The sequence below is a fragment of the Planobispora longispora genome, assembly GCF_016863135.1.
Taxonomy (GTDB): Bacteria; Actinomycetota; Actinomycetes; order Streptosporangiales; family Streptosporangiaceae; genus Planobispora; species Planobispora longispora.
This window is the reverse complement of sequence record NZ_BOOH01000035.1, coordinates 1-57,397: the sequence shown is the minus strand read 5'-3', so window position 1 is coordinate 57,397 and position 57,397 is coordinate 1. Positions and strand designations below refer to the sequence as shown.

The window sequence follows — 57,397 nt, the reverse complement described above, 5'->3', positions numbered from 1 at the left end:
TGGTCGAGGTGTTGTCCCGGCGCCCTCCGGAGTGGCAGGCCGAGGTGGCGGTACGGCTCGCGCGGAAGATCCGTGACGCGCGCGACCCGGGGGCGCCGCTGGCGTTGGCCCTGCTCCGCCTTACCGGCGCCGAACCGCCCGGGCACGATCCGCTCGTCGTGGCCTGGATCCACGAGGAGCCGCGCACGCCGTTCCCGCAGGACCCGCTCTTCGACGCGTTGCTGCCGCGGATCTTCGAGGCGGAGGGAGCGGGTCGCGCGCTGCGGGACGACACAAGCATGGTCACCGAGCTGACCGCGCTCAGCGCCGGGGGACGGGGGCGGCGCGACCTGCTGCTCGACGGGTGCGTCCGCCGCTTTCTGCGCGGCGGCCCGGCCGCCGACCTGCGCTTCTTCGTCCGCCTGCACGAGGCGCTCGATCCCGCCCCGGCCGAGGTCGCCCCGCGTGCCCGCGACTACCTGAGCCTGCTGCCCACGGCCCCCGGCCCGGTCGCCGAACTGGCCCTCGCCCGGGTTCGCGGACTGCCCGCGGGCGCGGCCGCCGATCCGCGGGACCTGAGCGACGCCGTGGAGGGACTGCTCTTGCGGGATGAGGTGAAGCTCGTCGGCGTCGGGCTCTCCTGGCTCGCCGAGCTGCTGCCGCGGGAGGACGCCGACGCCTTCGCCCCGGCGCTGGCCGCGGCGGTGCTCCACGATTCGCTCGGGGTCCGGGGCCGTGCCGTACGGCTGGCGCTCAAGCACGCCGGGAGATGGGGCCCGGCGGCGAAGGAGATCCTGGCGGGGTTGACGGGGTCGCTGCCCGGTGAGTTCGGCGCGGGATTCGCCGGGGCGTTCGGCGGCGAGCCCGCACCCGTCCCGGTCGTGCGCCGGAGGGGCGGGGTGTGACCGGGAGGTCGCGGGGAGCGGCTACCGGTACTGCGGCTGCTTGTGCGCGTCCAGCTGGGGGGCGGGCCTGCGGCGGGTGAGCACGAAGATCAGGCCGCCGCCGATGAGGAGGCCGCCGCCCACCGCGAGCACGGCCCACGCGCCGCCCTGCTGCGAGCTCTGCTCCGCCAGGTCCGAGGAGGCGTATCCGCTCCACTTGCCGATCTCCTGGGTGAGCTGCTCGTGGCGCGCGGGGTCGCTCTCCTTGACGGAGTCGGCCTCGCGGGTGAGCTCCTCGGCCTTCGCCAGGTGGCTGTCGACGCGGGCTCCCGTCTCGCTCGCCCTGGAGAAGGGGATCGCGCTCGCCGCCCCGATGAGGAGCCCCAGCACCATCGCCACGATCGCGACCACTCTGACCGGCTGCACTGGCACATCACCTTCCGTATGCGTTCACTCCGACCGTGCTGCGCGCACGCGAGTCCGGCGGACGCGCTCGGCCCGCCGTCGCGACACGCTAGTCCGCCGCCCCGCCCGGCCGCGTCCGCCGCCCGGCGGATGATGCCTCACTCGCCCGGGTGATACGGAGATATGGAGTTATATCCGACAAAAGGGGTATGTGGTGTGTGTTCCGTCATAGGGGGAGAAATGGTCGGCAGAAAGATGGAAGGCAACGAGGACCAGCGCCGCCAGGCGGCCCGGGACGCGCGCAGGTCCGGCAAGAGCCCCAGCGAGGAGAACGCGACGAAGGGCGCCTCGAAACAGCGCCACTCCCGGCCCAAGCACGAGCCGCACCACCACGAGGAACGCACGTCCTCGCCGCACCGGGGCAAGCAGCAGGGCGTCCGCGAGAGCACGACGCCCAACACCAAGCCCGAGTACGAGTGAACCCGCGCTCGCTCGCGGCCCTCAGACGACCTGGGTGGCATGGAGCCGGGACATGGTCCACACGCGCTGTCGCCGGGCGGCGAGGACGGTCATCGTCAGGCACGCCGCGATCCAGGCGACGAGGATGGACGCGGCGTGGCCGGTGCCGGACGGCCCCCCGGCGATGAGCACGCGGAAGCCGTCCACGGCGTGGGTCATCGGGAGCACCTCGTGCAGCGCCCGGAAGAAGGCGGGGGCGGTCTCGATCGGGTAGGTTCCGCCGGCCGAGGCGAGCTGCAGGCTGACGAAGATCAGGGCGAGGAACCGGCCGACGCCGCCGAACGTCGCGATCAGCGCCTGGTTGACCGCGGTGAACGTGAACCCGACCAGGATCGCGAAGAGCAGCAGTCCCGGCAGGTCGGCCGCGTCCATACCGAGCGCGAAGCGCAGGACGACGACCAGCAGGACCGCCTGGGCCGCGGACAGCACCGTGCCCGGCATGTATCCCGCCAGGGCGATCCGCCAGGACGGCGAGGTCGAGACCAGGGCGCGCGCCGACAGGGCGCGCAGCACCATGTAGACGGCCATCGCGCCGACCCACAGCGCCAGCGCCATGAAGTACGGCGCCAGCCCGGCGCCGTTGGCCTCCACGGCGTGCGCCCGCGCCACGTCGCCCACGACCGGGGTGGCCGCCACCTTCCGCAGGATCCGCCGCTCCTCCTCGCTGTAGGCCGGGATCTCCTCCGCCCCCTCGGCCAGTCCGTCGGCGAGCCGGGACGATCCGTCCCGCAGCTCCCGGGCGCCGTCCGTCAGCCGGGAGGTGCCCTCGGCGAGCTGTGACGCGCCCCCGGCGGCGGAGGAGGCGCCCTCGGCCAGCCGTACGGCGCCGGAGTCGAGCTCCGCCGCTCCGGCGGCCAGCTGCGAGGAGCCCTCCCCCAGCCGCCCCGCCCCGGTCGCCGCCTGGGAGATGCCGGTGTGCAGGCGCGGCGCGGCGGCGGCCAGCTGGGCGGTGCCGCGCGCGAGCCGCCCGGCGCCACCGGCCAGGTCGGAGGCGCCGCCGCTCAGGGTGGACCCGCCCTCGGCGAGGCGGGTGACGGCGGTGGACAGCTGCGGCCCGGCCGCGGCCAGCGCGTCCGTCCCCTCCCGCAGGCGTACGAGCCCCGCGTGGAGTTCGGCGGCGCCGGGCCGGAGTTCCCCGGTGCCCGCGGCGATCTCCGCGGCGCCCGCGGCGACTTCCTCCGCGCCGTCCGCGACGTCGGAGGCGCCGGTGGCCAGGGGGTCGATGCCGGCGGCCAGCAGCGCCAGCTGAGTGCAGTAGGGGGGCGCCGCGCCCGAGGCGGCGCAGCCCGCCGAGAGGGCGGTGAGCTGCGTGCGGTACTCCTCGACGCCCTCGGAGAGATCCAGCGCGCCGGTGGCCAGCTCGTCGGCGCCGGCCGCCAGGTCGTCCGCGCCGGAGGCCAGGTCCGTCGCCCCCGCGGCCAGCGCGTCCGCGCCCTCCTCCAGCAGAACGACTCCCGACGCCAGTTCCCCGCTCTGGGCGGGCAGGCCGCGCGTGCTCCGCGCCAGCTCGGCGAGGCCGCCGGCCAGGGTGGAGGCGCCCGTGGCCAGTTTCCCGGCTCCTCCGGCGATCCGCCGGGCCCCCTGGTCCAGCTGCGCGGACTGCGCGGGCAGCTTCCGGGTGCCCCGGTCGAGCCGGTCCAGCCCGGCCGCGAGCGAGGCGGCGCCGCCGGACAGGTCGGAGGCGCCGCCGGCGATCCGCCCGGTGCCCCGGCTCAACCGGGCGGTCCCGGAGGCCAGCTCCCTGAGCCCCACGACGAGATCTCCGGCGCCCTCGTCGGTCCGCGCGGCGCCGGAGGCCAGCTTCCGGGAGCCGTCGGCCAGGTCGGCCGCTCCCTCGGCCGCCTCGCCGATCTCCTCGTGCAGGGCCGTGAACCCGATGTAGACGTTGTCGAGGTAGGTCTCGGTGACCTGGGCGTTGAGCGAGGCCGTCGCGGCGGCGCCGACCGAGCGGGCGAGGGTGCCCGCGATGTAGTTGTGCGCGTCGTCGCTGCGCACCCGCAGGACGGCCTGCTCGGCCCGCGTGCCGTCCTCGCGGGAGGTCGAGGTGACGGCGGCGGAGAAGTTCTCCGGGATCGTGACCACGGCCGCGTAGTCCCCGCTGTCGAGCCCGGCCCGCGCGTCCTCGGCGGTGGTGAGGGTCCAGTCGAAGTTGTTGCCCGCCGTGCTGCCGGTCAGCTCCCCGGCCAGGCTCCGGCCGACCGGCACGGTCCGCTTCTCGCCGTCCGGGCCGGTCACGGTGGCGGGCCTGTCGAGGTTGACGACGGCGGCGCGGACGTTGCGGAGGTTGCCGGCGGGGTCCCAGTTCGCCCACACGTAGAGCACGCCGTAGAACAGCGGCACCATGGCGACGGCGACCAGTGCGGCCCTGGTCAGCCGGTTGCGCCGGAAGCGCGCCAGCTCGAACCAGGGCAGGGACGGGAACGGGAGCATCAGCGGGCCCTCGCGGGGAGCGGGTGGACGGTGGTCATGTCGAGCGGGAGCAGCCGCTCCGGAGGGATCGCGGCGGCCGCCTCGGCCGGGTCCTGGCAGCTGGCCACGGCGGTCACCGGCGGGAGCGCGTCGCGGGCGTCGGGGAGGCCGTCCGGGCGGCCGGTCCCGGACCGGTCGGTGAGCCAGGCCAGCGCCCGCCACAGGGCCCGCCGGTCGGCCGGCGCGCGCAGGGAGTCGACGTCGTCGACGACGACCAGCGACGGCGACCCGATCAGGGCGAGCGCGATCCCGAGGATCTTGCGCTCCAGCGGGGTGACGTCGGCGACCAGGCCGGTGCGGTCCAGTACGGCGTGCGCCCCCGTGGCGGCGGTCACCGCCGCGTCCATGAGATCCATGACCCGGGTGACGGCCGCCCGGGAGACCCAGGGACGCAGGGACAGCAGGGCGAGCCGCTCGGCGACGTGCTCCTCGACGCTGAGCGACTCCTCCAGGTCGTTGATGCCCGGCATCTCCGCGAGCGCCACCCGGGTCCGGACCGCGCCGGCCTCGCCGGGCAGGACGTGCCCGGCGACCTTGAGCAGCCCGGAGTCGAACGGCATGCGCCCGGCCAGGGTGAGCAGCAGCGCGGTCTTGCCGGTGCCCGGCGGGCCGTGCACGGCCAGGACGGCGCCGGGCGGCACGGTCAGGCGGACGCCGGTGAACACCGGCCCCTCGGGCCCGGTGAGGCAGAGCCCCTCGGCGTCGATCGCGCCGGCCGCGCCCGGCGCGGGCCAGCCGGCCATCTGCAGCCGGTGGCGCAGGCCCTCGCCCTCGACGTCGAAGGACGGCAGCGCGCGGGCCAGCCAGGGCGGCAGCCACCAGGCGGCGCGCCCGAGGACGGCCAGGACGGCGGGGACGAACACCATGCGGACCACGAAGGCGTCGATGAGCACCCCCGCCGCGAGCGCCAGGGAGATCGGCTTGATGTTCGCGTCGCCGTGCGGGACGAACGCCGCGAAGACCGCGATCATGATCAGCGCGGCGGCGGTCACCACGCGCGCCCCGGCGACGTAACCGACGGTCACGGCCCGCCGGGCGTCCCCGCCGTGCACGTACTCCTCGCGCATCCGCGAGACGAGGAAGACCTCGTAGTCCATCGCCAGGCCGAACAGCACGCCCATCAGGAGGATCGGCATGAAGCTGATGACCGGGCCGGTGCGGGGGACGTCCAGCGCCTCCGCCGCCCACCCCCACTCGAAGACCGCGGCCACCACGCCGAACGACGCCCCCACCGAGAGCAGGTACCCGACGGTCGCCTTGACCGGGACGGCGACCGAGCGGAAGACCGCGCCCAGCAGGATCAGGGAGAGACCGACCACCAGGACGCCGAACGGGAGCAGCGCCCCGGCCAGCCGGTCGGAGACGTCGATGGTGAGCGCGGTGTGCCCGGTCACCGCGATCGCGACCCCGTACTCGTCCTGGAAGTGCCCGTTCATGCCGCGGATGCGGGCCACCAGGTCCTCGGTGGCGGCCTCCTCCGGGCCGCTCTCCGGAACCAGGGAGATGATCCCGGTGTCGGCGGAGGCGTTGGGGGTGGCCATCGTGACGGCGGCGACCCCGGGCAGCGCGCGCAGCTCGTCGGCGATGCCGTCGACCACGCCCAGCGGGTCGGTGGTCCGGATGATGTCGGCGGTGACGAGCAGGGGGCCGTTGAAGCCGGCGCCGAAGTGCTCGGCGACCAGGTCGTACGCCTGGCGCTGGGTGCTGCCCGGCGGGGCGGAGCCGTTGCCGGGCAGGGCCAGCCGCAGGTCGAGGCCGGGGACGGCCACCACGCCCAGGCAGACGGTCACCAGCAGGACGGTGAGGACCGGCCACCGGGTCACGGCGCGCACCCAGCGCTCGGCGAAGCGAGACCGCCCCGGGGAGCCTTCCCGGGGAACCTCCGCCTCTCCGGCCGGATCCGGGGTCGCGGCCACGGCGGCCCCGGCTCCGGCTCCGGCCCCGGCCGGGCCGCGCCCCCGCAGCCTCCGCAGCCCTCCTAGCCTCCGCAGCCCGCGGAACCCGCCGGCCGGGCGGGGGCGGAGCCTGCCGCCCGAGACGCCGAACAGGGCGGGCAGGAGGGTCAGGGTGACGAGCACGGCGACCAGCACCGCGCCGGCCGCCGCCAGGCCCATCGTGGTCAGGAAGGGGATCCGCGCGACGGCCAGGCCCAGCAGCGCGATGATCACCGTGAGGCCCGCGAACACGACCGCCGAGCCGGCCGTGGCGACCGCCCGCGCGGCCGACTCCTCCGGTTCGAGGCCGTCGGCGAGCTGGTCGCGGTGGCGGGACAGGATGAACAGGGCGTAGTCGATCCCGACGGCCAGCCCGAGCATCAGGGCGAGCATCGGGACGGTGGAGGACACCGAGGTGAACGCGGTCGCGGCCATCACCACCGACATCGCGACGCCCACGGCCACCAGCGCGATCAGCAGCGGCATCCCGGCGGCGAGCAGGGAGCCGAAGGTGACCAGGAGCACGACGAGCGCGACCACCACGCCGAGCGTCTCGGTCGCGCCGAGCCGGGGCGGGGCGGTGCCGAAGGCCGCGCCGCCGAAGCGCACCGCGGCCCCCGCGTCCCGGAGAGGGCCGGCGGTCGCGACCAGGGCGGAGCGCAGTTCGTCGGTCACCTCGTCCCCGCCCACGTCGAGCTGGACGGTGACCAGGGCCGCGCGGCCGTCGCCCGACAACGTCGCGGTGACGTTCTCGCCGTACGGATCGACCACCGCGGCCACCCCGTCGACGTCTCCGAGCGCGTCGACGACCTGCCCGACCCGCGCCCGCACCCGGGCGTCGGTGATCGTCTCCCCGGCCGGGGTCACCACGACCATCTGCGCCTGGGCGCCGCCGGCCTGCGGGAACCGCCTGGCCAGGGTGTCCAGGGCGTTCTGCGCGGGGGTGCCGGGGATGGCGAAGGAGTTGCTCATGCCGGTGGAGAGCGCGCCGGCGGCGGAGCCGAGGACGGCGAGCACCGCGACCCATGCGATGATCACCGCTTTCCCGGCGCGGAAGCAGGTCCGCCCGAGCGTGTAGAGCAGTGAGGACATCACTCTCCCGGATCGTGTCCATGCCCGGCGGGCCGGCCCGCGCCTCGCGCCGCCCCGGAGGGTTCCGCGGGCGTCCCGGACGGCTCCGGCGGGAGCTCGCGGTCGCCGGATTCCGGACGGCTCCGGCGGTGGGCTCCGGACGGGCCTCCCGGCTCCGGGGCTCACCGTCATGTCATCCGGAACCCCCCGCCGGCGCACGGACCGAAACGCCCGGATGAGAACGCGGGAGGATGGATTTGGCCACGGCGTGGGAAGGACCTTCCCGGCCGGGGCGGAATCCTTGCCGCCGCGATGCGGCCCCTTGGCGGGACGGCGGTCCGCCGCGTGCCGCGGAGCCCCCGCGGCCGGGCCGCCGCCGGACACCGGCGAGCCGGGCGTCCCGGCCCTCTTCTACGCCTGGCGGGAGTCCCGGCTGGTCGTCCCGCACAACCTCGCCGAGACGCCCTGCCGGATCCGGCTACCCGAGGAGGTCGCCCGCGGCGACGTCAACGGGGTCGAGCAGCTCGTCGGAGCGGAGCCTGCGGTGACCTCTCTTCGGGAGAACATCGGGCTCCCGCCGTACGGCATGCGCCGGTTGCGGATGGGGGAGCCCCGGCACCTCCCCGGACAGCGGGCTCGGCACCGGATTCGCGACCAGTCCCGGCGCCGGGTTCCCGGGAGAGGGGAGGCCGGCGGTGTGCAGGGCGGCCTTGGCGGCCAGGTCCTCACGGGCGGTCGCGCACACCGCGCGCAGCGCCGTGCGGATCCGGTCGCGGGCCACCGGATCGGCGAGCCTGCCGATGACGTTGAACTGCCGCGTTCCCGGCAGCACGGTCAGGTCGACGCCGTACACGACGGCGCCGCCCGCCCCGAGCAGCCGGTGCAGCTCCGTCTGCGCCCAGATCGCCTCGTGCGGGCTCACGCAGGAGGTGATCACGGCGACGGGCTTGCCGACCAGGGCGCCGCCCGCCAGCGGCGACGCCGCCCAGTCCAGCGCGTGTCCCAGCTGCTCCGGGAGGAGGTTGTATCCGGGCACGGTGATCACCATGCCGTCGGCCGCGGACAGCACGCGGCAGAACTCGTCCGCCTCCGCGGGGATCGGGCCGGTGCGGGCGGAGGGGATCCGGTCCAGGCCCTCCCAGACCTCGAAACGAGGGGGACCCGCCTCCGGGGGCTCCGAGCGGCCCGGCAGCCCCGTGACCCTCGAAAGGGCCGGAGATCCCGGCAGTTCCAGCGCCGCGGCGTCCAGCAACCGGCGCACGTACGCCTGCGGGCGCAGGACGCCCGCGATGCCCACGATCCTCATCCACCCACCCATCCGCGTGCCATTGGGGCCGTCCTGCCCCGCAAGTAACACGAGTAACGGGCTCGCGCGAAGGAACAGCCCATGGGACGGCAAAGGTCGGAAGAGGCGGGACCCGCCGGGATCGTTTCCCATGACACCGCCCGCTACGGGAGGTAAATCTGTGATGTGTCCGCCGGGGTGGCAATCCATGGGATCATGAGGCATGCCCGATTTCGATCGTGTGCGCGACATCGCCCTGGAACTGCCCGAGGTCGAGGAGTCGGTCTCCTGGGGAACGCCTTCCCTGAAGGTCCGCGGCAGGATGTTCCTACGCCACTACGAGGACCCCGAGTTCACGGTGGTCAAGGTCTCCCGCGAGGAACGCGAGGCCCTGGCCGGGGAGCGTCCCGAGGTCTTCGTCGTCACCCCGCACTACGAGAACTACCCGTACGTGCTGGTGCGGACGGCGGAGCTGGCCGCCGACGAGCTGCGCGAGCTGGTCACGGAGGCGTGGCGGATGAGCGCTCCCAAGCGGATCGTGCAGTCCTTCGAGGCGGGGACCGCCTCCGGCGGAACCGGCTGACCGGGGGCTCCCCGGGCCGGAAGTCCGGGGAGGGGTCTCCTCCCCGGCCGGGCCGGCCGGTCCCGCGGGCGGCGGGATCAGGAAGCGGCGGCGATCACGGGTTGACGGTGACGGTGAAGGTGGACGTCGTGTTCCGGATGTTCTCGTGGTTGCCGCTCATCCGGAGGTTGTCGAAGACGGCCGAGTCCACCGCCGGGCCCTGGCCGGCCTCGGGCATCTCGTTGACCCAGATGCCGAAGCCGGACTTGGCGTCGTAGGCGTCACCGCTCCTGCGGGCGCCGGTGATCGAGACGTTGGTGAACACCGTGTCCTTGACCGGGTTCTGCGGCTGTCCTCCCACGTAGTTGGTCTGGAACATGATGCCGTGGTACGTCGGGTCGACGATGTCCACGTTGCTGACCCGGATGCCCTGGAAGACCTTCGAGGCGGAGAACGCCCAGATCCCCGTCGATGGGGTAGGCGGTGGTGTTGGCGGCGTCCTTCTGCAGTCTGATCTTGCTCCCGGCCGGGACGGTCGTGTCGAGCGTCATGTTGGCCTCGTCGTAGATGTGACGCGGCCCGCCCGAACCGGGGGAGTCGCCGGGGTTCGTCTCGTTGCCGTACAGCCAGGCGTATCGCGAGGTCAGGTTGATCGCCTTGTGGAAGGCGCCGTCGACGTAGACGTTGAGCGTGGCGGAGATCCCGCCGCCGCAGGTACCGGGTGGTGACGGCGTTGAAGGCGATCGCGGTGACGGCCGCGACCAACCGTGAGAGGGCTGTGTGGGGGGGTCTCATCCGTTCCTCTGTCTCGTTCGTGGAACGACGGGGCACGACTCGGGACTCAAACGGTCTCGACCGCACGGTAAGCGAAGTTGGCCAGACCGTAAGATACCGGACAGTCACCAGCAATATTCCAACTGAATTTCGCAAGTATCGTCGTGCGACGAGATCGGAGAGGTGGGCGCGTCGTCTCTGGCTGTGGAGTTGGAGAAGCGTGGAAAATCTGTTTCACGCTGTGCAACCAGGTGACGTTCGGTGAGCGCAAGCCATTGCAAGCAGTTGCGCTGATTGTCGTATAGTTTGCGGCATGACACGACGACTTGCAGAGGTGGCCAAGAAGGTCGGGGTGAGCGAGGCGACGGTCAGCCGCGTGCTCAACGGGAAGCCCGGCGTGTCCGAGGCGACCCGCGAGGCCGTGCTGACAGCTCTCGACGTGCTCGGCTACGAGCGTCCCACCCAGCTGCGCGGCGACCGGGCGCGGCTGGTCGGCCTGGTCCTCCCCGAGCTGCAGAACCCGATCTTCCCGGCCTTCGCGGAGGTCGTCGGGGGCGCGCTGGCCCAGCAGGGTTTCACCTCGGTGCTGTGCACCCGCACCGTGGGCGGGGTCTCCGAGGCCGACTACGTGGACCTGCTCCTGCAGCAGCAGGTGTCGGGCGTCGTCTTCGCCGGCGGCCTGTACGCCCAGGCCGACGCCTCCCACGAGCACTACGAGCTGCTCCGGGAGCGCAAGCTCCCCGCGGTGCTGGTCAACGCGGCGGTCGAGCACCTGGGCTTCCCCCAGGTCTCCTGCGACGACGTGGTGGCCGCGGAGATGGCGATCGGGCACCTGAAGGCGCTGGGCCACGAGCGCATCGGCATGGTGCTCGGCCCGAAGGACCACATGCCCTCCCGCCGCAAGCTGGAGACGTTCATCGCCTCGGGCGGCGATCCGGGGCTCGTCGAGCACACGATGTTCTCCCTCGAAGGGGGGCACGCGGCCACGACCAGGCTGCTGCGGAGCGGGATCACCGGCGTCGTGTGCGCCAGCGACCTGCTCGCGCTCGGCGCGGTCCGGGCGGCCCGCCGGTCGGGGCTCTCGGTCCCCGGCGACGTGTCGGTCATCGGCTACGACGACTCGGCCCTGATGAACTGCACCGAGCCGCCGCTGACCACGGTGCGCCAGCCGATCGACGCCATGGGGCGGGCGGCGGTGGACCTGCTGATGGCCCTGATCGACAAGGCGGTGGTCCCGGCCGACGAGCTGCTCTTCGAGCCGGAGCTGGTCGTGCGCGCCTCCACGGCGAGGCCCTCGCCCTGACCTCCGAGCCCTGACCTCCGAGCCCTGATGGCCCGGCATGCGCGCCCGCCGCCGGACGCCGATCCCGGGCGGGAACGCCGTCGCGCTGGCGATCATCCACGGCAGGAGGCAATCTGGATGTGGCAACGAGTGCGCCGGTACGGCGGACCCTCCCCTGCCCGGGTGCGGGGCCGCCGTGATGGATGTGACTGGCACGTTCTGCCGTGGCTCGGGCGGGTCGCCGTCTCCACAGCGACGGCGGATCACAACCGGGCAGGTGACGCTCATGATTGCGAGCCGGAGGAACGCGGGCAACCTGCCCGCCGAGACCACCTCGCTGATCGGCCGGCAGGCGGAGCTGGCCGACCTGCGACGGCTGTGCGAGCGCTCCCGGCTGGTGACGGTGACCGGGCCGGGCGGGGTGGGCAAGACCCGCCTGGCGCTGCGCGCCGCCGCCGAGCTGGCGCCGGGCTTCGCCGACGGCGCGTGGCTGGTGACGCTGTCGCCGCTGGAGCTGGGCACCTCGCTGCCGTACGCCATCGGCGAGGCGCTGTGGCTGGTCAACCAGACCACCGAGCCGATGCTGGAGGTGGTGGCCGGCTATCTGGCCGGCCGGGAGCTGCTGCTGGTGCTGGACACCTGCGAGCATCTGACCGAGGCGTGCGCGCCGGTCGCCGAATATCTGCTGGCCGCCGCGCCGGATCTGCGCATCCTGGCCACCAGCCGCCGGGTGCTGGAGACCCCGTCGGAGGAGGTCCTGGCGCTGGAGCCGTTGCCCGTCGCCGGCGACGGGACGGATCAGGCCGGGTCCCCGTTCGCGGGCGCCTGGATCGTGCCCGGAGGCGGGGGGGCGGGGGGCGCGGTGGCGGGTGCCGTACCCCAGGACGGCGATTCCGCGGACGGCGACGCGGTGGCGCTGCTGGCCGTCCGGGCCGCCGAGAGCGTGCCCGGGTTCGCCCTCACCGAGCACAACCGGCGGACCGTGGTGCGCATCTGCCGGAAGCTGGAAGGGCTGCCGCTGGCCATCGAGTTGGCCGCCGCGCGGCTGGGCGAGTGGTCCCTGGAGCAGCTGGCCGCCCGCCTGGAGGACCGCTTCGCCGCGCTGGAGACCGAGGCGGCCGTCTACGCCGCCGATCCGCCCTGGCACCGGGGGCTGCGCACCGCGATCGGCTGGAGCCACCAGTGGTGCAGCCCGGCCGAGCGGCTGCTGTGGGCCCGGGCCTCGGTCTTCGCCGGTGGCCTCACCCCCGAGGCGGCCCAGGCGGTGTGCGCCGACGAGCGGCTGCCCGCCGGGCGGATCCCGGCCCTGCTGGCCTCCTTGGCCGACAAGTCCATCCTGACCTGGGCGCCCGTCGGCGACGGGGAGCGCTACCGGATGCTGGACACCGTCCGTGAGTTCGGCGCGTTCTACCTGCACCACCTGGGCGAGCAGGAGGAACTGCGCCGCCGGCACCGCGACCACTACCGCGCCCTGGCGAGCCGGGGCTCCGCCGCCTGGATGGGCGCCGATCAATACGCCTGGTACGACCGGGCCAGCGCCGAGCTGGACAATCTGCGCGCCGCCCTGGAGTTCGCCCTGGCCGAACCGGAGGGGCGCCACGCGCTGGAGCTGGCCGGGAACCTGTGGTTTCTCTGGGTCTGCTGCGGGTTCCCCAAGGAGGGACAGTACTACCTGGAGCGGGTGCTGGCCGCCGACACCGCGCCCAGCCCGCAGCGCGCCCAGGCCCTGTGGGCCTGCGGCATGGTTCTGGTGATGCTGGGCGACGGCGAGGGCGCTCAGGTCCGTGGCGCCGAAGCCATCGCCGCGGCCGAGAAGCTCGGCGACGTCCGCCTGCGGGAGTACGGCCTGATGGCGGCCATGTCCGCGGCGGCGCTGGGCGACCCGGACCGGGCCATGGCCGCCTACGGCCATCGCGTCACCGAGATCGCCTGGAGGGAGGACGAGCTGAGCTTCCCTCCGATCTCGGCCTGGCAGGCCCAAGCCATCATGCTGACCGGCGTCGGCCGCGCCGACGAGGCCGTCACCGTGCTGCGGCGGGTGCGCGCGGCCTGTGAGCGGCACGGTGAGCACTGGGCGCGCGCCTACAGCGAGATCCTGCTCGCCCGGGTCGAGCTGATGCGGGACCGGCCCGCCGCCGCCGGCGCCTACGCCCGGGCGTCGCTGAGGACCAAGCACCGGCTGCGCGACCGTGTCGGCGTCGCGACGGCCCTGGACGTGCTGGCGTGCGCCGAGGTCGGCCGGGCCGAATCGGCGGCCCGGCTGCTCGGCCTGGCCCAGCGGCTCTGGGAAACCCTGGGCCGGCCGCAGGCCGGCATCCCCGAGTGGGTCGCCGCCCGCGAGGCGTGCGAGCGGCGGAACCGCCGGGCGCTGGGGGAGCGGGCCTACAAGATCGCTTACCGGGACGGATACGAAATCGACCTGGAGGCGGGTGTCGCCTGGGCGCTCGGCGACGCCGACGGCTGACCGTCGGCTGACCGGCGGCGCTCGGCGACGCCGACGGCTGACCGGCGGCGCTCGGAACGAGAGGGCGGCACGGCGATCGTGCCGCCCCTTCTCCGCCTTCCTCGTCACCTCTTCCGGCGTCCCGCCCCTTCCCGTGCTCCGGGTCGCGCCCTCTCACGTTCCGGGTCCGCTCCGGACCAGCTCACGACCCAGATATCGCGTAACTCAGTCGTTATATTGCAATTCTCTGTCGTAATATTGCAGGAATGTGTCGTGGAGCCTATCGTGAGGGCACGCCGGAGCGGATCACCGTCTCACTCCGCCGGCGTCCATCCGCATCAGAAGGGTCAGCTTCATGACGAGATCCGGCTATCGCAGAACCGCGGGCCTGCTGCTCGCGACCGCTCTCGGCCTGACGGCGTCGGCGTGCGGCTCGGGTGAGGAGCCCGCGCAGAACAACGCCCAGCCCACGGCTGGAAGCTCCGGCGCCGCCGGACCGGTGTCGATCACCGTCAACTGCATGCCGCCGAAGACGAACAAGGCGGAGCGCGCGACCTTCGAGGAAGACCTCGCGGAGTTCCAGAAGCTCAACCCGAACATCAAGATCGAGAAGGCCACCGACGCCTTCCCGTGCTACGAGCCGCGCACGTTCGAGGCCAAGCTGGCCGGCGGCCAGCTGGAGACCGTCTTCTACGTGAACTTCCCCAACGTCGGCCGCCTTATGGAGAGCGGCCAGGCCGCCGACATCACCCCCTACGTCGGCGACCTGAAGACGTTCAAGGACTACAACGCCTCCATCGACATCTTCAAGAAGGACGGCAAGCTCTACGGCCTGCCCACCGACGGGTACGGCATGGGCCTGGTCTACAACCGCGAGGTCTTCACCAAGGCCGGGCTCGACCCCGCCAACCCGCCCAAGACCTGGGCGGAGGTGCAGGCCGCGGCCAAGAAGATCGCCGCCCTCGGCCCCGGCTACGTCGGCTTCGGCGAGTACAGCGGCAACAACGTCGGCGGCTGGCACTTCACCGCCTCCCTCTACGGCCGCGGCGGCGACGTGCTCACCCCCGACGGCAAGAAGGCCGCCTTCAACACCCCCGAGGGCAAGGCCGTGCTGGAGAACCTCAAGCAGATGCGCTGGACCGACAACAGCACCGGGTCCAAGCTCTACATCGACTGGCCCGCGCTGATGAAGGCCATGGCCGGCGGCAAGATGGGCATGATGCTCGGCGCCCCCGACGTGCTGATCGGGCTGCGCAACGACTTCCAGGCGAAGTTCGAGAACTACCAGGTCACCGCGATGCCCGAGGCCAAGGCGCTGTTCAACGGCGGCGCCGGCTACATGATCAACCCCAAGGCCACGCCCGAGCAGATCAAGGCCGGCCTGAAGTGGATCGAGTACAAGTTCCTCACCCCCGGCAAGGGCCAGCTCGACTACGTGCGGGCCAAGGGCGCCAACCTCACCGTCGGCCAGCCGTACCCCGACCTCTACGGCGCCGACACGCCCTCCGGCCAGGAGGTCCTGAAGCTGCGCGCGGAGAACGCCAACGTCGACCCCGGGCAGTTCGCCCTCTGGGTCGAGGGCTCCAAGGGCATCCCGCCGAAGGCCGAGCCGGGGCCGTACGCCCAGGAGATCTACGCGATCCTCGACACCCCGATGTCCGCGGTGCTGACCAGGCAGGACGCCGACATCGACAAGCTGCTCTCCGACGCCGAGGCGAAGGTCAACTCCCTGCTGGAGAAGAAGGGCTGACCCCGCAGGAGCCGGGGGCGGCGGCCACCCCGCCGCCCCCGGCGTCACGTCGAGATCGGAAAACGGATGACTGCAACCAGCATGCGCGTCTCGCGGAACCCGCGAGGTTCACGGGGACGTCCCCCGACCAGGCGGCGCCGCGAGGTGCGGCGGAACGTCACCGCCTACGGATTCCTCTGCGGAGCGCTGATCTGCTTCGCGTTCTTCTCCTGGTACCCGATGATCTGGGAGGTCGTGCTCAGCTTCCAGCAGACGAACTTCGTCGACCCGCCCGTCTGGGTGGGGCTGGAGAACTTCGCCACGGTCTTCGAGGACGCGGCGTTCGGCCCCGCCTGGAAGAACACGGTGATGTTCACCGTGCTCGCGCTGGTCTTCGGGTACGGCGTGCCGTTCGTCATCGCCCTCGTCCTGAACGAGCTGCGCCACGCGCGGGCCTACCTGAGGTTCGTCGTCTACCTGCCGGTGATGCTGCCCCCGGCGGTCGGAGTGCTGCTGTTCCAGTGGTTCTACGAGCCGGAGTACGGGCTGTTCAACCAGATCCTCGGCTTCTTCCGGCTGCCCGGCCTGGACTGGCTGAACTCCACCGACACCGCGCTCATCTCCCTGGTCATCGTCTCCACCTGGATGAACCTCGGCACCGGCACGCTCATCTACCTCGCCGCGCTGCAGACGATCCCCGGTGAGCTGTACGAGGCCGCGGAGCTGGACGGCGCGGGCGTCTTCAAGCGGATCTGGCACGTCACGATCCCGCAGACCAAGCTGATCCTGCTGGTCATGCTGCTGCTGCAGATCGTGGCGACCATGCAGGTCTTCATCGAGCCCTTCCTGCTCACCGGCGGCGGCCCGGAGAACTCCACGGTCAGCGTCGTCTACCTCATGTACCAGTACGCCTTCAACTTCGGCAACATCAACGGCGGCAACGCGCTCGGCGTCATGCTGATGATCGTTCTGATGGTCTTCTCCGCCGTCTACCTGCGCGTCTCGCGGGAGGACAAGAGCTGATGTCGAACCTCACCGTCATCCCCGAGTCGCCGAAGCAGCCCGGCGGGGGCGGACCGCCCGCATCGGCGGCCACCCGTCCGGCGCGGGCCCGGCGGACGCCCCGGAAGATCCACCAGGAGTTCCGCACCGTCGTCTCCCCGCACCAGCTCAACTCCCGCCATGGCCGGGCGATCTACTGGACCGTCCTGGTCACGGTCGTGGTGAGCTTCACCGCGGCCTTCGTCTTCCCGCTGTACTGGATGGTCACCGGGGCGATGAAGACCACCGAGGACCTCGTGCAGATCCCGCCGACGTTCCTGCCGCCGCAGTTCACCCTCGACGCCTACGCCGAGGCGTGGGAGCTGATGGACCTGAGCCTGCTGCTGGGCAACACCGCCCTGTACGCCGGCGGGGCGTGGCTGTTCACCCTGGCGATCGACGTCACCGCCGCCTACGCCCTGTCCAAGCTCCGGCCGGTCCTGGGCAAGCTCGTCCTGGCGCTGATGCTGGCCACGCTGATGATCCCGCCGATGGTGATCATGCTGCCCGCCTACCTGACCGTCAAGGACCTGCCGCTGCTGGGCTGGGACCTGCTCAACACGCCCTGGGCGATCTGGCTGCCCGCGGCGGCCAACGGCTTCAACATCTTCCTGCTCAAGCGCTTCTTCGACTCGATCCCGCGCGAGCTGCTGGAGGCCGCCGAGATCGACGGCGCGGGCCCCGTCCGCATCCTGTGGTCGATCGTGATCCCGGTCTCCCGCCCGATCCTGGGCGTGGTCTCCATCCTCACCGTGGTCGCCGTGTGGCGGGACTTCGTCTGGCCGCTGCTGGTCCTGACCGACAGCGAGAAGATGTCGGTCAGCATCGGCATCGCGAGTCTGTCGTCGCAGATGCCGCAGAACGTGCTCATCGCCTCGCTCGTGATCGCGAGCATCCCGACGATCATCGTGTTCTTCCTCTTCCAGCGTCACATCATGGCCGGCCTGACCGCCGGCAGCCTCAAGGGCTGACGTTCCCAGCCGATCGCTGCAGATCAGCCCATACCTACAGCAAGGAGTCGTGTTCAGCATGCCGGAAACGTGGTGGCGGGGGGCCGCGATCTACCAGGTCTACCTGCGTAGCTTCGCCGACGGAAACGGTGACGGGGTCGGGGACCTGGCCGGGCTGCGCACACGCCTGCCGTACCTGGCGGATCTCGGGGTGAACGCCGTCTGGCTCAACCCGTGGTACCCGTCGCCGATGGCCGACGGCGGGTACGATGTGGCCGACTACCGGGACATCGAGCCGGTCTTCGGCACGCTCACCGAGGCCGAGCGGTTCATCGAGGAGGCCCACGCGCTGGGCATCAGGGTGATCATCGACGTGGTGCCCAACCACAGTTCGACCGCGAGCGCGTGGTTCCGGGAGGCGCTGGCCGCCGGGCCGGGGTCGCCGGCCAGGGAGCGGTTCTGGTTCCGGGACGAGCCGGGCGACTGGAAGTCCATCTTCGGCGGTCCCGCCTGGACGCAGCTGCCCGACGGGCAGTGGTACCTGCACCTGTTCGACCCCGGGCAGCCCGACTTCAACTGGACCAACCCCGAGGTGCACCAGGAGTTCCACGACGTCCTGCGCTTCTGGTTCGACCGGGGCGTGGACGGCATCCGCATCGACTCGGCCGCGGTGCTGGTCAAGGACTTCGACGGCGGCGACCCCGACGGCTACACCGACCTCGACGAAGTGCACGAGATCTACCGGGGCTGGCGCCGCCTGGCCGACGAGTACGACGAGCGCATCCTCGTCGGCGAGGTCTGGTTCCCCGACCAGGAGCGCTTCGCCCGCTACCTGCGCCCCGACGAGCTGCACACCGCCTTCAACTTCGACTTCCTGGCCTGCCCCTGGGAGCCGGCCGCGCTGCGCCGCTCGATCGAGCAGACCCTCGACACGCACATCCCGCTCGGCGCCCCGCCCACCTGGGTGCTGTCCAACCACGACGTCGCGCGGGTGGTGACCCGGTACGGCAGGGCCGAGACCTCCTGGGACCACGGCAACCGCCGCGACGGCGTCCCCTCCGACCTGGAGCTCGGCCACCGCCGGGCCCGGGCCGCCGCGCTGCTGGCCATGGCCCTGCCCGGCAGCGTCTACGTCTACCAGGGCGAGGAGCTTGGTCTGCCGGAGGTGGACGACATCCCCGACGAGCTGCGCGAGGACCCGATGTGGACCCGCTCCGGCCACACCGTGCCGGGCCGCGACGGCTGCCGGGTGCCGCTGCCCTGGTCGGGGGAGGAGCCGCCGTTCGGCTTCGGCGCGGGCGAGCCGTGGCTGCCGCAGCCGGAGGACTGGCGCAAGCTCACCGTCGAGGCCCAGACCGCGGACCTCGGCTCGACGCTCAACCTCTACCGCGCCGCGCTGCGCCTGCGCCGCGACCGGCTCGGCGACGGCACGCTCACCTGGCTGGAGTCGCGTCCGGACGTGCTCGCCTTCACCCGCGAGTCCGGCCTGACCTGCGTGGTGAACCTGGGCGCCGATCCGGTACGGCTCCCGCCGCACGAGTCGGTGCTGCTGGCCAGCGGCACGCTGGACGGGGAGGAGCTGCCCTCCGACACCGCCGCCTGGCTCGCCTGACCCCCTCCCGCACGGGATCCCGGCCGGGGCGCGAACCTCGCCGCCGGCCGGGCCCTCATCTACGATTTGCGAAAAACATGCACGTGGAGGGGGAAATCATGAGCGAGGGTCGGGACGGCGTGGTCGTCTACTGGCGTCACGGATGTCCGTACTGCATGACGCTGCTCACGCTCCTGCGCTTCACGAAGCTCCAGTACACCACGGTGAACATCTGGAAGGACCCCGAGGCGGCGGCGTTCGTCCGCTCGGTCGCGGGCGGGAACGAGACCGTGCCGACCGTGACCGTGGCCGGCCGGGCGATGGTGAACCCGTCGAGGCGCCGGGTGCTGGAGGCGGTCCGGGAGCACGCGCCCCACCTGCTGGCCTGAGCGCGGGACCACGGCCGGGTCGCTCCGCCGGGCGACGGAGCGGCGGTCGGTCACGCAACGGAGGGACGGGCCCCTCCGGGGTGACGACGCGAGCCGGTCGTGACGCCTACCTTTCCTGACGCGTCCCCGCCCGTCCGGGCACGGGACAGACGAAAGGAAAGGTTCCATGTCACTGCTCTCCGACCCGCACGGAATCCGCAGGACGGTCGCCGGGCTCTGCCTCATCGCCGCACCTGTCCTCTACACGGCGGGCCTGCTCGTCGATCCGGCCATCCGGCAGGGCACCGACGGTGACACCATCGGAACCTACGGGCTCCACCCGGAGCAGGTCTCGATCAGCGCCGCGCTCCTGCACTGGAGCTGGGTGCTGCTGATCCCCGGGATCATCGGAATGATCCAGCTGATCCACCACCGCGGCGTCGTGCTCGGGCATCTGGCGGGCGGTCTCGCCCTGCTCGGTGTCGTCAACTTCTCCGCGCTCATGCTGGGCGACTTCTTCTACGTTCAGCTGGAGAGCACGATGCGGCCCGTCGAGGGGGCGGCGCTCGGCGACGAGGCGCTCGCCGACCCCGGGGCCGTGTTCGGCTTCCAGATCCCGGGCTTCGCCGGGCTGTTCGGCCTGTTCCTGCTCGGGCTGGTGCTGGCCTACGCTCGGCGGGAGCTGTGGTGGGCCCCCTTCGCGATGCTCCTGGGCATCTTCGGCGCGCCGGTGTACCCGATCGGCACGGTCGTCGGCGGCCTGCTCTACCTGGCCGGAGCCGGGGCGATCGGGCTGCGCATGCTGCGGATGGGCAACGCCGAGTGGATCGGGGAGGCGCGGACCGTCGCGGGGCGGGTTCAGCACGTTCCCGACGGGCCGGAGAGCGGGAAGCGGGCGGCCACGCGGTAGCCGCGGCCCGGCACGGGACCGGCGGACAGCTCGCCCCCGTGCATCGTGACCCGCTCGCGCATCCCGATCAGACCGTGCCCGCCCGCGGCCTGCCGGGGACCGTGCCCGCCGCCGGCGGGCCCACCTCCGCCGGCCGTAGGGGCGACCGCGTCCAGGACGGGGGCCGCCCCGTCGTCGACGACCTCCACGACCAGCTCGGCCGGGCCGTACCCGATGACGACGTCGGCCCGGGCGGCGCGCGCGTGTTTGCGCACGTTCGTCAGCGCCTCCTGGATCACGCGGTAGGCCGAGAGGCCGAGACCCGGGGGCAGGGGCCGCGGCTCTCCGTCGGTCCGGAGCCGGACGTCCAGGCCGGCCTCCCGGACCTGGGCGAGCAACTCGTCCAGGCGATCCAGGCCGGGCCGGTGGGCCTCGGGGCGGGAGCCGCCGTAGTCGCGGAGCACCCCCAGCATGAGCTGGAGCTCCTCGATCGCGTCGCGGCCGGCCCGCTCGACCCCGATCAGCATGTCGCGCTCGCGCTCGCGGTCGTCGCCGAGCAGCATCCGCACCCCGCCCGCGTGCAGGGTCATGACGCTCACGTTGTGCGTGACGCCGTCGTGGAGCTCCCGGGCGATGCGGGCCCGTTCCTCCTCCACGGCGCGCCGGGCCCGCTCCTCGCGCTCCACCTCCAGGCGGGTGGTGCGCTCGGCGAGCCGCAGTGTCTCGTCGATCTGGCGGCGCAGGAGGATGCCGCTGCCGTAGGCCACGCCCACGAAGATCGCGCTGATCATGACCTCGGCGAGGTCGTTGCTCTGGAGCGTCTGCAGGAAGGCGTACGCCGCCAGCACGCACCCGAGCCCCGCCAGGCCGCGGCGGCTGCGCAGCTCGGAGGCGCTGGCCACGGTGTGGACGAGGATGAGCGTCGAGTAGAAATGCCAGGCGGCGTAGTAGCCGTCCCCCGTCACCGTCCGCACGGCCACGCCGGTCGCTATCAGCGCGAGGAGCATGAGCGCGGGGAACCTGCGCCGGAACAGCAGCAGCGCCCCGGCCGCGATCGCTCCGGCGGCCATCGCCACCGGGTGCTGCACCTGGCCGGAGGCCGGGCCCTGGCGGCCGAAGGACTCCACCAGGCCGGCGACCCCCACCGCGAGGGAGAGCAGCAGGTCGAGCCGGGTCGGCCACCAGCCGCCGAGCCGTTCCCGCAGATCTCCCAGGGTCCTGCGTGCGAGGCTCGACGCGACGGGTCCTTCCGCTGGAGTCCCCGGCGAGGCTGCCCGCGCGTCTCTCACCGGGCCGGGTCCTTCCGCTCCCGGCCGGCCTGGACGATCCCGGCCTCGTAGGCGAAGACGACGGCCTGGATGCGGTCCCGCAGGCCGAGCTTCTGCAGCACCCGGGCGACGTGGGTCCTGATGGTCGCCTCCCCGATCTCCAGCCGCCGCGCGATCTCCGGGTTGGACAGGCCCCGGGCCAGCAGGTTCAGCACGTCCAGCTCCCGCTGGGTGAGCGTGGCCAGCTCGGGCGGGGCGGACGGCTCGGGCTGCGCGGCGAAGGAGGCGATCACCCGCATGGTGACCGCCGGGTCGATGAGCGCGTCACCGGCCGCCGCCACCCGGATCGCCTCGGCCAGCTGCTCGGGCGGGGAGCTCTTGAGGAGGAAGCCGTTCACCCCCGCGCGCAGCGAGGCGCGCAGGTTGGCGTCGGTGCCGAAGGTGGTCAGCATCACGATCTTCGGCGGGTCGGGGTCGCCGAGCAGGTGCCGGGCGGTGTCCAGTCCGTCCATGCGGGGCATCGCGATGTCCAGCAGAAGCACGTGCGGCCGGAGCCGGCGGACCACGGAGAGCGCCTCCACCCCGTCGGCGGCCTCTCCGACGACCTCGATGCCCGGAGCGGTCTCGGCGACCAGCCGGAGCCCGGCGCGGATCATGGCCTGGTCATCCGCGATGACCAATCTGATGGTCATGGTGCGTATGAACCGTTCCGTGTGCTTCTGGGCATGTCGCACAGGGTATGAGACCCCGGACCCCGGGGCCGCCATCCGGGGAGCGGGGACGGGGCCCGGGCGGATCCGCCACGTGACGGATCCGGAATCCGCCACGTGACGGATCGTCGCGCCGGTCGTGCCGGTCGTGCCGGTCGTGCCGGTCGTGCCGGTCGCGTCCGGGGGGAGCCGGGCCCGGGCGGCTCATGCGCTCGGCGGGGCCGGTCGCGGCGACCGGTCCGCGCCCGGGTACTGTGCGGGGAGATTCGACGATCTCCAGGAGGGGCGGGCATGGAGCAGGCGGAGCCGAAGGTCGTGGACAACCCCGAGGCCGGCAGGTTCGAGATCCTGCTGGACGGTCGGAAAGCCGGCTTCGCCGAGTACCGGCGGAAGGGCGCGAAGCTCTCGCTCACCCACACGGAGATCGATCCGGCTTTCGAGGGCCGGGGACTCGGCTCGGCCCTGGCCCGCGGCGCGCTGGACGCCGCCCGGGCCGGAGGGCTGTCGGTGCTGCCGTTCTGCCCGTTCATCCGCGGCTACATCGAGCGTCACCCCGGCTATCTCGACCTGGTCCCGGCCGACCAGCGGGCGCGCTTCTCCCTCGCCCCCGCCGATCCCGCCGATCCCGCACCCGGCGGAGCCGACCGCGGCTGACCGACTGTGGCTGACCGACTGCGGCTGATCGGCCGAGGCGGGCCCGGCGGCGGGGAGCCTCCGGTCGCTCCGGCGGCGTAGGGTCGCCTCATGAGCGATCTCGACCGGGAACCCGGCCAGGCGGTGTACGACTGCGCGGTGGCGACCGTGGCCGAGCCGGAGAGCGTGCTCCTGCCGGGACACGACGTGCCGCTGGGCCGCTACACCACGGTGCGCAGGCTGCTGCCGCACCGGCGGCGGCGGATGGTCGGCGCCTGGTGCTTCGTGGACCACTTCGGCCCGGACGACGTGAGCGGGCGGCCCGGCATGCAGGTGCCGCCGCACCCGCACACCGGCCTGCAGACCGTCACCTGGCTGGTCGAGGGCGAGATCGTGCACCGCGACAGCCTCGGCAGCGACCAGGCGATCGTTCCCGGGCAGCTCAACCTGATGACCTCGGGACACGGCATCGCCCACTCCGAGCAATCGCCGGAGGACCACCCGCCGGGCATGCACGGGCTGCAGCTGTGGGTGGCGCTCCCGGAGGAGGCCCGCCACGGCGAGGCCCGCTTCGAGCACCACGCGGCCATGCCGGTGCTGCGCGACGGCGAGATGACCGTCACCGTCGTGGTGGGGGAGTTCGGGCCGATGCGCTCACCCGCGCGCGTCCACACCCCGCTCCTCGGCGCCGAGGTGCTGTTCACCGGTCCCGGGCGGCGGGAGCTGCCGCTCGACCCCGGCTTCGAGAACGCCGTGCTGGTCATGTCCGGCGCGGCGGACGTCGCGGGCACGCCCCTGGCGCCGGGCTCGCTGCTCTACCTCGGCCGCGGCCGGTCAGAGGTGCTCGTCGAGGTCGCAGGTGAGGCCAGGCTGTTCCTGCTGGGCGGCGAGCCGTTCGACGAGCCCCTGGTGATGTGGTGGAACTTCGTGGGCCGCTCCCACGAGGAGATCGTCCAGGCCCGTGACGACTGGGCGGCGGGACGGCGTTTCGGCACGGTGGCCGACTGCTCGGCGGCGCCGCTCCCGGCCCCCGAGATGCCCACGGTCCGGCTGAAGGCCCGGGACCGGCACGGCCGTACCGCGGGCTGAGCCCGTCCGGGCCGGGTCTCCGGCGCCTCCGCCGTGCTTGACGGCTCCCGCTGCGGGCATATAGAAAACCAATAGGTTATATAACTAAAAGGTTGTCAGGGGAGGCGCGCATGAACTGGACGCTGGAAGTGGTCGTGGTCCCCGTCACGGACGTGGACCGGGCCAAGGCCTTCTACGCCGGCCGGCTCGGCTTCGCGGTGGACCACGACACCGAAATCAGCGAGGACACGCGCATCGTCCAGCTGACCCCGCCGGGGTCGGGCTGCTCGGTCGTGATCGGGAAGGGGCTCTCGGAGATGAAGCCCGGCTCCCTGCAGGGGCTGCAGCTGGTGGTCTCCGACCTCCGGGCGGCGCGCGCCCAGCTCATCGAGCGGGGAGTGGAGGTCGGCGAGATCCAGATCGCCGGTCCGGCGGGCTTCCGCCCGGCCGAAGAGGGGGACGACCTCAACAACCAGGGGTTCGTCTTCTTCGGCGACCCGGACGGCAACGGCTGGGCCGTCCAGCAGATCACCGCCCGGGGGTAGGCCGCGGTTCCGGCGAGCCCGCGGCGCTCCGCCCGTGCGGTCCCGGCCCGGTGTGATGGTGCCGGTGACGCGACCGGCGCGGGACCGTGATCAGCCGGGGAGGGGCTCGTCGGCGAGGTAGGGCGGCGCGGGCTCGTACTGGATGGCGCGGCGCACCGCGCGGGCGTGGTCGCGCCCGTGGAGCCGGCCGACCAGCCACAGGGCCATGTCGATCCCGGCGGACACCCCCTGGCTGGTGACCAGGTTGCCGTCGACGACGTACCGGGCGTCGCGGACCACGGTGATGTCGCCCCGGGCCTGCAGGGCCTCCTGGAAGGCGTGGTGGGTGGCCACCCGGCGGCCGCGCGCCGGACCCGCCTCGTGCAGGAGCAGCGCGCCGGTGCACACGCCGGTGACCCAGGCGGTGGCGGCGGCGGTCTTCGTGATCCAGCCGACCAGCGCGGGATTGGACACCTCGCGCCGGGTGCCGCTGCCGCCCGGGACCAGCAGGACGTCCAGCGGCGGGTGGTCGTCCACGGTGTGGTCGGGAAGGACCCGCATGCCCTTGTTGCACCGTACGGGCTCGTCCCGCTCGGCGATGAGGACCGACGTGTCGGCGCCGCCGCGCAGCACCGACGAGACGGTGAACACCTCCCACGGCCCGACGAAGTCCAGCTCCTCCACACCCTCGAAGAGGAGCAATCCGTAGGTCGTCATGCTTTCTCCCTGATCGATGGGAATGTCCTGTTCTCTGTTGATGATCGCTGTTATCCGCGCGCTGCGTAACGGCTGGACCCCGTAAATATCGCGAAAACGGCCGGAATGTGTGGACAATTCGGGTGTATAGGAAAACTCGGACTGGGGCCGGTGGCCCGGGCCGGTTCCTTGGTATCGTCGAATCCCAGGCCGAGAGGCGCTGCAACGGGCTTGAGACCCGCCACGCTCGGCCTGGCGCATGTTTCGCAAGGGCGCCTCCGGACAACGGAGGTGACCTGAGTGAATTCGTCTTCCGGCCGCGGCGCGCGGGCCCTGAAGGAGCTCCTGGACCGGCGGATCGCCGTGCTCGACGGCTCCTGGGGCGTGATGCTGCAGGGCTCCGGGTTCACCCCGGCCGACTACCGCGGCGAGCTGCTGACGGATCATCCGTACGACGTGACCGGCGACCCCGACCTGCTGAACCTGACGCGCCCGGACGTCATCCTGGACGTCCACCGGCGCTACCTGGCGGCCGGCGCGGACATCACCACGACCAACACGTTCACCGCCACGAGCATCGGCCAGGCGGACTACGGGCTGCAGCCGCTGGTGCGGGAGATGAACCTGCGGGGGGCGCAGCTCGCGCGCCAGGCCGCCGACGAGGCGGGCGGCCGGTTCGTCGCCGGTTCGGTCGGCCCGCTGAACGTCACGCTCTCGTTGTCGCCGAAGGTGGACGACCCCTCCCACCGCACGGTGTCGTTCGACGAGGTCCGCGACTCCTACGCCGAGCAGATCCAGGCGCTGGCCGAGGGCGGCGTCGACCTGCTGCTGATCGAGACGATCTTCGACACGCTCAACGCGAAGGCCGCCGTCGCCGCCGCGCGCGAGGTCGCTCCGGACCTGCCGCTGTGGATCTCGCTGACGGTCGTCGACCTGAGCGGGCGCACCCTGTCGGGGCAGACCGTCGAGGCGTTCTGGCGGGCGATCGAGCACGCCGACCCGCTGGTCGTGGGCGTGAACTGCTCGCTGGGGGCGCGGGAGATGCGCCCGTACGTCGCCGAGCTGTCGCGCCTGGCCGGCGCCTACACGGCCTCCCACCCCAACGCCGGGCTGCCGAACGCCTTCGGCGGCTACGACCAGACGGCGGAGGAGACCGCGGAGCTGCTCGGCGAGTTCGCCTCCTCCGGAATGGTCAACATCGTCGGCGGCTGCTGCGGGACGACGCCCGCGCACATCGAGCGGATCGCCGCCGCCGTGTCCGGCCTGCCGCCGCGCCCGGTCCCGGCGGTGCCGGCGCGCACCCGCCTCAGCGGCCTGGAGCCGTTCGAGATCGGCCCCGACACCGGATTCGTCATGATCGGCGAGCGCACCAACGTCACGGGCTCGGCGCGGTTCCGCCGCCTGATCGAGGCGGACGACTACCAGGCCGCCGCGGACGTCGCGCTGGAGCAGGTGCGCGGCGGGGCCAACCTGCTCGACGTCAACATGGACGCCGACCTGCTCGACAGCGAGCGGGCCATGACCACCTTCCTGAACCTGATCGCGACCGAGCCGGAGATCGCCCGCATCCCGATCATGATCGACAGCTCGCGCTGGAGCGTGCTGGAGGCCGGGCTCAAGTGCGTGCAGGGCAAGGGCGTCGTCAACTCCATCAGCCTCAAGGAGGGCGAGGGCCCGTTCCTGGAGCAGGCCCGGCGCATCCGGGCGTACGGCGCCGGCGTGGTCGTCATGGCCTTCGACGAGAAGGGGCAGGCCGACACCGCCGAGCGCAAGGTGGAGATCTGCGCCCGCGCCTACGACCTGCTCACCCGGGAGGCCGGGTTCCCCGCCGAGGACATCGTCTTCGACCCCAACGTCCTCGCCGTCGCCACCGGCATCGCCGAGCACGACGGCTACGCCAAGGCGTTCATCGACGCGCTGCCGCGCATCAAGGAGCGCTGCCCCGGGGCGCGGACCAGCGGCGGCATCTCCAACCTGTCGTTCTCCTTCCGCGGCAACGACGTCGTGCGCGAGGCGATGCACTCGGCGTTCCTCTTCCACGCCGTGCGCGCCGGGCTGGACATGGGGATCGTCAACGCGGGCCAGCTCGCCGTCTACCAGGACATCCCCGCCGACCTGCTCGAACTCGTCGAGGACGTCATCTTCGACCGGCGCCCCGACGCCACCGACCGGCTGGTCGCCTTCGCCGGGACGGTCAGCGGGTCCGGCACCCGCCGCACCGTGGACCTGTCCTGGCGCGAGGCCCCGGTGGAGGAGCGGCTGGCGCACGCGCTCGTGCACGGCGTCGTCGACTTCGTCGAGACCGACACCGAGGAGGCCCGGCAGCGGGCGGCGCGTCCCCTCGACGTGATCGAGGGACCGCTCATGGACGGCATGAAGGTCGTGGGCGACCTGTTCGGCGCGGGGAAGATGTTCCTGCCGCAGGTGGTCAAGAGCGCGCGGGTGATGAAGCGGGCGGTGGCCTACCTCGAACCCTTCATGGAGGCCGAGAAGGAGCGGGCGCGGCTGGAGGGACGGGCCGAGGTCGTCCGGGGCAACGGGAAGGTGGTGCTCGCCACCGTCAAGGGCGACGTGCACGACATCGGCAAGAACATCGTGGGCGTCGTGCTGGGCTGCAACAACTACGAGGTCATCGACCTCGGCGTCATGGTCCCCGCCGACGTCATCCTCGACACCGCGGTCGCCGAGGGCGCCGACGTGGTCGGCCTCTCCGGGCTGATCACCCCGTCGCTGGACGAGATGGTCTCCGTGGCCGGGGAGATGCGGCGCCGGGGGCTGAAGCTGCCCCTGCTGATCGGCGGCGCCACGACCTCGCGCCAGCACACCGCGGTGCGCGTCGCCCCCGCCTACGACGGCGCCGTGGTCCACGTGCTCGACGCCTCCCGCGTCGTCGGAGTGGTCTCGGATCTGCTGGACGACGACCGGGCCGCGGAACTGGCCGAGAGCAACCGCGCCGACCAGGAGCGGCTGCGCGAGCAGCACGCGGCCAGGGAGCGGAGCCCCCTGCTGACCCTCGCGCAGGCCCGCGCGAACCGCGAGCGGGTCTCCTTCGACGACCTGCCGGTCCCCGCCTTCACCGGGGTCCGCGTCGTGGAGCCGGACCTGACCGCCGTCCGCGAGATGATCGACTGGCAGTTCTTCTTCCTCGCCTGGGAGCTGAAGGGCAAGTACCCGGCGATCCTCGACCAGCCGGTGGCCCGCGAGCTCTACGACGAGGCGAACGCGCTGCTCGACCAGATCATCGCCGACGGCTCCCTCCGGGCCCGCGGCGCCTACGGCTTCTGGCCCGCCCGCTCCGACGGCGACGACATCCTGGTGGAGATCCCGGCGGAGGTCCCGGCGGAGACCGGGAGGGCGGGCGATGTCCCGGCCGGTACGGCGGGCGATGTCCCGGCCGGTACGGCGGGCGATGTCCTGGCGGGCACGGCGGGTGACGCCCCGGCCGGTACGGGTGCGGCGGGCCCCCTCCGCCTGCCGATGCTGCGTCAGCAGACGGCCAAGCCCGAGGGGCGGGCCAACCGCTGCCTGGCCGACTACGTGGCCCCGGACGGGGACCACCTCGGCGGGTTCGCCGTGGCGGTCCACGGGGCCGAGGAGCTCGCCGCCGCCTTCGCGGCCCGCAACGACGACTACCGGTCCATCATGGTGAAGGCCCTGGCCGACCGCCTCGCCGAGGCGTTCGCCGAGTACATCCATCTCCGGGCGCGGCGCGAGTGGTACGAACCCGACGCCGATCCCTCGCTGGAGGACCTGCACGCCGAGCGTTTCCGCGGCATCCGCCCGGCGTTCGGCTACCCGGCCAGTCCGGACCACAGCCAGAAGCGGGACCTGTTCGACCTGCTCGGCGCGGAGCGCCTCGGCATGGCCCTGACCGAGTCCTTCGCGATGACCCCCGCCGCCAGCGTCAGCGGACTGCTCTTCGCCCATCCGGCGTCGCGCTATTTCACGGTGGGGCGCCTCGGCAGGGACCAGATCGAGGACTACGCCCTCCGGCGGGGGCTCACCCCGGCCGGCGTCGAGCGCTGGCTGCGCCCCAATCTCGCCTACACCCCCGATGACCAGGACCGGCCGGGGTGAGGCGGAGCGGGGCGATCACCCACGATCGGGTGCGGCCGGCGGGATGAAAAGCACAGGGGACGGGTAGGAGGGCTCCGTGAACGTATCGGTGCGTATCGCCCACTGCAGTGACGACACCGCCTCACTGGTCGTGACGGGTGAGATGGACGCCTCGAACTGCGAGCTCCTGGAGTCGATCCTGGACTCCATCATCGCGCGCGGGGCCCGGTACATCATGATCAACGCCGGTGAGCTGAACTTCTGCGATGTCACGGGCGCTTACATGCTGGCCCGGGTCCACCGGCGGCTTCGCCTCGCCGGAGGCGAACTGGTGGTCACCGCGTCCGAGTCCGTGACGGAGACGCTCGACGCCCTGAGGAAGCTCACCGGCCGGGAACCTCCCGGCACGGCCGAGAAGCCGGGGCGGGGCGTCGAACCCGTCACCCCGCGCGCGCGTCGGCGGCATCTTCCGATCCGCCGTTTCGGGAACCAGCACGTGCGCCGCGTACGGAACGCGGAGCGCCGCCGTTCCGCCGCCGCTCCCGCGGCGCCCCCGCTGCCTCCGGCGCCCCCGCCGGTGGCTCCGCACCCTGTCCTGGAGAGGGCCGCGCGCCTCCAGAAGGAGGCGACCGCGCAGCTGGAGAGCATGCTCCTCCGCGCGGAGACGGCCTGCGTGATCACTGCCGAAGCCCACGAGCGCCTGGCCTCCTGCCACACCGCGCTCGCGAGGCGGGCCGCGCTCCGCGGAGAGTCCCCGCTGGGCTGTGACGACCGGTTCCATCTGCTGGAGGCGGAGCGGATGCGCCGCCGCGCCCTCCACTTCGCCGGTGAGGACGGCTGACGGCCCCGCGGCTCTCACGCCGCCGGGAATCCGCGGCGTCCGGCCGAATCCGTGACGTCCGGCCGGTGGGCCGCCCTCCGGCGGGGCGGCGTCCCTCACCGGCCGTTCCGGTCCGCCGGGGCCGGGGTGCGGGCGGGTACGGCCGGCACGCACCTCACGGGGCCGGGGCGCGGGTGGTGCGGGCGGCACGCAGCTCACGCAGGTCGGGGATGTGGTTGTAGAGCGTCCCCGTGCTCACCCCGAGCAGCCTGGCGACCGAGGCCACCGAGTTCCCGGGATCGGCCAGCAGCTCCCGGGCCACCCGGAGGAGCTCGGGGGTGATGACGGTGGGACGGCCGCGATGGTTGCCGGTGAGCGGCTTGCGGGGGAACGCGGCGAGCGCCGCGAAAGCCCGGATGACCTGGCGCCCGCCCGGGGCGGTGGTGTCGATGTTCTCCCGCAGTGAGATGAAGCCGACTCCGCGCTCGTCCAGCTCGCCGATCACGCTGATCAGTTCGTGCAGGGAGTCGCTGTAGCGGTCCAGGGAGGGCACCACCAGCGTGGCGCCCGCCTGCAGGGCGGCGTGGCAGGCCTGGCGTTCGGGCTGCCGCGCGCCGTCTTCCGAGGGGGTGTCGATGAACACGCTCTGGCACCCGGCCGCCAGCAGGGCGTCGATCTGGGGCAGCAGGCTCCGGGTTTCGGCGGAGACTCGGGCGTAACCGACGCGGATCCCGCCGGGCGCGGCCGGGCGGGCGGTCGACGGTTCGCTGAACGGCCCCGCGGAAGACGTCACGGCTGCCGTCCTTTCACTGAACGATTCTCACGGTGGGACATTTTCACGGTTGCTCGATGATTTTCCGGAAGAACCGCGGTTTCCGCGGCCTCCCTCCCGATGATCGTCAAAAAACGACGGTTTTTTGACGTCGCGGCTCGTACTTGTGCGGCCTGACCGGGTAGGTCTGTCTTACCCAGGGCGTTTCCGGAGCCGACATCGACAGGGAAGCTGGAGGTGAGAAGGCCATGTCCAGCGCGCTGACGGTCACGGGCGGTCGGGAGATCTCCACGCCGCCCCCTCCTGCAGGGCTTCGCGGGTGAGCACGGTGCGGCGGCCGCCGCACCGTCTCGCCGGTGAGGACCAAGGGCTCGCCGCGACCGTCTCCGCCGCGACCGTCTCCGCCGCGACCGTCTCCGCCGGTGGAGCGGACCCGTTCCCGATCCCGGCCGATGAATCCGAGCGGCTGCGGGAGCTGGTGGAGCTGGAGGTCGTCGAGGCTCCCCTGGAGTCGATCCTGACGGCCGTCGCCGAGCTGGCCACGCGCATCTGCCACACCCCGATCGCGCTGGTCAACCTGGTCGGGGAGGACATCCAGCATCTCAAGGGCCGCGTCGGGCTGGGCGCGGAGACCATGGACCGTCAGGTGGCGTTCTGCCCGTACACGATCTGCGGCCGGGAACTGATGGAGGTCCCCGACGCGCTCGCGGATCCGCGCTTCCACGAGGATCCTCTGGTGGCCGGTGAGCCGCGGGTGCGCTTCTACGCGGGCGCGCCGCTGATCGGCAGCGGCGGGCACATCCTGGGCACGGTGTGCGTGATGGACCGCCGGCCGCGCCGGCTGAGCCCCGAGCGGCGCGGCGCCCTGATCGCGCTCGCCACCTGCACGGTCGCCGTGGTGGAGTGTCACCATCACGACCGCCGGAGCAAGCAGATCGCCGCGCAGCGGGAGCAGGTGGAGGACCTCAAGCAGCTGTTCCTGCGCAGCGTCAACCACGAGCTGCGCACCCCGCTGACTTCCATCCGCTCCTATCTGCAGCTCATCCAGGACGACGAGACCGAGCTGGACCCGGGCACCGAGCAACGGTTCCTGGATGTGATCGAGCGCAACAGCGACCGGTTGCTGGAGAGGCTGGACGAGCTGCTGCTGCTGGCCAGCCTCAGCGCGCAGACCGCCGCCTTCGCTCCGGGCGCGATCGACCTGTCGGCCCTGACCTCCACGGTGGTGGCCGAGGCCGAGACCAAGGCCGAGCCCAAGCGGCACACCCTGATCCTGGACGCGCCGCGGCCGGTGGTGGCCTGGGCCGACGCGAGCCGGTTGCGGCACGCGCTGGTGCACCTGCTCGACAACGCGATCAAGTTCACCCCCGCCGGCGGCCGCGTCGACGTGGTCGTCAGCGGCGACCCGGTCCCGGCGGTGGAGATCCGTGACACCGGGATCGGCATCGGCACGACCGAGACCGGGCGGGTCTTCGACGACTTCTACCGCACGCCCGAGGCCGAGGAGCACGCGATCGGCGGGATCGGAGTGGGCCTGTCCATCGTCAGGCGGGTCATCGCCATGCACGGCGGTGACGTGCGCCTGACCGGTGAGCCGGACGGGGGCACCTGCGCCCGCGTCACGCTGCTGTCCCCGCCGTCCGGGGAAACTCCGCTGCCCGAGGGGCTGTAGGCCGCCGGCCGGCGTACCGGCCGCCCGTCGTCGCCGATGTCTCTCGTCCGGTGTCTGTCGTCCGGTGCCTGTCGTCCGGTGCCTGTCGTCTGTCTCGGGCATCGTGTGCCCGTATCGCACCCCAGAAAAAGTAACCAGGTGGTAGGTTTTCTGTCAGTCCTCGCGGTGATCTGTGCGTCGAGGTGGACAAGGGGAGGCGGTATGGAGCTCTCGTTCCCGGAGGGTTTCCTGTGGGGAGCGGCGGGCAGCGCGCACCAGATCGAGGGGAACAACGTCGCCAGCGACCTGTGGGCGCTGGAGAACCGCCCCGGCAGCGTCATGCGGGAGCGCAGCGGAGACGCCTGCGACAGCTACCACCGCTGGCACGAGGACCTCGACATCGTGCGGGGGCTGGGCCTGACGGCCTACCGCTTCAGCGTCGAGTGGGCGCGGGTGGAACCCGTGGAGGGCCAGATCTCCCTGGCGGCGCTGGCGCACTACCGCCGCGTGATCGAGGGATGCCTGGAGCGCGGCCTCACCCCGGTGGTGACGCTGCACCACTTCACCAGCCCGTTCTGGTTCCAGCTCGCCGGCGGGTGGCTGTCCGGCGAGGCGGTCGCGCGGTTCCGCCGATACGTGCGCGCGGTGCTGCCGATTCTGGACGGCGTCGAGTGGGTCTGCACCATCAACGAGCCCAACATGCTCGCGATGGTGGCCAGCATCATGAACCAGGGAGGGAACGGGGAGGGCGACGGGCGCGAGGAGCGCGCGGAGAACGCCGCCGGCGCGCTGCCCGCTCCCGACCCGGCGGTGGCGGACGCCCTGGCCGCCGCGCACCGCGCGGCCCGCGAGGAACTGGGCGCGGCCGGCCTGAAGTCAGGCTGGACGGTCGCCAACCAGAACTTCGAGGCGGACGGCGGCGCCGAGGCGGAGCGCGACGCGTGGGCGTGGCCGCGTGAGGACCGGTTCCTGGACGTCGCGGCGGGCGACGACTTCATCGGCGTGCAGGCGTACACGCGCGTGCGGATCGGGCCGGAGGGAGCGCTGCCGGTGCCGGAGGGCGCCCGCCGTACCCTCACGGGGTGGGAGTTCTACCCGCAGGCGCTGGGCAACGCCGTACGGTACACGGCGGCGCGGCTGCCGGGGGTCCCGATCCTCGTGACGGAGAACGGCGTCGCGACGGCGGACGACGCCGAGCGCGTCGAGTACACGCGCGGCGCCCTGGCCGGTCTGCACGGCGCCATCGCCGACGGGATCGACGTCCGCGGATACCTGCACTGGTCGTTGCTCGACAACTACGAGTGGGGCTCCTACCGGCCGACCTTCGGGCTGGTCGCGGTGGACCGCGAGACGTTCGCGCGCACGGTCAAGCCGAGCGCCCGCTGGCTGGGCGGGGTGGCCCGCGCGGGAGCGCTGCCCGCCGGGACGGCCCGCGAGGAGATGTCACCCGTCGGGTGAACCCGCGCCCGCCGCCGGCCGTGCCGGCGGCGCCCGCGAGCCCGGCCGATCCGGGGCGCCGGGCACCCCTTCGGGCGCTGGCGTCCGGGAATCCGTCCGGGCGCCGGCCGATCCGGCCCAACCTTTCCCCCGCCGGCGGGCGTCGGTAACGGGTGAGAGGAGTCGCCTTGGACCCCAACGACAGCTTCCGCGAGTTCATGGCCGCTCACCAGCAGTCGCTGATGCGGACGGCCTACCTGCTCACGGGAGACGCCCACCTCGCCGAGGACCTGCTGCAGAGCGCGCTGGTCAAGGTGCTCAAGCGCTGGCCCAAGCTGGCGCACGTCGCCAGCCCCGGGGCGTACGCCCGCAAGGCGCTGGTCAACCAGTACATCTCCTGGCGCCGCCGGCCGGCCGTGGCGGTCGTCGCCGTCATGCTCGCCGCGACGGCCGCCGTACGGCTGCTGCCGTCGGAGCCCGATGCGATCGGCGACACCGGGACGGTGACCGACCCGCCGGCCCGGGGGGTGGGGCCGCTGAGCCACGCCTACATGACGTTCTGCCAGCCGGAGAGCGGCAAGGCCCCGCCCGGGTGCGTGGACGGCGGCTGGCGGGTGGTCACCAGGGACGGCGAGACCTACCGGCTGGCGCAGGCCCTGCGCACTCCCGAATACGGGGGCCGGCCAAGCCCGCTGACGATCAGCCGGGACGGCCGGAAGATCGCCTACTACGACGCCGGCGCCGGCACCTTCGCGGTGCGTGACCTCGCCTCCGGAGCGGTGCGGACGGCCCCGACGAGGGTGCCCACCGCCTGGCTCGGCGGCATCGCCCACCTCCTGCTGTCGGACGACGGCCGCTTCCTGGCCTTCACCAAGAACCCGCCGTTGAAGGACCCGGCCATGCTGTTCGACCTGCGCGAGCGCATGGTCAGGCCGTTGCCCAACGGCTGGAACCCCATCGGCCTGTCCCCGGACGGCGACACGATCACTCTGGCGGAGTACGCGCCCAGGACCCGGCTGCGGACCATCAGCCACCTGTGGCGGACGTCCACGGCGGGCAACACCAGGACCGCCGACGTCGCCGGGTCCCACCTGGTCGGCGCGCTCGGCCCCGACGGCAAGAGCGTCGTCGCGGTGGAGAGCGTGGATGTTCCCGGCACCGACTGCATGGGGAACGCAGGGTCCCTCGTGCACCTGGACCGGGAGACCGGCAAGGTGCTCCGCAGGGTCCCCGTGCGGGACCTGGACATGAGGGGCAACTTCGTCTACCTGCGCAGCTGGATCGGCCCCGAGGAGATCATCGCCCTCACCAAGCGCTTCGTGTGCGGGGACAGGGACGCCCCCGAACCGACCCCGCGCCTGGACCCGCCGTACGTCCCCTTCACGGCCTACGCGGTGAACGTCGAGACCGGCGAGGCCAGGAAGCTCGCCACCTACACGGCCCAGGACTTCTTCCACCTCGTGCTCCCCGGCTTCCCCGGGACGTTGTGACGGCGGCGGCCGCCCGCGTCCCGGCGCCCATCGGCCGCGTGCCCGGCGCGATGGCGGCCGCATCGTCGGTGCATAGCGGATCTATCAAGCAGGACGGACATGCTTGACTTATGCCGGAAACGACGAAGGAGAGCACGATGAGCAGCGCCTACGAGGGGTTCACGGCCGAGGAGCGGGCCGCGATGAAGGAGCACGCCAAGGAGCTGAAGAAGACCGCGGTGCGCCGCAGCGCGGCCGACAGGGCGGCCGAGGCGGCGCGGGACGTGCTCGCCAAGATCGCTGAGATGCGGGAGGCGGATCGTGTCCTGGCCGAGCGCGTGCACGCCGTCGTCACCGCGACCGCCCCGGCCCTGGCGCCGAAGCTGTGGTACGGCATGCCCGCCTACACGCTGGACGGCAAGATCGTGTGCCACTTCCAGCCGGCGGAGAAGTTCAAGACCCGCTATGCGACCTTCAGCTTCAGCGACCCGGCCACGCTGGACGAGGGCGCGATGTGGGCGGTCGGCTTCGCCCTGACCGAGGTGACGGACGAGGTGGCCGGGCGGATCGCCGCGCTGGTGAAGCGGGCGGTGGGCTGAGACCCGCCCGGCGCCGGGCGACTGAGCGCCCGGACGCCTTCGCGGACACGATCCGGCGGGAGCGGCCGGGGGCGGGCTCCCGCGCCGACACGATCCGGCGGGAGTGACCGGGGGCGGGCTCCCGCGCGGACACGACCTAGCCGGCGTGGCCGGGGGCGGGCTCCCGGACGGCGGCGACGAGCCGGTCCACCACCTCGGAGGTCAGGCCGATGCCGAAGGTGCTGAACTTGGCCAGCGGGATGCCGAGCGCCAGGCCGAGCAGCGCCGGGTCGACCCGGTCGAGCGCGGACAGCGCGGGAGCGTCGCCGAGCAGCTTCCGCAGCACCGGGCCGCCGACGGGGTGGCCGAGCCACTCGCCCAGGGTGGACATCCTGCCCAGCGGGGCCGCGTAGCCGTCGCCCGGGGTGCTCAGCCCGGCGCGCAGGCGGATGTCGCGCGAGGACGCCCCGACCTCGACCGTGAAGGAGCCGGGATCGATCTTCCAGTCCCCGCGGGAGACCGACCACTGCGCGACGTCCCGCCCGGTGAGGGTGAAGCGGACCCGCTCCGCGGCGCCGGGCTCCAGGCCGACCTTGGCGAAGCCGCGCAGCCCGTGCCGGGGACGGGTGGGCCGCTCCTCCTCGAAGGCCACATACAGCTGGACGACCTCCTGCGCGAAGCGCTCGCCGGTGTTGGCGACGGTGACCTCGACGCTCCACTCGTTGACCCCCGTCTCGCGGGCGTCGAGATCGGAGTACTCGAACCGCGAGTAGGTCAGGCCGTGGCCGAAGGGGTAGGCGACGTCCGTGCCGAGCGTGTCGTGGTGGCGGTAGCCGACGTAGCGGCCCTCGCCGTACAGGACGTGCCCGTCGGCGCCGGGGAAGTGCAGGTGGGAGGGGACGTCGGAGAGGCGGTTGGGGATCGTCTCGGTGAGCCGGCCCGACGGGCTGTGCGCGCCGAGCAGCAGGTCGGCCAGGGCGGACCCGCCCGCCTGGCCGAGCAGCCACCCCTCCAGGATCGCCGAGGCGCTGTCCTGCCACTCGGCGACCGACACCACGCCCCCGTTGGACAGGACCACGACGACGCGCGAGCAGACCTCGGCCACCCGGCGCAGCAGGGCGATCTGGACGGCGGGCAGGTCGATCGTGGTGCGGTCGGCGCCCTCCGACTCCGCGGCGTCCGGCAGCCCCAGGAACATCAGCGCCACGTCGGCCTCCGCCGCCGCGGCCACCGCCTCCCGCTCCAGCTCGGCGTCGGGCGCGCCGTCCAGGCGGTAGCCCGCCGCGAAGGTCAGCGTGATGGCCTGCCCGCCGCTCCGATCGGCGGCCTGGTCGACGGCGGCGCGCAGGGCGCCCCAGGCGTCGTCCAGGCGGGTGGGGACCACGTGCGAGCTGCCGCCGCCCTGGTAACGCGGGGTGCGGGCGAGCTCTCCCAGCACGGCGACCCGCTGGCGGGCCTCCGGGTCCAGCGGCAGGACGGCGCCGTCGTTCTTCAGCAGGACGGCCGAGGCGCGCGCCGCCTCGCGGGCGAGCTCGTGGTGGGCCCCGGCGTCCCAGCCGTCGAACCGTTCGCGGCCCTCCAGCCGCCGGGCGAGCGCGAGCAGGCGCCCGGCGGTCAGGTCCAGGACCTCCTCGGGCAGGCGACCGGAGCGCACGGCCTCGACGATCTCCCCGTCGGTCCCGGTGGGAGGCATCTCCAGGTCGAGGCCCGCTTCCAGCGCCGCCACCCGGTCGTTGACCGCTCCCCAGTCGGAGACCACCAGCCCGTCGAAGCCCCACTCGCCGCGCAGCAGCTCGGTCAGGAGCCAGCGGTTCTGGCTGGCGTGGACGCCGTTGATCCTGTTGTAGGAGCACATGACCATGTACGGCCGCGTCTCGCGCACGATCCGCTCGAAGGCCGGCAGGTAGATCTCGCGCAGCGTCTGCTCGTCGACGTCCGCGCTGACCCGCATGCGGTCGGTCTCCTGGTTGTTGGCCGCGAAGTGCTTCACGCACGCCCCGACGCCGAGGGACTGGACGCCGGTGACGACGGCCGCGCCCATCACCCCGGTGAGGTGCGGGTCCTCGGAGAAGTACTCGAAGTTGCGGCCGCACAGCGGCGAACGCTTGATGTTGATCCCGGGACCGAGCACGACGTCGACCCCGAGTGCGGACGCCTCACGGGCCAGGGCCGCGCCCACCCGCCGGGCGAGCGCCGGATCCCAGGAGGAGCCGAGGGCGACGGCGGGCGGGAAGCAGGTCGCCGGGAGGCTGGAGTGGATGGCGAGGGCGTCGCCCGCGCCCTCACCTTGGCGGCGGATCCCGTGCGGGCCGTCGGAGAGCGTGAGGGCGCGGACCGTGCCCGGAACGGCCGTGGTGTTCCAGGTGGTGCTCCCGGAGGTGAGCGAGGCCTTCTCCGCCAGGCCGAGCCCGGAGACCTCCTCCGGGACGGGGCGGGAGTCCTCCCCCGGGGCGGGGCGGGAGGTCGATGCTTCACGGCCGTTCTGTGTCATGTGCTGCCTCGTGTTCGTGATCGTCAGGGCGTGGTCGCCGGGGACGGCGGGGGTGACGGGTCCGGTTCGGCGGGTGCGGACGGCACGTCCAGGCCCAGCTGGGCGAGGAAGGCGACGACCGACGCGCGCATGTCGACCGCCTCCGGTTCGAGCAGCCACTGGGTCTGCAGGCCGTCTATCAGCGCGATGAGCTGCTGGGAGACGGCGTCCGGGTCGTGGGGGAGCGGGGGCGAGGCGCGGCTGAACAGTTCGGACAGCAGCCGTGCGCCCTGCCTGCGCAGCCGCTGGTACCGCTCGACGAAGTACTGGTGCGCGGGGTGGTCCGGGTCGGCGGCCTCGCCGGAGATCTTCACGTAGAGACCGACCAGCCCGGGGGTCCGCATGTTCCGCGTGACCTGGTCGACGACGCGGCCCAGCAGGTCGCCGGGGTCGGGGCGGGACATGACCTTGGCGTCGATCTCGTCGCGGCGGCTGAGCACCTCGATGAGCAGGCTGTCCTTGCCGGGGAAGTGGTGGAGCAATCCGGCGTGCGTCAGGCCCGCGTGCGCGGCGATGTCGCGCAGGGAGACGGCGTGGAAGCCGGAGCGGGAGAAGAGCTCCATGGCGGAGTCGAGGATGCGCGAGCGGGTGCGCTCGCCCTTGCGCCCTTGGCGGGGAGTCGCTTCGGTCACCGACCGGCCTTTCTGCGGTCCAGGGGATGTCCTCACGGCACGTGGGTGCTGGTACGTGCCGCGGTACCGCGAGATTAGCCCGGTCGTCGGCGGCTCACATTAAACCTACCACGTGGTTAGTTTTGGGGGTATGCTCGCCGCACATCCGGCCGAGACAGTCATCCCCCCGCCTTGAGACGGAGTGAGCTCCATGAAGAAATCCGCCAGGGTCGCCATAGCCGCGCTCGCCTTCCTCGCCGCGCCGATGGCGCTCGCAGGCTGCTCGGACGCCGGCGGCGCAACGCCGGAGAGCGGACCCAAGGCCCTGAGCGTCGCGACGATGACGCTCCCGCAGAGTCTCGACCCGAAGGACGCCACCGGCAGCGCGCTCCCGTTCTTCCAGGCCGTGTACGACACCCTGATCAAGCGCGAGCCGGACGGCTCCTACAGTCCGATGCTCGCGACCGAGTGGAAGTACAACGACGACCTCACCGAGCTGGCGCTCACCCTGCGCGGCGGCGTGAAGTTCGACGACGGCACCCCGTTCGACGCCGAGGCCGTCAAGGCGAACATGGAGCGCTTCCGCAAGGGCGGCGGCGCCCAGGCCAAGACGCTCAACGACGTCAAGACGATCAAGGTGGTCGACGCCACGCACGTGACCCTGGAGCTGGCCAAGCCCAACCCCGCGATGCTGTTCTACCTGAGCGACGCGGCCGGCCTCATGGCCAACCCCGCCGACTTCGCCAAGGGCGACGCGCTGAAGACCAAGCCCAGCGGGACCGGCCCCTACGACCTGGACCAGAACCTGACCTTCGTCGGGACCAGGTGGACCTTCACCCGGGCCCCCGGTTACTGGGGGACCAGGCTCCCCTACGACACGATCACGATCAACTTCTTCGACAACGAGACGGCGATCGTCAACGGCATCAAGACCGGGCAGGTCAACGCCGCCCTGATCCAGGACGCCGACCAGCAGATCAGCGCCGAGGGCGACCCGAAGGTCAAGACCGTCAAGCAGGAGTTCGACTTCCAGGGCCTGGTCCTGTTCGACCGGGGCGGCATGGTCACCCCGGAGATGCGCGATCCCCGGGTGCGCCAGGCGCTGAACTACGCGATCGATCGCAAGACGATGCTGGAGAAGATCCGCCAGAGCCGCGGCGAGCTCACCAACCAGGTCTTCGGCGAGAGCACCGCGGCCTACAAGCCGGAGCTCGACACCTACTACTCCTACGACCCGGCCAAGGCGCGCGAGCTGCTCAAGGAGGCCGGTCACGCCGGCGGCTTCACCCTCAAGCTGCCCCGCATCGCGGCGATCGTCTCCGACGCGCTCGCCGCCTCGCTCCAGAGCGACCTGGGCGCCGTCGGCGTCAAGCTCGTCTGGGAGGACGTCGACGCGGGCAGCGCGATCAAGCGCATCTTCACCGACCGCGCCTTCTCCGGCCTGGTCATGAACATCGGCCAGTCCTCGACCGACTGGGTGGTGGTGGGCGAGCTGGTCCTGCCCGGAGCGTTCAACATGTTCGGCTACACCGACGACACGGTGAAGGAGCTGCTGCCCAAGATCCAGGGCAGGGACGCCGAGGACGCCAAGGCCGAGCTGCAGGCGCTCAACGAGCACCTCGTCGAGGACGGCTGGTTCGTGCCCTTCTACCGGATGACGTACCTGCACGTCTCGGACGGCAGCGTGACGATCACGCCGCAGGACGGCATGGCCGTGCCGTCCATCTACAACTACGCGCCCGCCGAGTAGCGCCCCGTTCCCACGAAGAACTCCGGTCCGGGGCGGCGCGCCCGCCCCGGACCGGGCCCGACAACGGATGCCGAGTTCTCATGCTGAGCTTCATCGCGCGCAGGACCGCGGCGGGGGCGGCGCTCCTGTTCGTGATCTCCTTCCTCTCCTACATGCTCCTGTCGATCCCCGACATGGACGTGGGCCGGCAGCTCCTGGGACAGGGGGCGAGCCAGGACCTCGTCGACGCCAGGAACGCGGCCCTCGGCCTGGACCGCCCCGTCCTCGCGCAGTACCTGGACTGGCTGGCCCACGCCGTCCGGGGCGACTTCGGGACCTCCTGGTTCAGCGGCGAGGACGTGACGCGGGCGATCGCGAACCGGCTGCCCGTCACGGTCAGCCTGATGGTCGGCGTCACCCTCGTCACGGCCGTGCTCTCGTTCCTGCTCGGGGTGTGGGCCGGGGTCCGCCGGGGCGCGATCGACCGGTTCGTCCAGGTCTTCGCCGTCGTGGGATACGCCCTGCCCGGCTTCCTTGTCACCCTGGTCATCGTCCTGGTCTTCGCGGTGCACCTGCGCTGGTTCCCCGCCATCGGGTACGTCGGCCTCACCGAATCCTTCGGCGGCTGGCTGTCCACCGTGACGCTGCCCATCGCCGCCCTGTCCGTCGGGTCCGTCGCCGGGGTCTCGCAGCAGGTCCGGGGATCGGTGATCGACGTCATGCGCCAGGACTACGTGCGCACCCTGCGGGCGCGGGGACTGCCGCCCTGGCGGATCGTCTTCCGACACGTCCTGCGCAACGCCTCGGCACCCGCCCTCGCGGTGCTCGGCATGCAGTTCGTCGGGATGCTGGGCGGAGCCGTGCTGGTGGAGCAGATCTTCGGCCTCCCCGGCATCGGGAGCATGACCGTCAACTACACCACCCGCGGCGACATCCCCGTGATCATGGCGCTGGTCATGTTCTCCGTGGTCGGGGTGATCATGATCAATCTCGTCGTCGACATCCTGATCGGATGGCTGAACCCGAAAGCGAGGATCGCATGAGCGAGGGTGCGCCGATCGCCCCGGCGGTCCCGGCCGCGCCGCGGACCGGCACCGTCCGGCGGCTGCTCCGGCACCCGCTGGGGCTGGCCTCCGCCGCGGTCCTGGCCGCCATCGTGCTGGCGGTGCTGTTCGCCCCGGCGCTCAGCCCGGCGGACCCGGGCGTGTCCAGCCTGCGCGACGCGTTCGGCGGCCCGTCCGCCGGTCACCCGCTCGGCTTCGACTCCGCCGGCCGGGACATCCTGACCCGCCTGCTGTACGGCGGGCGGAACACACTGGGCGGCGCGGTGATCGCCCTGTCGGTCGCGCTGGCGCTGGGCGTGCCCGGCGGCCTGCTGGCGGGTTACTACGGCGGCTGGTTCGACTCCGCGGCGAGCTGGATCGTCAACCTGGTCATGGCGCTGCCCGCCATGGTCGTGCTCCTGGCCTCGCGCGCCATCCTCGGCCCCACCGTCTGGGTCCTCATGGTGGTCCTCGGGTTCCTCGTGACGCCCGCGTTCTTCCGGCTGGTGCGCGGCATCGTCGCGAGCGTGCGCAACGAGCTCTACGTCGACGCCGCCAAGGTGTCGGGACTGCGCGACCCCCGGATCGTGGTCCGGCACGTGCTCATCGTGGTCCGCGCGCCCATCATCATCCAGGTGGCGCTCGTCTCCGGGATCGCCATCGGCCTCCAGGCGGGCCTGGAGTTCCTCGGCATCGGCAGCGGCGACACGCCGACGTGGGGCGCGATGCTCAACGAGGCGTTCAAGAACATCCAGCGCGCTCCGTCGCTGATGCTCTGGCCCGGCCTCGCGCTGGGCCTGACGAGCGGCGCGCTGGTGCTGCTCGCCGCCGCCCTGCGCGACGCGCTGGAGGACCGGGGCACGGCGCCCGCCTCCCGGCGCCGGAGCCGCCGCGCCGCTTCCGCGACTCCGGCGATCCCCGCCGGTTCCGCCGTTTCCGCCGTCTCGCCGGGTACGGGCGGGACGCCGCAGGTCACGAACGGGACTCCGGCGGACGCGGGTGAGCGCGCCGGGTTGTTGTCCGTGCGCGACCTGGCCGTCTCCTACGTCCTGCCCGGGGGCGGGACGCGCGAGGTGGTCCACGGCGTGGACCTCGACGTGCGGGCCGGGGAGATCGTCGGTCTGGTCGGCGAGTCGGGGTCGGGCAAGACCCAGACGGCCTTCTCGATCCTCGGCATCCTGCCCGAGGGGGGACGGGTGAGCCGGGGGAGCGTCACGGTCGGCGGCGAGGAGATCGTCGGCATGCCCGAACGCAGGCACCGCGCGCTGCGGGGGAGCGTCGTCGCCTACGTCCCCCAGGAGCCGATGAGCAACCTCGACCCGGCGTTCACGGTCGGCAGCCAGCTCGTGGAGCCCATGCGCCACAAGCTCCGGATCTCCAGGGCGGAGGCCGTCCGGCGCGCGCTCGACCTGCTGAGCCAGGTCGAGATCGCGGACCCGCGGCGGACCTTCGACTCCTACCCCCACGAGATCTCCGGAGGTATGGCGCAGCGCGTCCTGATCGCGGGCGCCATGTCCTGCGATCCCGAACTCCTCGTCGCCGACGAGCCCACCACGGCGCTCGACGTCATGGTCCAGGCGGAGGTGCTCGGCCTGCTGCGCCGGCTGCAGCGGGAGCGGGGCCTCGGGGTCCTGCTCGTCACCCACAACCTCGGCGTGGTCGCGGACCTGTGCGACCGCGTGGCCGTGATGCGGCAGGGGCGCATCGTCGAGACCGGGACGGCGGAGCAGGTCCTGCACGCCCCCCGGGACCCCTACACCCGGAAGCTGCTCGGCGCCGTGCTGGACGACGCCCCGGCCCGCCGGCCCTGGCAGCCCTCGAACGCGGAGGTCGTGTGATGCCGGACAGCGTGTCCACCGACATGTCCACCGATCCGCCCCCCGAGACGCCCGCCGGCGCCCTGCTGACGGTCGAGGACCTGCGGGTCTCCTTCCCGGGGAAGGGCTGGCGCGCCCCGCGCGCCGAGGTCCTGCGGGGAGTGTCGCTGGACGTCCGGCCCGGCGAGACCCTGGGCCTGGTCGGGGAGTCGGGGTCGGGCAAGACCACGATCGGCCGGGCGATCCTGGGACTCGTCCCGGTCCACTCCGGGACGATCACGTTCGCCGGGGAGCGCGTCGACCGCGTCACCGCCCGGCGCCGCCGTGAGCTGAGCCGCGACATCCAGGTCGTCTTCCAGGACCCGTACACCTCGCTGAACCCGTCGCTGACCGTGGGGGACACGCTGTCGGAGCCGTTGCTCGGGCAGGGGTACGGCGCCCGCGAGGCCCGCGCCCGCGTCGCCCGGCTCCTGGAGCGGGTGGAACTGCCCGCCGACGCCGCCCACCGGCTCCCCAGGGAGTTCTCCGGCGGGCAGCGCCAGCGGGTGGCCATCGCCCGCGCCCTGGCGATCGACCCGAGACTGATCGTCTGCGACGAGCCGGTCTCGGCCCTCGACCTGACCACCCAGAAGACGGTCCTCGACCTGCTCCTGGAGATCCAGGAGCAGACGGGCGTCTCCTACCTGTTCGTCTCCCACGACCTGTCGGTGATCCGGTTCATGAGCCACCGGGTGGCCGTCATCCGGCACGGCGAGATCGTGGAGATGGGCGAGGCGGCCGAGGTGACGGCCGGGCCGCGGCACCCCTACACCCGGGCGCTCCTGCTGTCCGCCCCGGTCGCGGACGTGGCCGGGCAGCGGGAGCGCCGCGAGGCGTTCGAGCGCGAGTTCCGCGCCCGGGAGGCGGGGACGGGCGAAGCGGTCATCTGAACGCCCCGGCGTTCTCCGCCGCCCATTCGGAGAACGTCCGGGCCGGGCGGCCGGTGAGACGGGGGACGACGGAGGCCCACTCCTCGTCGACCGGGGCGGGGGCGCGGGCCGACGCCGCCCACATCCCGAACAGCCAGTCCACCACCTCGGCCGGGTACCCGTCCCGGATCCACTGCTCCCGGGCCGTCACCGGATCCTGCTCCTCGAAGCGCACCCGTTCTCCGATCGCCCGGCCGATGGCCTCGACCTGCTCGACGACGGTGAGGGCCTCCGGCCCCGCGAACGTGTAGGTGCGGCCCTCGTGTCCGTCGCCGAGGAGCGCCGCGGCGGCGACGGCGGCGACGTCGGCCTCATGCGTGGGCCGGGTCACCGCCCCGCCGTGGGGACGGCGCACGGTCCGTCCGGCGCGGATCGACGGCGCCCAGTCCAGCCAGTTGGCGGCGAACTCACCCGGACGGACGTGGGTCCAGTCCAGGCCGGACGCCTCCACGGCCCCCTCGACCACGCGGTAGCCGTCCCCGAACGTCTCGTCGTCGGCTCCGGCGCCTGACAGGTCCACGATCCTCCGCACTCCGGACGCCGCGGCCAGCGCGACCACCTCGGCGGCCGTGCGCGCCACGGGGAACAGGTAGAGCCGCTCCACGCCCGCCAGCGCCGCCCGCAGCGACTCCGGGTGCTCCAGGTCCCCCTCGCACACCTCGACCTCGCCGGGCAGGCCGGCGGTGGCGGGGCGGCGGGTCAGGGCCCGCACCCGGCGACCGGCCCGCAGCAACTCCCCGACGACGCCTCTGCCCACGAGACCGGTCGCACCGGTCACCAGGATCGTCACGCCGCCTCCCCGGGGAAGTCGGCCGCGTGGTCGCGGACCATCGCGCGCACCCGCTGGCCGGCGCCCACCAGCCCGTCCACCACGCGGCGGCCGATGTCGCCGGTGGCGCCCGTCACTAGAATCGTCACGTTGCTCCTCTGCTTGCCTGATGGGGCGATGGGTCGCCGTCGCGTCCGTTGGCCCGGTTCCGCGGCGGCGACCCGCGAACGCGACGAGGCTAGGCGGTTCCGGAAGAGCTCGCATATGGATCGTTCCAAGGGCGGGTCCGGCGGCCTCGCGGGCCGCCGGGGCTCCGGGTCGCCCTACTTTCCCGCGGCGTCCGCCGCGACGGCGCCGAACAGTTCCGCCGAGCGGTAGTAACCTCCCCAGCCGAGGCGCTCCCACCAGCCCGGGTGGGCGGCCACCCGGCCGCGGTAGTCCGCCCAGGCGGTGACCTGCGGGGTCCACCCCTTCTCGGCGATCCCGGGCAGCCGGGGGAGCAGGAGGAACGCCAGGTCGTCGAAGTCCGTGACGGTCTCGCACCAGATCGCGGCCTCCACCCCGGCGAGCCGGGCGTCCCCGGGGACCTCGGCCAGCGTCTCCGGGTGCCAGGCGAACAGCTCGCGGCTGGTGCGCGGCTCGTACGAGGCGAAGCCGACCCGCTCGCGCCGGGCCGTCTGGTCCGGCAGCAGCGAGTCCTCGGCGTAGCGGCGGTCGAGGTAGAGCACGCTGCTGGGCGAGGCGAGCACGGGGGCGCCCGCGGCGACGGCCTCCGGCGCGTCCCGCGGGGCCCGCTCGAACGAGCGCTCCACCATGTCGATGATCGGGTGGTACTCGGCCGGGGCGAGTTCGCGGGCGCCCTCGGCGTCGAAGGAGTGGTCGGAGCCGATCCAGCACTGCGCGAGATCGGCGGGGGTCAGCGCGCCCGAGCGGGCCGCCTCCTGCCAGGCGACCACGCGTTTGCCGGTCGTCCTGGCCAGGCGCAGCGCCCGCGCCGTGAACGCGGCGTACAGCTCGTGCGGCATGCCGAAGGCCTCGTCGCCGCCGATGTGCAGGAACGGCCCCGGGGTGAGGTCGGCCACCTGCCGCAGCACGTCCGCCACGAAGCCGTCCGCCGCCCCGGCGCGCGGGTCGATGAAGGGCAGCAGCGGGTGCGGCGGCTCGTCCGCGCCGGCCAGCTCCGGGTACGCGCGGACGGCGGCCAGCGCGTGGCCGGGCATGTCGATCTCGGGGACGACGGTGACGAAGCGCTCCGCCGCGTACTCGACGATCTCGCGGTAGTCCTCGCGGGTGTAGAACTGCGGGCCGTCGCCGTTGCGCGAGCCCTCGCCGCCGGGCCAGTTCGCGGGGTCGGTGAGCCCCGGCCGGCCGGTGATCTCCAGGCGCCAGGCCTGGCTGTCGGTGAGGTGCAGGTGCAGGACGTTGAACTTGTACAGGGCCAGCAGGTCGACGACCTTCTTGACCTGCGCCACCGGGAAGAACCGCCGTACCACGTCGAGCGAGAGACCCCGCCAGCGCAGGGCGGGGCCGTCGAGGACGCGTACGGCGGGGGCCGTGAGGCCGGGCCCGGAATCCTGAGCGGTGCGGCCGTCCCCGGCGTGCGGACCGCCGGGGCCGCCTCCGGCGTCCTGACCGGTGAGCAGCTGCGCGAAGGTGGTCGCGCCGCGGAACAGTCCCTCCGCCGAGGACGCCGTGACCGTGGCCCCGCCGGAGGTCACCACCAGCTCGTAGCGCTCGCGAGACCCGCCGGAACCGGCGGGCTCGGCGGATCCGGCGGACTCCCCCTCCCGGGCCAGCGGGTCGACGCCCCGCGCCGGGGCGAGCCCCGCGGCGCCCGGTACCTCGGGGACGAGGACGAGGAGGAGGTCGGCGCGCAGGCACGCCCCGCCGCCGGCCCGGACCTCGGAATCGACCCCGTGCAGCACGCGGAGCAGCCCGGCGACGGTGCGGCCGAGGCCGAGCAGGTCGTCGGAGGAGACCCCGATGCGCACTCGCGCACCCAGCCGGAGGCCGTTCCCCCCCTCCGGGGCGAGGAGCTGCGGAAGGGGGACGACCGGGGCGGGCGGCTCGGACATGGCACTCCAGAGACGACGGGATGCCCGCCGGGTGCGGGCATCCCGTTTTTTCTACCACATGGTAAGTATTTTCCGCCTCGCCGGATTGTCAGCTCTCACCGGGCCCGCCTCTTACCGGAGTCCCGGCCCTCAGCGGAGGCGTCCGGCTCCCGCGCCCGCGGTGACGAGGCCGCGCACCGCCTGGGCGGGGTGGACCTTGGTGACCAGGGTGGGCGTCCAGCCCGCGTCGGAGCCGAGGTCGGGGTCGTTGGCGGCGTTGTAGGCGGCGACCAGGTCGACGGGCTTGCCGTCGACCAGGTTGTCCCTGGCGGCGATCACGGTGCCCTTGAAGACCCCGAGGACCTTCTCCGCCGGGATGCCGTCGAAGGCGTTGGCCTGCGCGTAGACCTGTGAGCCGAAGCCCACGCCGATGCTGTACTGGTGGATGTCCGAGCCGGTGTAGTAGTTGTTGTAGACGTGCACCTGGCCGAAGCGCACCCGCGGGGTCCGCTGGCCCAGGCCCTCGAAGTAGTTGTGGTGCAGCGTCACCTTGAGCTTGTCGGCCTCGGCGTACCGGGTGGCGTTGTCGGTGTTGCCGATCAGCGTCACCTTGTCGTGGTTGCTCAGGTGGTTCCACGACAGGGTCACGTAGTTCGAGCCGCGCACCACGTCGAGCAGGCCGTCGTGGACCTGGTACGGCCGGCCGAAGTGGAGCGGCTGGTTCGAGTCCGGGTTGTCGCCGTCGTCGAGGGTGTTGTGGTCCAGCCAAACGTGCGTGGAGCCGGAGACCTCGACGTTGTCGAAGGAGGCGTTCCACGCGCCCTCCTCACCGTCGGTCGGGTCCCACTGCGGGAAGCAGTCGGAGGTGTCGGTGATGGTGAGGTTGCGGACGATGACGTTGTCGGCGTTGGTGATCCGGATGCCGAAGCTCTTCAGCGCGGCGTCGCGGCCCAGGCCGACCAGGGTGACGTTGGAGCCGAGGGTGATGGTGACGTGCTTGGCCATCTTGTCGTAGGAGGCCTTGCGCGCGTCCTCCAGCGGGCCTGACGGGACCTTGTCCCGGCCCCAGACCGCCGGGTCGTAGGCGGCCAGGTACGCCTGGAGGCTGTAGCCGTTGACCGCGTAGCTCGCGCAGGTGAGGGGGTTGCCCGCGTCGTCGGTGTCGGCGTCGATGGCGCCCTTCACGTAGATGATCTTCGGGGTGTTGTCGGCGGGGTCGCCGATCGCGGCGAGCAGCTGCGCCCGGGTGGAGACGGTGTGGATGTTCTCCGGGCGGGCGGCCGAGCCGCCGGTGGTGCCGGTGCCCGCGGCGGCCCAGCCGTCGTTCTTGGGCAGCGCCTGGCGGCCGAGCTGCTGGTCGGAGTGGGAGGGGAAGCTGCGGAAGGGGTCCCAGCCGTCCTGGCCCCTCAGGTAGTCCTCCGGATCGAAGTCCTCGGCCTGCTCCCTGGTCAGCTGCGGCCGGTCGTTGTTCACGGCCGCGCCCGGACCGCGGTTGAGGTACTCCGAGAGCCGGGCCTCCCGCCAGTTCAGACCGGACATGTCGGTCCAGGGGGCGTCCTTGAACTGCTGGCCGAGCCAGGACTCACGGATCAGGACCTGTCCGCGGGCGGTGGCGGAGCCGCCCGCCGGCCACGGGCGGCCGAGGTGGACGGTCTTGGCGGGGGCGTCGCCGACCAGGTGGCTGCGGTAGATCATGAACCCGTACGGGTTGGTGATCTCGGTGCTGGCCGCGGTGACGTAGCCGTTGTTGCCGTCGGCGCTGCCGCGGTCGAGGGACTTGATCACGCAGTTGTGGAACAGCGCGGTGGCCCGGCCGAAGATGAAGTCGACGTCGCCCTCGACGTAGCAGTTCCGGTAGTACTGCCGGGCGACGGCGGTGGCGGAGGCGGTGTTGGCGTAGAGGGTGTCCTGGTTGCCGATGAACCGGACGTTCTCGTAGACCTGCCGGTCGCCGGTGGTCCGCACGGCCACGGCCTGGCTGTTGCCGCCCGCCACCTCGTCGTAGGAGTTCTCGAAGGTGAGGTTGCGGGCGGTGAAGTCGGGCGCGCCGATCACGTAGGAGGCGCTGCCCGAGGTGCCGTAGGCGCCCGAGCCGTCCGGCTTCGGGGTCTTGGCGGCGGCGTCGAAGGTGAGCACCACCTTGCGCGGGTCGTCGGTGTCGCCGACCAGCGAGATGTAGGGCTTGTCCGCCGGGATGACCACCTGCTGCTTGTAGGTGCCTTCCCGGACCAGGATCGTGACCGGCCTGGTGTTGCCGGCGGGGACGGCGTTGACCGCCTCCTGCACGGTCGTGTGGTTTCCGGAGCCGTCGGCGGCGACCACGATGGTGGCGGGAGCGGGGGCGGCCGGCCCGGTGGCGGAGACGGCCGGTGCGGCCGTCGCGATGATCGTGAGAGCGATCACCGGAGGAAGCGTCAGAAGTCGCATGTGCAGCCTTGGGGGATGCGGCAATCGGTTGCATGAAACGGTGGCGTAATCCCTTATTCACGTCAATAGCCCCTAGGAAATCGCTTTCCATAGCGACAAACGATTGCAGGAACCCTCTGAATCAGTGCATGCCGACGGCCCCGGCGGCGGGGAGTCCGCCGGGGCCGCGTTCCCCGGTGAACGTCAGGGCAGGGTGAGCACCCCGTTCAGGCGGCGGGGGAGCCGCCAGGGGTTGTCGTCGCGCAGGGCCTCCGGCAGCAGGTGCGCCGGGCAGTTCTGGTAGACGACCGAACGGAGGAACCGGAAGATCGCCGCGCTGCCGACCGAGGTGGTCGACGGCTCGGTGGTCGCCGGGTACGGCCCGCCGTGCTGCTGCGCCCAGCCGACCGCGACCCCGGTCGGGTAGGCGTCGAAGACCAGGCGGCCCGCCCGGTCCCGCATCACCGCCACGATCCGGGAGGCCAGCTTCTCCTCCTCGGGCTCGCTGTGCAGGGTCGCGGTCAGGTTGCCGGGGGTGGTGGCCAGGATCTCGGCCAGCTCGTCCTCGCTGTCGTAGGTGAGCACCACGGTCATCGGCCCGAAGCACTCCTCCAGCAGCAGCTCGGTGGTGTCCAGGACGGAGACGTGCCCGGTCAGCAGCCGCGCCGTCACCTGCCGCTCGCCGCCCACCTGCCCGGAGGCCGCCACGCGCAGGCCCGGGAGGGCCTCCCGCTCGCTCGCGCCGCTCTCGAAGCTCTCCCTGATGCCGTCGCCGAGCAGCACCTGCGGGCCCAGCTCGGTGTAGTGCTCCGCCATCGCCTCGACCAGCCCGCTGCCCGCCGGGGCCAGGATCAGGCCGGGCTTGACGCAGAACTGCCCCGCCCCCAGCGTCGCCGAGGCCACGAGCCCGGCCGCGATCTCCCCGGTACGGCGGGCCGCCGCGCCGGGCGTGACGACCAGCGGGTTGAGGCTGCCCAGCTCGCCGTAGAACGGGATCGGCTCGGGACGGGCCTTGGCGATGTCGTACAGGAAGCGCCCGCCGGGGATCGACCCGGTGAACCCGACCGCCTTGACCAGCGGGTTCTTGACCAGCGCGACCCCGGCCTCGCGGCCGTGGACCAGCTGGACGACCTCGGCGGGGAAGCCCGCCGCGCGGGCGCCGTCCTGGAGGGCGGCCAGGGTCAGCTCGGAGGTCTCCGGGTGCAGGGAGTGCGCCTTGACGACGACCGGGCAGCCCGCGGCCAGCGCGCTGGCGGTGTCGCCGCCGCCGACGCTGAAGGCGAAGGGGAAGTTGCTGGCGGAGAAGACGCCGACCACGCCGACCGGGATGTTCATCCGGCGCAGGTCCGGCTTGACCCCGTCGGCGCTGTCGAGCCGTACGTCGAGGAAGGACCCCTCGCGCAGCACCTCGGCGAACAGGCGCAGCTGCCCGCTGGTCCGGGCGACCTCGCCGGTCAGCCGGGGCAGGCCGAGCGCGGTCTCGGCGTCGGCGGCGGCGGCCAGCTCGTCCACCCGCGCGTCCAGCGCGTCGGCCATGGCCGAAAGCAGCGCGGCCCGCCCCTGCGGACCGGCCTCGTCCAGTCGGGGCAGCAGCTCGTGGGCACGGCGGCAGACGGTGCCGAGCTCCTCCGCGCTGGTGGAGGCGAACTCGCGACGGCGCTCGCCTGAGCGGGCGTCGAGGCTCCACACGGACATCACAGGTCTCCAATCCATGAGATCGGCTTCGGGGGTCCGGACGGCGGGCGGGAGCAGGTCGCCCGCCGCCTCCAGCAGCAGCCGGGCCGCTTCGATCGCGCCGCGCCCGGTGAAGTGGGTGTCGTCGGCGCTGCCGTCCGGGTAGTTGGGGTGCGGGGCGAGCCAGAGGAACAGCTCCTTCGTCGCCTCCGAGCCCAGCTCACGCCAGCGGCGGAGGCTGGCGGCCTGGAGGTCGACCAGCGGCACCTCCTCGGCGGCGGCCAGGGCCCGCATCGCCTCGGGGTAGCGGCCGTGCGTCCCCTCCGGGCCGCAGACGCGCCGCTCGACGGAGGTGACCAGCACGGGGCGCGCACCCCGCTCGCGGGCCCCGTCGATGTAACGGCGCAGGAAGTCCTGGTAGCCGGTGAACGGCGCGGCGAAGCGGCCCTGGTCGTGCTTGGGGTCGTTGTGGCCGAAGCAGATCAGCAGGAGGTCGTCCGGCCCGATGGCGGACATGATCCGCTCGTGCATCCCCAGGCGCTCGACCGAGCTGCGCGCGCTGGCGCCGGGGACGGCCTCGTTGACCACGGGCACGTCCCACAGCAGGGGCAGCGCCTGCCCCCAGCCCGCCTGCGGCGCGAGCGTGACCGGGTAGGAGGCGGCGGTGGAGTCGCCCGCGATGAAGACCCTCACGGTGCGGTCCCCGCCGGATCCGCCGGCGCACCCGTTCCCTCCGGCGCACCCGTGGTCCCCGCCGGATCCGCCGGAGCGCCCGTGCTCGCCGGGCCGTCCGCGGCCGCCCCGGCGAGTCCCGCGGCCAGCTTCGCGGCGGCGGCCCGGTCGAGCCGCCCGTCCGCCACGACCGTGACCACCCGCCGCCGCAGCGTGTCCGCCACGGCCAGCGGCCGGTCCCACGCCAGCGCGGGGCCGACGCCGGGGTACTCGGCCACCCGCACGAACCACGGGTCCACCGCGCCCGCCTGGACGAACACCAGGCTCCAGGCGTCCGACACCAGCGCCAGCCAGGGGGCGACGCTGCCGTGCACGCCCGCCTCTCCCTCGGCCTCGGCGGTGAACACGGCGAGGTCCGCGGCGTCCTTGGGCGCCCGCCAGAAGAACCCGCCGTACCCGGCGCCCGGCCGTCCCTTGCACGCCGAGCTCCTGATCTCCAGCGGCTCGGTCACGGTCAGCGCGAAGGAGAAGTCCAGCGCCCACGCGGTCCCCGCGCCGGCCACGGGGCGGGCCAGGACGGTCCGCTCCTCGATGGCGACGGTCGCGCCGTCCGGGCCGATCCAGGTCAGCGCCTCCCGGAACCCGCCGTCGAGCTCCGCGAAGGCGTCGTGCCGCTGGCGCCCGTGGTCGTCCAGCCAGGTCGCGCCCTGATCGCGGACGAAGGTCCGGCCGCCCCAGAAGTTCACCGCGCCGACGTCCGCGACGGCCAGGCTGACGCCCAGGTGGTGGACGTGGTCGTCGGGGCGGAACTGGGTCACCGCCGTGCCCGCGAGCGTGCGCACCGGGTGCAGGTACGGCCGCGGCGAGTCGGTCGCCGGCAGGTCGGGCTCCCACACGTAGGAGGCCACCGGCGTTCCGGCGACCCGCAGCTCCCGGGTGGTCTCCCCGTCCGCCCGCTCCCGCGTGACCGGCTCGTCCGCGTGCGTCTCCGGCATGATCGCCTCGCTCCCGTGCGCTCGTCGGCTGGTCGTCTCATCCACGTGCGGCTCCCGGCGCGGCCGCCCACGCCACGCCCAGTTCCGAGAACAGGGCCAGCCGCTCGGCGCTGAGGTCGGTCAGCTCCCTGATCCCGGGCAGCTCGCGCCGGTCGGCGTGGATCTCCTGGTGCTCGTCGGAGATCGGCAGCGGGTCGGGCGCCAGCCGCACCGCCTCCATGAACTCCATGAACGCGCCGGTGCGGGGCGCGGGCACCAGCAGCTCCGCGCCGGTCCTGACGTGGGCGGCGAGATTCTCCAGCAGGTTCGCCCGGGGGTGGACGGTCCCGTCGAGTTCGTCGGTGGTGTAGGTCAGGCGGGCCGTGCCGGCCGAGCCGTGCACGATCAGGTACGGCTCGCTCCGACCCGTCGCGCACAGCGTCACGGCGACCGTGATCACCTGGCCGTCCGCCAGGCGGATCCGGGCTGCGGCGGTGTCGTCCGCCTCGATCGGGTTGGCGTGGAACAGCTCCAGCTCGACCGAGGCCACCGAGCCGCGTTCCTCGGCGCCGGCGACCGCCAGCGCGGTGGCCGTGGCGTGCGCGAACGGGTTGGTGAGCGCGCCGTCCACCACGTCCTGCCCGTCCAGCCGCCGCCGGCCCGACCAGGCCGAGCGGGTGAAGTACTCGGCGGGCCGCTCCCACGCGCCCGCCACCCCGATGCCGCGGATCTCGCCCAGCTCGCCGGAGGCGATCAGCTTGCGCAGCGCGGGGATCGCGGCCGAGCCGAGGCTCTGGAAGCCGATCTGGCAGGCCAGCCCGGTCTCCCCGACCGCCGCGGTGATCCGCTCGAAGGCGGCCATCGACGCCGCGGGCGGCTTCTCCAGCAGCAGGTGGGAGCCCGCGCGCAGCGCGGTCACGGCCAGGTCGGCGTGGGTGTTGATGGGCGTGCACAGGATCGTGATCTCCGCGCCGGTGCGCTCGATCAGCCCGGCGAGGCCGTCGGGGCGCGCCTGCGCGGGAGCGCCCAGGCCGTGCAGCCACTCCGCGTCCACCTCGCGCACGTCGCAGACGCCGGCCAGTTCGACCAGCCCCCGCGCGGACAGGTGGCGCAGGTTCTCCAGGTGCGAGCGGCCGTGGCCGTACGCGCCCGCGAGCACGACCTTGACCGCCCTGTTCTCCGTCATGCCCATGTCAGCCCCAGTCCCGCGTTCCCGGCCGAGCGCAGCCCGGCGCCGTCGATCTCCAGAGGGGACGGCCCGGCCAGCAGCCCCAGGTCGGCGAGGGAGGCGTCCTCGACCAACTCCACCATGACCGGGTGGTGCAGGGTAAGGGCCAGTTGCCCGGAGAGCTCGGTCAGCAGGTGCGGGTAGACGGGGACGTCGAAGGCGCGGGCCAGGGTGGCGACGCGCAGGAACGGGGTGATCCCGCCGACCCGGACCACGTTGGGCTGGACCACGTCGCACGCGCCCGCGACGAGCAGGTCGCGGAAGCCGTGGACGGTGTAGACGTTCTCGCCGACCGCCACCGGCACGCCGATGCTCCTGCGGAGCTCCACGTGGGCGGCGAGGTCGTCGGCGGGCAGCGGCTCCTCGATCCAGTGCGGGTCGTACGGCTCCAGCGCGGCGATCGCGCGGCGGGCCCGGTGCAGGTCCCAGCGCTGGTTGGCGTCGATCATCAGGAGCGTGCCGGGGCCGACGGTCTCGCGGACCGCGGCGACCCGCTCGACGTCCTCGGCCAGGTCGGGCCGGCCCACCTTGATCTTGACGGCGGGGTAGCCCGCGGCCTTCCAGCGGCCGGCCTGCTCGACCAGCTCCGCCAGGGAGTAGTGCAGGTTGACGCCGCTGCCGTACACCGGGACGCTCTCCCGGCGCGGCCCGAGCACCTCCACCAGGGAGGACTCCCCGCAGCGCAGGTCCCACAGGGCCAGGTCCACCCCGGCCATCGCGACCGTGGCCAGCCCGCCGCGCCCGGCCTCGCTCAGGTGCGCGGCGAGCCGGTCCCACACCACCTCCGGGTGGGCGGGCAGGCCGATCAGCGCCTCACGGATGTCGTTGTCCAGCAGGGCCTGCACGGCTTTCGCCCCGATCTGCGGGGTCCAGGAGAAGCCGGTGCCGGTCCGCCCGTCGGCGAGCATGATCTCGCACACGATCACGTGGTTGTACGGCACGTCGGCGCCCCACGGGCGGCGCAGGGGCGCCGACCGCAGGGTGGTCCGCAGGTCCTTGATCCGGCCGGTCACGGTCTCCCCGGTCATGCGCCCACCAGGGCGAGGCCGTTCTTGAGGATCCCGTCCAGCTCGGCCAGGTGCTCGGGGGTCAGGTCGGTCAGCGGCGCCCGGACCGGGCCGACGTCCAGGCCGCGCAGCCGCAGGCCCGCCTTGACCAGGGCGACCGCGTAGCCCGGCGCCTTGCTGCGCAGCTCGACCAGGGGAGCGTAGAACTCCGTGAGCAGCCGGTCGTCGCCGTTGAAGTAGGCGGTGGCGATCTCGGGGGCGAAGGCGAACACGGCCGAGGAGTACAGCTCCACGCCGAGGCCGCGGTAGGCGGGCATGGTCAGCTCGGCGGTCGGCAGGCCGTTGAAGAAGGTGAAGTCCGGGCCGATCTCCCGCCGGATCGCCAGCACGATGCGTTGCATCCGGTCGATGTCGCCCAGGCCGTCCTTCAGGCCGATCACGCCGGGGATGCGGGCCAGCTCCACCACCGCGGCCGGGTCGAGGACCACGGAGCCGCGCTGATAGATGATCACGGGGAGTTCGGCGGCGATCGCGCGCACGTACTCGGCGAACCCGGCCGAGCTGCCCTGGGTCAGGTAGGGCGGCATGAGCAGCAGGCCGTCGGCGCCCGCCTCGCGGGCGGTGCGGGCCTGCTCGAGGGCGGCGCCGAGCGGGCCGCCCGCGCCGGCCAGCACCGGGACCGCGCCCTGGACGGTCTCGGCCGCCACGCGCACGGCGCGGGCGTGCTCGGCCTGGGAGAGCGCGGAGAACTCCCCGGTGCCGCAGGCGACGAAGACGCCGCCGGTTCCGTGCGCGACGCCCTGGCGGATGTGCTCGGCCAGCACGTCCTCGGCCAGCGCGCCCGTGGCGTCGAAGGGGGTCACGGGGAAGAACAGGACTCCGCTGAGATTCATGGTCGGTGCTCCAGGGGGAAGGCTCGGGGGGTTCAGGAGAGTTCGGTGCGCCAGCTGCGCTTGGCCTGCCAGCCGAGCAGCTTGCCGGCCTTGGCGGAGGAGAACGCGGGGGCGGTGCCGGTGAGGGCGTCGGCGAAGCCCGCGGTGGCGGGGATGATCCGCGGCAGCAGCTCCGAGAGCGGCTCGCGGGCCAGGGCGTCGGCGGCCCCGGCGAAGAAGATCTCGCCGTTGGGCAGGCCGGGCAGCCGGTCGAGCAGGGTGATGAGCATGTCGGCCGCGTCGCGGGCGTCGATGTAGTTGAACAGCGAGACCCCGGCGATCTCGGGCCGGTCCAGCCGCTCGGTCACGGTGTGCCCCGACTGGGTCGGCGCTCCCTCCCACTCCTCCGGCGCGATCACGAAGCAGGGCCGCACCGCCGCCAGCTTCGTGGCGGTGGCGGCGCGGGCGAACGACCGCATCGTCTCCTCGGCGACCACCTTGGACAGGTTGTAGGAGTTCCACGGCAGGACCGGGTGGTCCTCGTCGAGGGGCAGGTAGGAGGGGGTCCAGCCGCCCGGCGCGCCGTACCCCATGACGGTCGGGCTGCTGGCGACGATCACCTTGCCCACGCCCAGCGCCACCGCCGCGTCGCACACGTTGAAGGCCAGCTGCGTGTTGGTGCGGAAGGTCACCGCGTCGCTGTGGCTGAACGGGGTGGCGATGGCGGCCAGGTGCACGATGGCGTCCGGCCGGAAGCGCGCGATCACCTCGTACGCCTCGCCGAGATCGGTCAGGTCGGCGGGGAGGGTGGCGGCGGCGTCGGCGGGCGTGCCCGGGGCCCGGTCCACGCCGATCACCTCGTGCCCGGCCGCGGCGAACGCGGACACGACGCTGCGCCCGAGGCGCCCGGCGCTCCCGGTGACAAGAGTTCTGCTCACGGGTGTCTTTCCCTTCTGGCAGTCAGCGGGTGAGCCCGGGGACTGCAACCAGTTGCATCAAACAGTGTCGGCATCCGGAGGAAACGTCAAGGGCTCGGTCGCGATCAACTGTCTGAACTGGCGATTTGTTCTCCGCTCCAGGTGATAGGGGAAGCAACCGATCGCAGGATAGGAGGGGTCGCTGCTGCTAGAGTCTGGTAGAGGCCGATCGTGTGCGTTACGGTGCCGCGGAGCACAGGAGGCGTCCA

General features: G+C 72.8%; 45 protein-coding genes, 1 pseudogene and 1 riboswitch (1 of these 47 cut by a window edge). Of the genes and pseudogenes, 24 read left to right on the top strand and 22 right to left on the bottom strand.

Annotated features, from left to right (window positions below):
* On the top strand, positions 1–884 hold the 3' portion of the coding sequence (locus Plo01_RS21100) for a hypothetical protein (RefSeq protein WP_203892383.1). It extends 391 nt beyond the left edge of the window; the window shows 884 of its 1,275 coding nt (coding positions 392–1,275); its start codon lies off the left edge, out of view; it ends in the stop codon at positions 882–884.
* A 21-nt stretch (positions 885–905) separates the two neighbouring features.
* On the opposite strand, the gene Plo01_RS21095 is transcribed toward Plo01_RS21100, so the two are convergent.
* The gene (locus Plo01_RS21095) at positions 906–1,289 is read right to left on the bottom strand and encodes a hypothetical protein (protein ID WP_203892382.1); all 384 of its coding nucleotides are present in this window, start codon (positions 1,287–1,289) and stop codon (positions 906–908) included.
* Between the two features lie 219 nt (positions 1,290–1,508).
* On the opposite strand from Plo01_RS21095, the gene Plo01_RS21090 reads away from it, so the two are divergent.
* Positions 1,509–1,748, top strand: a complete 240-nt coding sequence (locus Plo01_RS21090) for a hypothetical protein (RefSeq protein WP_203892381.1) — start codon at positions 1,509–1,511, stop codon at positions 1,746–1,748.
* 21 nt (positions 1,749–1,769) lie between these two features.
* Here Plo01_RS21090 and Plo01_RS21085 read toward each other — a convergent pair whose 3' ends face one another.
* The 3 genes from Plo01_RS21085 to Plo01_RS21075 form a co-directional block, all read right to left on the bottom strand.
* A complete protein-coding gene (locus Plo01_RS21085) occupies positions 1,770–4,217 on the bottom strand; it encodes a YhgE/Pip domain-containing protein (RefSeq protein WP_203892380.1) in 2,448 nt (815 codons plus the stop codon).
* On the bottom strand, positions 4,217–7,282 hold the full coding sequence (locus Plo01_RS21080; RefSeq protein WP_203892379.1) for an MMPL family transporter: 3,066 nt from the start codon (positions 7,280–7,282) through the stop codon (positions 4,217–4,219). Before Plo01_RS21080 ends, Plo01_RS21085 begins: the two co-directional genes overlap by 1 nt.
* Positions 7,283–7,739: 457 nt before the next feature.
* A complete protein-coding gene (locus Plo01_RS21075) occupies positions 7,740–8,567 on the bottom strand; it encodes an NADPH-dependent FMN reductase (protein WP_203892378.1) in 828 nt (275 codons plus the stop codon).
* A 202-nt stretch (positions 8,568–8,769) separates the two neighbouring features.
* On the opposite strand from Plo01_RS21075, the gene Plo01_RS21070 reads away from it, so the two are divergent.
* Positions 8,770–9,129, top strand: a complete 360-nt coding sequence (locus Plo01_RS21070) for an MmcQ/YjbR family DNA-binding protein (protein ID WP_203892377.1) — start codon at positions 8,770–8,772, stop codon at positions 9,127–9,129.
* Between the two features lie 94 nt (positions 9,130–9,223).
* Here Plo01_RS21070 and Plo01_RS21065 read toward each other — a convergent pair whose 3' ends face one another.
* A complete protein-coding gene (locus Plo01_RS21065) occupies positions 9,224–9,520 on the bottom strand; it encodes a hypothetical protein (RefSeq protein ID WP_203892376.1) in 297 nt (98 codons plus the stop codon).
* Positions 9,521–9,635: 115 nt separating this feature from the next.
* Positions 9,636–9,809 (bottom strand): annotated as a pseudogene (locus Plo01_RS41335) (carbohydrate-binding protein); the annotation flags it as partial.
* Between the two features lie 386 nt (positions 9,810–10,195).
* On the opposite strand from Plo01_RS41335, the gene Plo01_RS21060 reads away from it, so the two are divergent.
* The 8 genes from Plo01_RS21060 (at position 10,196) to Plo01_RS21025 (ending at position 20,196) form a co-directional block, all read left to right on the top strand.
* Complete coding sequence (locus Plo01_RS21060) at positions 10,196–11,185, top strand: LacI family DNA-binding transcriptional regulator (protein WP_203892375.1); 990 nt, start codon at positions 10,196–10,198, stop codon at positions 11,183–11,185.
* A 265-nt stretch (positions 11,186–11,450) separates the two neighbouring features.
* A complete protein-coding gene (locus Plo01_RS21055; RefSeq protein ID WP_203892374.1) occupies positions 11,451–13,628 on the top strand; it encodes an ATP-binding protein in 2,178 nt (725 codons plus the stop codon).
* A 334-nt stretch (positions 13,629–13,962) separates the two neighbouring features.
* The gene (locus Plo01_RS21050; protein WP_203892373.1) at positions 13,963–15,357 is read left to right on the top strand and encodes an extracellular solute-binding protein; all 1,395 of its coding nucleotides are present in this window, start codon (positions 13,963–13,965) and stop codon (positions 15,355–15,357) included.
* A 66-nt stretch (positions 15,358–15,423) separates the two neighbouring features.
* On the top strand, positions 15,424–16,359 hold the full coding sequence (locus Plo01_RS21045) for a carbohydrate ABC transporter permease (RefSeq protein ID WP_239316757.1): 936 nt from the start codon (positions 15,424–15,426) through the stop codon (positions 16,357–16,359).
* A complete protein-coding gene (locus Plo01_RS21040) occupies positions 16,359–17,348 on the top strand; it encodes a carbohydrate ABC transporter permease (protein WP_203892372.1) in 990 nt (329 codons plus the stop codon). The genes Plo01_RS21045 and Plo01_RS21040 overlap by 1 nt, the downstream gene beginning before the upstream one ends.
* Positions 17,349–17,406: 58 nt before the next feature.
* On the top strand, positions 17,407–18,939 hold the full coding sequence (locus Plo01_RS21035) for a glycoside hydrolase family 13 protein (protein WP_203892371.1): 1,533 nt from the start codon (positions 17,407–17,409) through the stop codon (positions 18,937–18,939).
* 98 nt (positions 18,940–19,037) lie between these two features.
* Positions 19,038–19,307 carry a glutaredoxin domain-containing protein gene (locus Plo01_RS21030; RefSeq protein WP_203892370.1) on the top strand — a complete coding sequence of 90 codons (270 nt, stop codon included), beginning with the start codon at positions 19,038–19,040 and terminating at the stop codon, positions 19,305–19,307.
* A 166-nt stretch (positions 19,308–19,473) separates the two neighbouring features.
* A complete protein-coding gene (locus tag Plo01_RS21025) occupies positions 19,474–20,196 on the top strand; it encodes a hypothetical protein (RefSeq protein WP_203892369.1) in 723 nt (240 codons plus the stop codon).
* Here the strand turns inward: Plo01_RS21025 and Plo01_RS21020 are convergent.
* Both Plo01_RS21020 and Plo01_RS21015 read right to left on the bottom strand, forming a co-directional pair.
* Positions 20,145–21,464, bottom strand: coding sequence for a sensor histidine kinase (locus Plo01_RS21020; protein WP_203892368.1), 1,320 nt, complete (start codon positions 21,462–21,464; stop codon positions 20,145–20,147). The two genes, Plo01_RS21025 and Plo01_RS21020, sit on opposite strands and share 52 nt — an antisense overlap.
* Complete coding sequence (locus tag Plo01_RS21015) at positions 21,461–22,135, bottom strand: response regulator (protein ID WP_203892367.1); 675 nt, start codon at positions 22,133–22,135, stop codon at positions 21,461–21,463. Before Plo01_RS21015 ends, Plo01_RS21020 begins: the two co-directional genes overlap by 4 nt.
* 309 nt (positions 22,136–22,444) lie before the next feature.
* Here Plo01_RS21015 and Plo01_RS21010 point away from each other — a divergent pair, with 309 nt between their 5' ends.
* The 3 genes from Plo01_RS21010 to Plo01_RS21000 all read left to right on the top strand — a co-directional run bounded on the left by Plo01_RS21010 (position 22,445) and on the right by Plo01_RS21000 (position 24,399).
* Positions 22,445–22,807, top strand: coding sequence for a GNAT family N-acetyltransferase (locus Plo01_RS21010; RefSeq protein WP_203892366.1), 363 nt, complete (start codon positions 22,445–22,447; stop codon positions 22,805–22,807).
* A gap of 90 nt (positions 22,808–22,897) precedes the next feature.
* Positions 22,898–23,875, top strand: coding sequence for a pirin family protein (locus Plo01_RS21005; protein ID WP_203892365.1), 978 nt, complete (start codon positions 22,898–22,900; stop codon positions 23,873–23,875).
* A gap of 110 nt (positions 23,876–23,985) precedes the next feature.
* A complete protein-coding gene (locus Plo01_RS21000) occupies positions 23,986–24,399 on the top strand; it encodes a VOC family protein (RefSeq protein WP_203892364.1) in 414 nt (137 codons plus the stop codon).
* Positions 24,400–24,489: 90 nt separating this feature from the next.
* Here Plo01_RS21000 and Plo01_RS20995 read toward each other — a convergent pair whose 3' ends face one another.
* Positions 24,490–25,095 carry a DJ-1/PfpI family protein gene (locus Plo01_RS20995; RefSeq protein WP_203892363.1) on the bottom strand — a complete coding sequence of 202 codons (606 nt, stop codon included), beginning with the start codon at positions 25,093–25,095 and terminating at the stop codon, positions 24,490–24,492.
* A 185-nt stretch (positions 25,096–25,280) separates the two neighbouring features.
* A riboswitch (S-adenosyl-L-homocysteine riboswitch) is annotated at positions 25,281–25,359 on the top strand.
* 15 nt (positions 25,360–25,374) lie between these two features.
* On the opposite strand from Plo01_RS20995, the gene metH reads away from it, so the two are divergent.
* Together metH and Plo01_RS20985 are read left to right on the top strand one after the other, a co-directional pair.
* On the top strand, positions 25,375–29,151 hold the full coding sequence (gene metH / locus Plo01_RS20990) for a methionine synthase (protein WP_203892362.1): 3,777 nt from the start codon (positions 25,375–25,377) through the stop codon (positions 29,149–29,151).
* A 76-nt stretch (positions 29,152–29,227) separates the two neighbouring features.
* Complete coding sequence (locus tag Plo01_RS20985; RefSeq protein WP_203892361.1) at positions 29,228–29,971, top strand: STAS domain-containing protein; 744 nt, start codon at positions 29,228–29,230, stop codon at positions 29,969–29,971.
* A gap of 154 nt (positions 29,972–30,125) precedes the next feature.
* Here Plo01_RS20985 and Plo01_RS20980 read toward each other — a convergent pair whose 3' ends face one another.
* Complete coding sequence (locus tag Plo01_RS20980) at positions 30,126–30,743, bottom strand: recombinase family protein (RefSeq protein WP_203892360.1); 618 nt, start codon at positions 30,741–30,743, stop codon at positions 30,126–30,128.
* A 298-nt stretch (positions 30,744–31,041) separates the two neighbouring features.
* On the opposite strand from Plo01_RS20980, the gene Plo01_RS20975 reads away from it, so the two are divergent.
* The 4 genes from Plo01_RS20975 to Plo01_RS20960 all read left to right on the top strand — a co-directional run bounded on the left by Plo01_RS20975 (position 31,042) and on the right by Plo01_RS20960 (position 35,878).
* Positions 31,042–32,394 carry a GAF domain-containing sensor histidine kinase gene (locus tag Plo01_RS20975; RefSeq protein WP_203892359.1) on the top strand — a complete coding sequence of 451 codons (1,353 nt, stop codon included), beginning with the start codon at positions 31,042–31,044 and terminating at the stop codon, positions 32,392–32,394.
* A gap of 201 nt (positions 32,395–32,595) precedes the next feature.
* Positions 32,596–33,831 (top strand): glycoside hydrolase family 1 protein, encoded by a 1,236-nt coding sequence (locus Plo01_RS20970; protein ID WP_203892358.1) that lies wholly within the window; start codon positions 32,596–32,598, stop codon positions 33,829–33,831.
* Between the two features lie 167 nt (positions 33,832–33,998).
* Positions 33,999–35,300, top strand: a complete 1,302-nt coding sequence (locus tag Plo01_RS40425; protein ID WP_239316755.1) for a sigma factor — start codon at positions 33,999–34,001, stop codon at positions 35,298–35,300.
* 137 nt (positions 35,301–35,437) lie between these two features.
* Complete coding sequence (locus Plo01_RS20960) at positions 35,438–35,878, top strand: iron chaperone (protein WP_203892357.1); 441 nt, start codon at positions 35,438–35,440, stop codon at positions 35,876–35,878.
* A 136-nt stretch (positions 35,879–36,014) separates the two neighbouring features.
* On the opposite strand, the gene Plo01_RS20955 is transcribed toward Plo01_RS20960, so the two are convergent.
* Positions 36,015–38,348: a glycoside hydrolase family 3 C-terminal domain-containing protein gene (locus Plo01_RS20955; RefSeq protein ID WP_203892356.1), complete on the bottom strand. Its 2,334-nt coding sequence runs from the start codon at positions 38,346–38,348 to the stop codon at positions 36,015–36,017.
* 23 nt (positions 38,349–38,371) lie between these two features.
* The gene (locus tag Plo01_RS20950; protein ID WP_203892355.1) at positions 38,372–39,019 is read right to left on the bottom strand and encodes a TetR/AcrR family transcriptional regulator; all 648 of its coding nucleotides are present in this window, start codon (positions 39,017–39,019) and stop codon (positions 38,372–38,374) included.
* Positions 39,020–39,209: 190 nt separating this feature from the next.
* On the opposite strand from Plo01_RS20950, the gene Plo01_RS20945 reads away from it, so the two are divergent.
* The 4 genes from Plo01_RS20945 to Plo01_RS20930 all read left to right on the top strand — a co-directional run bounded on the left by Plo01_RS20945 (position 39,210) and on the right by Plo01_RS20930 (position 44,516).
* Positions 39,210–40,748: an ABC transporter substrate-binding protein gene (locus Plo01_RS20945; RefSeq protein WP_239316753.1), complete on the top strand. Its 1,539-nt coding sequence runs from the start codon at positions 39,210–39,212 to the stop codon at positions 40,746–40,748.
* Between the two features lie 80 nt (positions 40,749–40,828).
* Positions 40,829–41,770: an ABC transporter permease gene (locus Plo01_RS20940; RefSeq protein WP_203892354.1), complete on the top strand. Its 942-nt coding sequence runs from the start codon at positions 40,829–40,831 to the stop codon at positions 41,768–41,770.
* On the top strand, positions 41,740–43,608 hold the full coding sequence (locus Plo01_RS20935; RefSeq protein ID WP_239316750.1) for a dipeptide/oligopeptide/nickel ABC transporter permease/ATP-binding protein: 1,869 nt from the start codon (positions 41,740–41,742) through the stop codon (positions 43,606–43,608). The genes Plo01_RS20940 and Plo01_RS20935 overlap by 31 nt, the downstream gene beginning before the upstream one ends.
* A complete protein-coding gene (locus tag Plo01_RS20930) occupies positions 43,608–44,516 on the top strand; it encodes an ABC transporter ATP-binding protein (RefSeq protein ID WP_203892353.1) in 909 nt (302 codons plus the stop codon). The genes Plo01_RS20935 and Plo01_RS20930 overlap by 1 nt, the downstream gene beginning before the upstream one ends.
* On the opposite strand, the gene Plo01_RS20925 is transcribed toward Plo01_RS20930, so the two are convergent.
* The 10 genes from Plo01_RS20925 to Plo01_RS20880 all read right to left on the bottom strand — a co-directional run bounded on the left by Plo01_RS20925 (position 44,509) and on the right by Plo01_RS20880 (position 57,149).
* On the bottom strand, positions 44,509–45,345 hold the full coding sequence (locus tag Plo01_RS20925) for an NAD(P)H-binding protein (protein ID WP_203892352.1): 837 nt from the start codon (positions 45,343–45,345) through the stop codon (positions 44,509–44,511). The genes Plo01_RS20930 and Plo01_RS20925 overlap by 8 nt on opposite strands.
* A complete protein-coding gene (locus Plo01_RS20920) occupies positions 45,342–45,473 on the bottom strand; it encodes an NmrA family NAD(P)-binding protein (RefSeq protein ID WP_203892351.1) in 132 nt (43 codons plus the stop codon). Before Plo01_RS20920 ends, Plo01_RS20925 begins: the two co-directional genes overlap by 4 nt.
* A 174-nt stretch (positions 45,474–45,647) precedes the next feature.
* Positions 45,648–47,399, bottom strand: a complete 1,752-nt coding sequence (locus Plo01_RS20915; RefSeq protein WP_203892350.1) for a family 20 glycosylhydrolase — start codon at positions 47,397–47,399, stop codon at positions 45,648–45,650.
* 129 nt (positions 47,400–47,528) lie between these two features.
* Positions 47,529–49,781, bottom strand: a complete 2,253-nt coding sequence (locus Plo01_RS20910) for a pectinesterase family protein (RefSeq protein WP_239316748.1) — start codon at positions 49,779–49,781, stop codon at positions 47,529–47,531.
* A 207-nt stretch (positions 49,782–49,988) separates the two neighbouring features.
* Positions 49,989–52,151 carry an aldehyde dehydrogenase family protein gene (locus Plo01_RS20905; RefSeq protein WP_203892348.1) on the bottom strand — a complete coding sequence of 721 codons (2,163 nt, stop codon included), beginning with the start codon at positions 52,149–52,151 and terminating at the stop codon, positions 49,989–49,991.
* The gene (locus Plo01_RS20900; RefSeq protein ID WP_239316746.1) at positions 52,148–53,170 is read right to left on the bottom strand and encodes a DUF6807 domain-containing protein; all 1,023 of its coding nucleotides are present in this window, start codon (positions 53,168–53,170) and stop codon (positions 52,148–52,150) included. Before Plo01_RS20900 ends, Plo01_RS20905 begins: the two co-directional genes overlap by 4 nt.
* Positions 53,163–54,290, bottom strand: coding sequence for a Gfo/Idh/MocA family protein (locus Plo01_RS20895; protein WP_203892347.1), 1,128 nt, complete (start codon positions 54,288–54,290; stop codon positions 53,163–53,165). Before Plo01_RS20895 ends, Plo01_RS20900 begins: the two co-directional genes overlap by 8 nt.
* On the bottom strand, positions 54,287–55,360 hold the full coding sequence (locus Plo01_RS20890; protein ID WP_203892346.1) for a mandelate racemase/muconate lactonizing enzyme family protein: 1,074 nt from the start codon (positions 55,358–55,360) through the stop codon (positions 54,287–54,289). The genes Plo01_RS20895 and Plo01_RS20890 overlap by 4 nt, the downstream gene beginning before the upstream one ends.
* Entirely contained in the window at positions 55,357–56,232 is an 876-nt protein-coding gene (locus tag Plo01_RS20885; RefSeq protein WP_203892345.1) for a 5-dehydro-4-deoxyglucarate dehydratase, read from the bottom strand. Before Plo01_RS20885 ends, Plo01_RS20890 begins: the two co-directional genes overlap by 4 nt.
* A gap of 32 nt (positions 56,233–56,264) precedes the next feature.
* Positions 56,265–57,149, bottom strand: a complete 885-nt coding sequence (locus Plo01_RS20880; RefSeq protein WP_203892344.1) for an NAD-dependent epimerase/dehydratase family protein — start codon at positions 57,147–57,149, stop codon at positions 56,265–56,267.
* Positions 57,150–57,397: the final 248 nt, after the last annotated feature.

Excerpts from the sequence above, each read along its gene's own strand:
- Plo01_RS21075 (WP_203892378.1), bottom strand. The coding sequence starts at position 8,567 with ATGAGGATCGTGGGCATCGCGGGCGTCCTGCGCCCGCAGGCGTACGTG.
- Plo01_RS21025 (WP_203892369.1), top strand. The coding sequence starts at position 19,474 with ATGTCACTGCTCTCCGACCCGCACGGAATCCGCAGGACGGTCGCCGGG.
- Plo01_RS20885 (WP_203892345.1), bottom strand. The coding sequence starts at position 56,232 with ATGAATCTCAGCGGAGTCCTGTTCTTCCCCGTGACCCCCTTCGACGCC.
- Plo01_RS20970 (WP_203892358.1), top strand. The coding sequence starts at position 32,596 with ATGGAGCTCTCGTTCCCGGAGGGTTTCCTGTGGGGAGCGGCGGGCAGC.
- Plo01_RS20930 (WP_203892353.1), top strand. The coding sequence starts at position 43,608 with ATGCCGGACAGCGTGTCCACCGACATGTCCACCGATCCGCCCCCCGAG.
- Plo01_RS21005 (WP_203892365.1), top strand. The coding sequence starts at position 22,898 with ATGAGCGATCTCGACCGGGAACCCGGCCAGGCGGTGTACGACTGCGCG.
- Plo01_RS21090 (WP_203892381.1), top strand. The coding sequence starts at position 1,509 with ATGGTCGGCAGAAAGATGGAAGGCAACGAGGACCAGCGCCGCCAGGCG.
- Plo01_RS20960 (WP_203892357.1), top strand. The coding sequence starts at position 35,438 with ATGAGCAGCGCCTACGAGGGGTTCACGGCCGAGGAGCGGGCCGCGATG.
- Plo01_RS21010 (WP_203892366.1), top strand. The coding sequence starts at position 22,445 with ATGGAGCAGGCGGAGCCGAAGGTCGTGGACAACCCCGAGGCCGGCAGG.
- Plo01_RS21070 (WP_203892377.1), top strand. The coding sequence starts at position 8,770 with ATGCCCGATTTCGATCGTGTGCGCGACATCGCCCTGGAACTGCCCGAG.
- Plo01_RS21000 (WP_203892364.1), top strand. The coding sequence starts at position 23,986 with ATGAACTGGACGCTGGAAGTGGTCGTGGTCCCCGTCACGGACGTGGAC.
- Plo01_RS21030 (WP_203892370.1), top strand. The coding sequence starts at position 19,038 with ATGAGCGAGGGTCGGGACGGCGTGGTCGTCTACTGGCGTCACGGATGT.
- Plo01_RS20890 (WP_203892346.1), bottom strand. The coding sequence starts at position 55,360 with ATGACCGGGGAGACCGTGACCGGCCGGATCAAGGACCTGCGGACCACC.
- Plo01_RS21050 (WP_203892373.1), top strand. The coding sequence starts at position 13,963 with ATGACGAGATCCGGCTATCGCAGAACCGCGGGCCTGCTGCTCGCGACC.
- Plo01_RS20940 (WP_203892354.1), top strand. The coding sequence starts at position 40,829 with ATGCTGAGCTTCATCGCGCGCAGGACCGCGGCGGGGGCGGCGCTCCTG.
- Plo01_RS21085 (WP_203892380.1), bottom strand. The coding sequence starts at position 4,217 with ATGCTCCCGTTCCCGTCCCTGCCCTGGTTCGAGCTGGCGCGCTTCCGG.
- Plo01_RS20895 (WP_203892347.1), bottom strand. The coding sequence starts at position 54,290 with ATGACGGAGAACAGGGCGGTCAAGGTCGTGCTCGCGGGCGCGTACGGC.
- Plo01_RS21040 (WP_203892372.1), top strand. The coding sequence starts at position 16,359 with ATGTCGAACCTCACCGTCATCCCCGAGTCGCCGAAGCAGCCCGGCGGG.
- Plo01_RS21080 (WP_203892379.1), bottom strand. The coding sequence starts at position 7,282 with ATGTCCTCACTGCTCTACACGCTCGGGCGGACCTGCTTCCGCGCCGGG.
- Plo01_RS21015 (WP_203892367.1), bottom strand. The coding sequence starts at position 22,135 with ATGACCATCAGATTGGTCATCGCGGATGACCAGGCCATGATCCGCGCC.
- Plo01_RS20945 (WP_239316753.1), top strand. The coding sequence starts at position 39,210 with ATGAAGAAATCCGCCAGGGTCGCCATAGCCGCGCTCGCCTTCCTCGCC.
- Plo01_RS21055 (WP_203892374.1), top strand. The coding sequence starts at position 11,451 with ATGATTGCGAGCCGGAGGAACGCGGGCAACCTGCCCGCCGAGACCACC.
- Plo01_RS20955 (WP_203892356.1), bottom strand. The coding sequence starts at position 38,348 with ATGACACAGAACGGCCGTGAAGCATCGACCTCCCGCCCCGCCCCGGGG.
- Plo01_RS21060 (WP_203892375.1), top strand. The coding sequence starts at position 10,196 with ATGACACGACGACTTGCAGAGGTGGCCAAGAAGGTCGGGGTGAGCGAG.
- Plo01_RS21045 (WP_239316757.1), top strand. The coding sequence starts at position 15,424 with ATGACTGCAACCAGCATGCGCGTCTCGCGGAACCCGCGAGGTTCACGG.
- Plo01_RS20935 (WP_239316750.1), top strand. The coding sequence starts at position 41,740 with ATGGCTGAACCCGAAAGCGAGGATCGCATGAGCGAGGGTGCGCCGATC.
- Plo01_RS21035 (WP_203892371.1), top strand. The coding sequence starts at position 17,407 with ATGCCGGAAACGTGGTGGCGGGGGGCCGCGATCTACCAGGTCTACCTG.
- Plo01_RS20915 (WP_203892350.1), bottom strand. The coding sequence starts at position 47,399 with ATGTCCGAGCCGCCCGCCCCGGTCGTCCCCCTTCCGCAGCTCCTCGCC.
- Plo01_RS20995 (WP_203892363.1), bottom strand. The coding sequence starts at position 25,095 with ATGACGACCTACGGATTGCTCCTCTTCGAGGGTGTGGAGGAGCTGGAC.